This is a genomic window from Lentzea sp. NPDC054927 (assembly GCF_053610285.1).
Map to the genome: position 1 here is coordinate 333,108 of NZ_JBSGXZ010000001.1, position 56,805 is coordinate 389,912.

General features: G+C 69.6%; 51 protein-coding genes and 1 pseudogene (1 of these 52 cut by a window edge). 23 read left to right on the top strand and 29 right to left on the bottom strand.

Annotation, left to right across the window (positions count from 1 at the left end; all coding sequences use genetic code 11):
• Positions 1 to 83 precede the first annotated feature (83 nt).
• Positions 84 to 1,736 carry a choice-of-anchor B family protein gene (locus tag ACWGE0_RS01640; protein WP_452258937.1) on the bottom strand — a complete coding sequence of 551 codons (1,653 nt, stop codon included), beginning with the start codon at positions 1,734 to 1,736 and terminating at the stop codon, positions 84 to 86.
• A gap of 114 nt (positions 1,737 to 1,850) precedes the next feature.
• On the opposite strand from ACWGE0_RS01640, the gene ACWGE0_RS01645 reads away from it, so the two are divergent.
• The 3 genes from ACWGE0_RS01645 (at position 1,851) to ACWGE0_RS01655 (ending at position 4,957) form a co-directional block, all read left to right on the top strand.
• Positions 1,851 to 3,287 (top strand): phenylacetate--CoA ligase family protein, encoded by a 1,437-nt coding sequence (locus ACWGE0_RS01645; protein WP_452258938.1) that lies wholly within the window; start codon positions 1,851 to 1,853, stop codon positions 3,285 to 3,287.
• Positions 3,288 to 3,388: 101 nt separating this feature from the next.
• A complete protein-coding gene (locus ACWGE0_RS01650; protein ID WP_452258939.1) occupies positions 3,389 to 3,847 on the top strand; it encodes a peptidase inhibitor family I36 protein in 459 nt (152 codons plus the stop codon).
• 198 nt (positions 3,848 to 4,045) lie between these two features.
• Positions 4,046 to 4,957 (top strand): ArsR/SmtB family transcription factor, encoded by a 912-nt coding sequence (locus ACWGE0_RS01655; protein WP_452258940.1) that lies wholly within the window; start codon positions 4,046 to 4,048, stop codon positions 4,955 to 4,957.
• Here the strand turns inward: ACWGE0_RS01655 and lnt are convergent.
• The 5 genes from lnt to ACWGE0_RS01680 form a co-directional block, all read right to left on the bottom strand.
• Positions 4,922 to 6,421 (bottom strand): apolipoprotein N-acyltransferase, encoded by a 1,500-nt coding sequence (gene lnt / locus ACWGE0_RS01660; RefSeq protein WP_452258941.1) that lies wholly within the window; start codon positions 6,419 to 6,421, stop codon positions 4,922 to 4,924. The two genes, ACWGE0_RS01655 and lnt, sit on opposite strands and share 36 nt — an antisense overlap.
• Positions 6,405 to 7,853, bottom strand: coding sequence for a polyprenol phosphomannose-dependent alpha 1,6 mannosyltransferase MptB (gene mptB, locus ACWGE0_RS01665; protein ID WP_452258942.1), 1,449 nt, complete (start codon positions 7,851 to 7,853; stop codon positions 6,405 to 6,407). The genes lnt and mptB overlap by 17 nt, the downstream gene beginning before the upstream one ends.
• Before the next feature lie 64 nt (positions 7,854 to 7,917).
• Positions 7,918 to 9,516 carry a sigma-70 family RNA polymerase sigma factor gene (locus ACWGE0_RS01670; RefSeq protein ID WP_452258943.1) on the bottom strand — a complete coding sequence of 533 codons (1,599 nt, stop codon included), beginning with the start codon at positions 9,514 to 9,516 and terminating at the stop codon, positions 7,918 to 7,920.
• 92 nt (positions 9,517 to 9,608) lie between these two features.
• Positions 9,609 to 10,379: an SDR family NAD(P)-dependent oxidoreductase gene (locus ACWGE0_RS01675; RefSeq protein ID WP_452258944.1), complete on the bottom strand. Its 771-nt coding sequence runs from the start codon at positions 10,377 to 10,379 to the stop codon at positions 9,609 to 9,611.
• Between the two features lie 46 nt (positions 10,380 to 10,425).
• On the bottom strand, positions 10,426 to 11,007 hold the full coding sequence (locus ACWGE0_RS01680; RefSeq protein ID WP_452258945.1) for a TetR/AcrR family transcriptional regulator: 582 nt from the start codon (positions 11,005 to 11,007) through the stop codon (positions 10,426 to 10,428).
• 52 nt (positions 11,008 to 11,059) lie between these two features.
• On the opposite strand from ACWGE0_RS01680, the gene ACWGE0_RS01685 reads away from it, so the two are divergent.
• Positions 11,060 to 12,082 carry an alpha/beta hydrolase-fold protein gene (locus tag ACWGE0_RS01685; protein WP_452258946.1) on the top strand — a complete coding sequence of 341 codons (1,023 nt, stop codon included), beginning with the start codon at positions 11,060 to 11,062 and terminating at the stop codon, positions 12,080 to 12,082.
• An 8-nt stretch (positions 12,083 to 12,090) separates the two neighbouring features.
• On the top strand, positions 12,091 to 12,555 hold the full coding sequence (locus tag ACWGE0_RS01690) for a GNAT family N-acetyltransferase (RefSeq protein ID WP_452258947.1): 465 nt from the start codon (positions 12,091 to 12,093) through the stop codon (positions 12,553 to 12,555).
• Positions 12,556 to 12,624: 69 nt separating this feature from the next.
• Here the strand turns inward: ACWGE0_RS01690 and ACWGE0_RS01695 are convergent, their stop codons facing one another.
• A complete protein-coding gene (locus tag ACWGE0_RS01695) occupies positions 12,625 to 13,464 on the bottom strand; it encodes a helix-turn-helix transcriptional regulator (protein WP_452258948.1) in 840 nt (279 codons plus the stop codon).
• Between the two features lie 99 nt (positions 13,465 to 13,563).
• On the opposite strand from ACWGE0_RS01695, the gene ACWGE0_RS01700 reads away from it, so the two are divergent.
• Complete coding sequence (locus tag ACWGE0_RS01700) at positions 13,564 to 14,325, top strand: SDR family oxidoreductase (protein WP_452258949.1); 762 nt, start codon at positions 13,564 to 13,566, stop codon at positions 14,323 to 14,325.
• 37 nt (positions 14,326 to 14,362) lie between these two features.
• Here ACWGE0_RS01700 and ACWGE0_RS01705 read toward each other — a convergent pair whose 3' ends face one another.
• Positions 14,363 to 15,541 (bottom strand): SpoIIE family protein phosphatase, encoded by a 1,179-nt coding sequence (locus tag ACWGE0_RS01705; RefSeq protein WP_452258950.1) that lies wholly within the window; start codon positions 15,539 to 15,541, stop codon positions 14,363 to 14,365.
• The gene (locus tag ACWGE0_RS01710) at positions 15,538 to 16,338 is read right to left on the bottom strand and encodes an alpha/beta fold hydrolase (RefSeq protein ID WP_452258951.1); all 801 of its coding nucleotides are present in this window, start codon (positions 16,336 to 16,338) and stop codon (positions 15,538 to 15,540) included. Before ACWGE0_RS01710 ends, ACWGE0_RS01705 begins: the two co-directional genes overlap by 4 nt.
• Positions 16,339 to 16,417: 79 nt before the next feature.
• On the opposite strand from ACWGE0_RS01710, the gene ACWGE0_RS01715 reads away from it, so the two are divergent.
• Complete coding sequence (locus ACWGE0_RS01715; RefSeq protein ID WP_452258952.1) at positions 16,418 to 16,795, top strand: DUF2231 domain-containing protein; 378 nt, start codon at positions 16,418 to 16,420, stop codon at positions 16,793 to 16,795.
• Here ACWGE0_RS01715 and ACWGE0_RS01720 read toward each other — a convergent pair.
• The 5 genes from ACWGE0_RS01720 to ACWGE0_RS01740 all read right to left on the bottom strand — a co-directional run bounded on the left by ACWGE0_RS01720 (position 16,777) and on the right by ACWGE0_RS01740 (position 19,930).
• Positions 16,777 to 17,400, bottom strand: a complete 624-nt coding sequence (locus ACWGE0_RS01720; RefSeq protein WP_452258953.1) for a hypothetical protein — start codon at positions 17,398 to 17,400, stop codon at positions 16,777 to 16,779. The two genes, ACWGE0_RS01715 and ACWGE0_RS01720, sit on opposite strands and share 19 nt — an antisense overlap.
• 57 nt (positions 17,401 to 17,457) lie before the next feature.
• Positions 17,458 to 17,832, bottom strand: coding sequence for a hypothetical protein (locus tag ACWGE0_RS01725; protein ID WP_452258954.1), 375 nt, complete (start codon positions 17,830 to 17,832; stop codon positions 17,458 to 17,460).
• A 365-nt stretch (positions 17,833 to 18,197) separates the two neighbouring features.
• On the bottom strand, positions 18,198 to 18,701 hold the full coding sequence (locus ACWGE0_RS01730) for a PaaI family thioesterase (RefSeq protein WP_452258955.1): 504 nt from the start codon (positions 18,699 to 18,701) through the stop codon (positions 18,198 to 18,200).
• Positions 18,698 to 19,600, bottom strand: a complete 903-nt coding sequence (locus ACWGE0_RS01735; RefSeq protein WP_452258956.1) for an NmrA family NAD(P)-binding protein — start codon at positions 19,598 to 19,600, stop codon at positions 18,698 to 18,700. Before ACWGE0_RS01735 ends, ACWGE0_RS01730 begins: the two co-directional genes overlap by 4 nt.
• Positions 19,601 to 19,624: 24 nt before the next feature.
• Positions 19,625 to 19,930 (bottom strand): putative quinol monooxygenase, encoded by a 306-nt coding sequence (locus ACWGE0_RS01740; protein WP_452258957.1) that lies wholly within the window; start codon positions 19,928 to 19,930, stop codon positions 19,625 to 19,627.
• A gap of 84 nt (positions 19,931 to 20,014) precedes the next feature.
• Here ACWGE0_RS01740 and ACWGE0_RS01745 point away from each other — a divergent pair, with 84 nt between their 5' ends.
• The 4 genes from ACWGE0_RS01745 to ACWGE0_RS01760 are packed head-to-tail and all read left to right on the top strand — an operon-like array spanning position 20,015 to position 23,563.
• On the top strand, positions 20,015 to 20,521 hold the full coding sequence (locus ACWGE0_RS01745; protein WP_452258958.1) for a winged helix-turn-helix transcriptional regulator: 507 nt from the start codon (positions 20,015 to 20,017) through the stop codon (positions 20,519 to 20,521).
• Positions 20,518 to 21,198, top strand: coding sequence for a GNAT family N-acetyltransferase (locus ACWGE0_RS01750; RefSeq protein ID WP_452258959.1), 681 nt, complete (start codon positions 20,518 to 20,520; stop codon positions 21,196 to 21,198). The genes ACWGE0_RS01745 and ACWGE0_RS01750 overlap by 4 nt, the downstream gene beginning before the upstream one ends.
• Before the next feature lie 54 nt (positions 21,199 to 21,252).
• Complete coding sequence (locus ACWGE0_RS01755; protein ID WP_452258960.1) at positions 21,253 to 23,202, top strand: HEAT repeat domain-containing protein; 1,950 nt, start codon at positions 21,253 to 21,255, stop codon at positions 23,200 to 23,202.
• A 4-nt stretch (positions 23,203 to 23,206) separates the two neighbouring features.
• A complete protein-coding gene (locus tag ACWGE0_RS01760; protein ID WP_452258961.1) occupies positions 23,207 to 23,563 on the top strand; it encodes a 5-carboxymethyl-2-hydroxymuconate Delta-isomerase in 357 nt (118 codons plus the stop codon).
• Here the strand turns inward: ACWGE0_RS01760 and ACWGE0_RS01765 are convergent.
• The 9 genes from ACWGE0_RS01765 to ACWGE0_RS01805 are packed head-to-tail and all read right to left on the bottom strand — an operon-like array spanning position 23,508 to position 36,205.
• Positions 23,508 to 24,422, bottom strand: a complete 915-nt coding sequence (locus tag ACWGE0_RS01765) for an alpha/beta fold hydrolase (protein WP_452258962.1) — start codon at positions 24,420 to 24,422, stop codon at positions 23,508 to 23,510. The genes ACWGE0_RS01760 and ACWGE0_RS01765 overlap by 56 nt on opposite strands.
• The gene (locus ACWGE0_RS01770) at positions 24,419 to 25,468 is read right to left on the bottom strand and encodes a tartrate dehydrogenase (RefSeq protein WP_452258963.1); all 1,050 of its coding nucleotides are present in this window, start codon (positions 25,466 to 25,468) and stop codon (positions 24,419 to 24,421) included. The genes ACWGE0_RS01765 and ACWGE0_RS01770 overlap by 4 nt, the downstream gene beginning before the upstream one ends.
• Positions 25,469 to 25,525: 57 nt before the next feature.
• A complete protein-coding gene (locus ACWGE0_RS01775; protein ID WP_452258964.1) occupies positions 25,526 to 26,407 on the bottom strand; it encodes a LysR family transcriptional regulator in 882 nt (293 codons plus the stop codon).
• A 9-nt stretch (positions 26,408 to 26,416) separates the two neighbouring features.
• Positions 26,417 to 28,150: an ABC transporter ATP-binding protein gene (locus tag ACWGE0_RS01780; RefSeq protein ID WP_452258965.1), complete on the bottom strand. Its 1,734-nt coding sequence runs from the start codon at positions 28,148 to 28,150 to the stop codon at positions 26,417 to 26,419.
• Complete coding sequence (locus tag ACWGE0_RS01785) at positions 28,143 to 29,834, bottom strand: ABC transporter ATP-binding protein (protein ID WP_452258966.1); 1,692 nt, start codon at positions 29,832 to 29,834, stop codon at positions 28,143 to 28,145. Before ACWGE0_RS01785 ends, ACWGE0_RS01780 begins: the two co-directional genes overlap by 8 nt.
• Positions 29,831 to 31,393 (bottom strand): alpha/beta hydrolase family protein, encoded by a 1,563-nt coding sequence (locus ACWGE0_RS01790; RefSeq protein ID WP_452258967.1) that lies wholly within the window; start codon positions 31,391 to 31,393, stop codon positions 29,831 to 29,833. The genes ACWGE0_RS01785 and ACWGE0_RS01790 overlap by 4 nt, the downstream gene beginning before the upstream one ends.
• A complete protein-coding gene (locus tag ACWGE0_RS01795) occupies positions 31,390 to 32,967 on the bottom strand; it encodes a hypothetical protein (protein ID WP_452258968.1) in 1,578 nt (525 codons plus the stop codon). The genes ACWGE0_RS01790 and ACWGE0_RS01795 overlap by 4 nt, the downstream gene beginning before the upstream one ends.
• Entirely contained in the window at positions 32,964 to 33,695 is a 732-nt protein-coding gene (locus ACWGE0_RS01800) for a GNAT family N-acetyltransferase (RefSeq protein ID WP_452258969.1), read from the bottom strand. Before ACWGE0_RS01800 ends, ACWGE0_RS01795 begins: the two co-directional genes overlap by 4 nt.
• The gene (locus ACWGE0_RS01805) at positions 33,692 to 36,205 is read right to left on the bottom strand and encodes a class III lanthionine synthetase LanKC N-terminal domain-containing protein (RefSeq protein ID WP_452258970.1); all 2,514 of its coding nucleotides are present in this window, start codon (positions 36,203 to 36,205) and stop codon (positions 33,692 to 33,694) included. The genes ACWGE0_RS01800 and ACWGE0_RS01805 overlap by 4 nt, the downstream gene beginning before the upstream one ends.
• Before the next feature lie 459 nt (positions 36,206 to 36,664).
• On the opposite strand from ACWGE0_RS01805, the gene ACWGE0_RS01810 reads away from it, so the two are divergent.
• From ACWGE0_RS01810 to ACWGE0_RS01840, 7 genes and pseudogenes are all read left to right on the top strand, one after another.
• Complete coding sequence (locus ACWGE0_RS01810) at positions 36,665 to 39,064, top strand: type 2 lanthipeptide synthetase LanM family protein (protein ID WP_452258971.1); 2,400 nt, start codon at positions 36,665 to 36,667, stop codon at positions 39,062 to 39,064.
• Between the two features lie 57 nt (positions 39,065 to 39,121).
• Positions 39,122 to 39,343 (top strand): hypothetical protein, encoded by a 222-nt coding sequence (locus tag ACWGE0_RS01815; RefSeq protein ID WP_452258972.1) that lies wholly within the window; start codon positions 39,122 to 39,124, stop codon positions 39,341 to 39,343.
• A 58-nt stretch (positions 39,344 to 39,401) separates the two neighbouring features.
• A complete protein-coding gene (locus ACWGE0_RS01820; protein WP_452258973.1) occupies positions 39,402 to 42,269 on the top strand; it encodes a helix-turn-helix transcriptional regulator in 2,868 nt (955 codons plus the stop codon).
• A gap of 35 nt (positions 42,270 to 42,304) precedes the next feature.
• Entirely contained in the window at positions 42,305 to 42,850 is a 546-nt protein-coding gene (locus ACWGE0_RS01825; RefSeq protein WP_452258974.1) for an SMI1/KNR4 family protein, read from the top strand.
• Between the two features lie 132 nt (positions 42,851 to 42,982).
• A pseudogene (locus tag ACWGE0_RS01830) lies at positions 42,983 to 44,791 on the top strand (glycoside hydrolase family 3 protein); the annotation flags it as partial.
• A 27-nt stretch (positions 44,792 to 44,818) separates the two neighbouring features.
• Positions 44,819 to 45,205 carry a carbohydrate-binding protein gene (locus ACWGE0_RS01835; protein WP_452259325.1) on the top strand — a complete coding sequence of 129 codons (387 nt, stop codon included), beginning with the start codon at positions 44,819 to 44,821 and terminating at the stop codon, positions 45,203 to 45,205.
• Between the two features lie 377 nt (positions 45,206 to 45,582).
• Positions 45,583 to 46,371, top strand: coding sequence for an ANTAR domain-containing response regulator (locus ACWGE0_RS01840; RefSeq protein WP_452258975.1), 789 nt, complete (start codon positions 45,583 to 45,585; stop codon positions 46,369 to 46,371).
• An 86-nt stretch (positions 46,372 to 46,457) separates the two neighbouring features.
• Here ACWGE0_RS01840 and ACWGE0_RS01845 read toward each other — a convergent pair whose 3' ends face one another.
• Entirely contained in the window at positions 46,458 to 47,696 is a 1,239-nt protein-coding gene (locus tag ACWGE0_RS01845) for an MFS transporter (RefSeq protein ID WP_452258976.1), read from the bottom strand.
• A 40-nt stretch (positions 47,697 to 47,736) separates the two neighbouring features.
• On the opposite strand from ACWGE0_RS01845, the gene ACWGE0_RS01850 reads away from it, so the two are divergent.
• Positions 47,737 to 47,889 (top strand): hypothetical protein, encoded by a 153-nt coding sequence (locus ACWGE0_RS01850; protein ID WP_452258977.1) that lies wholly within the window; start codon positions 47,737 to 47,739, stop codon positions 47,887 to 47,889.
• Here the strand turns inward: ACWGE0_RS01850 and ACWGE0_RS01855 are convergent.
• The 5 genes from ACWGE0_RS01855 to ACWGE0_RS01875 all read right to left on the bottom strand — a co-directional run bounded on the left by ACWGE0_RS01855 (position 47,820) and on the right by ACWGE0_RS01875 (position 52,618).
• Entirely contained in the window at positions 47,820 to 49,007 is a 1,188-nt protein-coding gene (locus tag ACWGE0_RS01855; RefSeq protein WP_452258978.1) for a glycosyltransferase 87 family protein, read from the bottom strand. The two genes, ACWGE0_RS01850 and ACWGE0_RS01855, sit on opposite strands and share 70 nt — an antisense overlap.
• Entirely contained in the window at positions 49,004 to 49,513 is a 510-nt protein-coding gene (locus ACWGE0_RS01860; protein ID WP_452258979.1) for a VanZ family protein, read from the bottom strand. The genes ACWGE0_RS01855 and ACWGE0_RS01860 overlap by 4 nt, the downstream gene beginning before the upstream one ends.
• A gap of 139 nt (positions 49,514 to 49,652) precedes the next feature.
• Positions 49,653 to 50,279, bottom strand: a complete 627-nt coding sequence (locus ACWGE0_RS01865) for a response regulator (RefSeq protein ID WP_452258980.1) — start codon at positions 50,277 to 50,279, stop codon at positions 49,653 to 49,655.
• Positions 50,276 to 51,304: a sensor histidine kinase gene (locus ACWGE0_RS01870; RefSeq protein WP_452258981.1), complete on the bottom strand. Its 1,029-nt coding sequence runs from the start codon at positions 51,302 to 51,304 to the stop codon at positions 50,276 to 50,278. Before ACWGE0_RS01870 ends, ACWGE0_RS01865 begins: the two co-directional genes overlap by 4 nt.
• 84 nt (positions 51,305 to 51,388) lie before the next feature.
• Positions 51,389 to 52,618: an aspartate aminotransferase family protein gene (locus tag ACWGE0_RS01875; RefSeq protein ID WP_452258982.1), complete on the bottom strand. Its 1,230-nt coding sequence runs from the start codon at positions 52,616 to 52,618 to the stop codon at positions 51,389 to 51,391.
• A gap of 87 nt (positions 52,619 to 52,705) precedes the next feature.
• On the opposite strand from ACWGE0_RS01875, the gene ACWGE0_RS01880 reads away from it, so the two are divergent.
• The 4 genes from ACWGE0_RS01880 to ACWGE0_RS01895 form a co-directional block, all read left to right on the top strand.
• Entirely contained in the window at positions 52,706 to 53,575 is an 870-nt protein-coding gene (locus ACWGE0_RS01880; RefSeq protein ID WP_452258983.1) for a LysR substrate-binding domain-containing protein, read from the top strand.
• A gap of 2 nt (positions 53,576 to 53,577) precedes the next feature.
• Positions 53,578 to 54,561, top strand: coding sequence for a LacI family DNA-binding transcriptional regulator (locus tag ACWGE0_RS01885; RefSeq protein WP_452258984.1), 984 nt, complete (start codon positions 53,578 to 53,580; stop codon positions 54,559 to 54,561).
• An 88-nt stretch (positions 54,562 to 54,649) separates the two neighbouring features.
• Positions 54,650 to 55,933 (top strand): ABC transporter substrate-binding protein, encoded by a 1,284-nt coding sequence (locus tag ACWGE0_RS01890; RefSeq protein WP_452258985.1) that lies wholly within the window; start codon positions 54,650 to 54,652, stop codon positions 55,931 to 55,933.
• Positions 55,930 to 56,805 carry the 5' portion of a carbohydrate ABC transporter permease gene (locus ACWGE0_RS01895; protein WP_452258986.1) on the top strand. It continues 21 nt past the right edge of the window, so only the first 876 of its 897 coding nucleotides appear in the window; it begins with the start codon at positions 55,930 to 55,932; the stop codon falls past the right edge of the window. Before ACWGE0_RS01890 ends, ACWGE0_RS01895 begins: the two co-directional genes overlap by 4 nt.

Here is a 56,805-nt window from a genome sequence, read left to right on the forward strand (position 1 = left end):
AACATCCCCTCCACTAAACGCACCTTGCGCATTACCCCTCCCCGGCGCGGGTGGGCGGACGAGGCCGCCCACCCGCGTCAGGTTCAGAACTGCAGGCTCCACGCGTCGATGTAGCCGGTGTCGGCGCGGGCGGTGTCTTGGACCTTGAGCTGCCAGGTGCCGTCGGCCGCCTCCGCCGAGGCGTTCACCGTGTAGGTGGTGATCACGTTGTCGCCCGAGTCGGAACTGGTGCCCTTCAGGCGGAACGCCGTGCCGTCCGGTGCGACCAGGTCGATCGTCAGGTCACCGCGGTAGGGGTGCTTGATGTCGACGTTCACGCTCAGCGTCGCCGGCGCGTTGCCGGACCGGCCGGTCACGTTCACCGCGGAGGTCACCGCGGCGCCCGCGTCCGGAATGGACACGTCGGTGGTGTTCTCGAACTTGCCACCGGCGGGCGGCGGTTCGACGGCGCCGAGGTTGGGCTTGACCACGACCAGACCCTGTTCGATGCCGTTGACCAGAACGATGCCGCTGGCGAAATACGGGTAGTTGCTCCACGCCCCGTTGAACTTCGCCTCGTTGGCCGCCGGGTAGATGTCGAAGTACCCGGCCTCGGTCAGCTGCGCCGAGGCGATGTCGCTGACGTCGAGGATGCGCAGGCCCGCCTGATAGTTGGCCTGGTAGGAGTACTTGCCCTTGATGTACTGGTTGTGGTCGATCGCCGTGGCGGGCGAGTTGTAGACACCGGTGTGCACGGGGTTCGCCAGCGACGCGAGGTCCCAGATGTAGGTCTTGGTGCGCTTGTCGGTGCCGCGCGACTCGTCCAGTTCGTCGTCGAGCAGGAAGTACCGCTGGTCCTCGGTCAGCCAGCCCTGGTGCGAGTACTGCGCGCCGGAGTAGGCCTTGCGGACGATCTGGACCGGGTTGGCCTTGTCGGTCACGTCGACGATCGTCAGCGTGTCCTCGTTGGAGTTGAAGCAGATCTCCCGGCCGCGGTAGGTGGCGTCCGGGCCGCGGTAGATCACGCACTGGTTGTCGTGCGTGTATCCGTCCTGTGCGACGCAGCCCGCGTTCTTGGGCGACTTCGGCGTGCGGATGTCGACCATGTGCGGGCCGCCGCTGCACGTGTTGGAGCCGATCGCGTAGGCGTACCCGGTCTCCTCGTTGATGGCGATGTTGTGCGCCGGGCCGAACTCCTTGTACAGCGCGTCGGCCGTGAGCGTCTGCGGCGTCGTGATCGTCCGCAGGCGGGTCAGGTCGAACACCTGCATGCCGTGGCCGGTGATGAAGTCGGCGACGATGAACGCGTGGTCCTTGTAGACCTTCATGTCACGCCACGAGCTGCTGCCGCCGTTGGACGGCAGGTTGCCCAGGAACTTCGGTGCCGTCGGCGTGCTGACGTCGACGAACGCGGTGCCGTTGGTGCGGCCGACGATCGCGTACTCCTTGCCGGAGGACGGGTCGGTCCAGCCCCAGATGTCGTTGCCGTTGCCACCGCCCATCGCGGACAGCGGCAGCACGCTGAGCAGGTCGACGTTCTTGCAGGGGTAGATGTCGGCCTTGCCGTTGACGCACGGCACGCCCGCGGCCTGCCCGGTCACGGCGTGCCGGTCGGCGGGAAGGTGGTCGGCCAGGAACGTTCTGGCCGCCGCCTGCCCTTCGGCTGTGGTCGGATCGTGGGCGGAGGCGCCCGTCATCGAGAGGGCGACCGCTGAGACCGTCAAGACGGCCAGCGCGCCCATGCGCAGGGATTTCATGAAGTTGTGCTCCTTCACCGGAAAGCAGGGGGGTTTCCGATCAAGTACTCACGGTAGGAGCTGCGGACACGCTTCGTGAACCTTCGTTCGTCGGGTCCCCGCTAATCTCGGATCATGGACAGCAGTCGGCAGACCCGTGTGCACCAGGCGTTCGACGACTTCTTCGCGGCCTCCGCGCCGCAGTCCGAGAGCTGGGTGCTGGACCTCTTCCTGCACACCGCCGAGACCGTGCCCGCCTACCGGAAGCTGTTGCGGGAGAACGACATCGACCCTGCGACGATCACGACGTTCGACGACTTCCAGCGGCTGCCGTTGCTCGACAAATCCAGCTATCACGAGCGATACCCGCTGCCGGAGCTGTGCCGCGACGGCACGCTCGCGAGCTGCGACATGATCGCCGTCTCGTCCGGGTCGAGCGGACGGCCGACGATCTGGCCGCGAGCCCTCGAGGACGAGCTGCACGTGGCCCGGCGGTTCGAGCAGGTGCTAGTTGACGGGTTCCACGCGGACTCGCGCACGACGCTGGCCGTGGTGTGCTTCCCGCTCGGCACCTGGGTCGGCGGGCTGTTCACGCAGGCGTGCGTGCGGCATCTCGCGGCCAAGGGCTGTCCGATCACCGTGGTGGCGCCGGGCAACAACAAGGCGGAGATCCTGCGGGTGCTGCCCGAACTGGCGCCGCACTTCGAGCAGGTCGTGCTGCTCGGCTATCCGCCGTTCGTCAAGGACGTCATCGACACGCCCGGCGTCGACTGGCCCGCGTACCGGATCAAGCTGGTGCTGGCCGGTGAGGTGTTCAGCGAGCAGTGGCGGGATCTGGTGTCGCAGCGGGCGGGCGTCGCCGATCCCCTCAGCGACGTCGCTTCCCTTTACGGGACAGCGGATTCCGGCGTGCTGGGCAACGAGACCGCGCTGTCGGTGGGCATTCGCCGGTTCTTCGCGCTCCGGCCGGATCTGGCGCGGGAGGTCTTCGGCGACGCGCGGCTGCCGACGCTCGTGCAGTACGACCCGGCCAGCCGGTTCTTCGAGGTGCACGACGGCACGCTGGTGTTCACCGCGGACGGCGGGATTCCGTTGATCCGCTACCGGATCGCGGACGAGGGCGGGATTCTCGGATACGACGAGCTGCTGGAGTTCTGCGCGGGGCACGGCTTCACTCCCCCGCCTGGACCGGAACTGCCGTTCGTCTTTCTGTTCGGACGATCTCTGTTCACGGTGTCGTTCTTCGGCGCGAACGTCTATCCGGAGAACGTGACGGTCGGCCTGGAGCAGCCGGGCATCAGCGACACGGTGACCGGCAAGTTCGTGATCGAGTCGGTCGAGGACGCCGACCGCGACCGGTCGCTGCGGATCACCGTGGAGACCGCGCCCGGCCAGACCGCCGACGCCGCCGTGATCGCGGTGTCGATCAGGGACGAGCTGCTGCGGCTCAACAGCGAGTTCGCGCACTACGTCCCGGCCGAGCGGCAGCTGCCCGAGGTCGTGCTGCGGCCGTCCGGCGATCCGGAGTACTTCCCGGCCGGCGTGAAACACAGGTACACCCGACGGCCGTGAAATGAGCTTTTGCGCCACGGAGCAATAGCTTTTCCAGGATTCCTCTCTCTGCTTAAGGTGACGTCGGCGGAATTCAAGCCATGGGGTGAGGGAGGAAATCCTTGAGGTTCGTTCGGCGTATTTTGCTGGCGTTGATGCCGCTCGCGATGCTCATGGTCGTCGGGCTTGCTGCCCCGAGCGCGCAGGCGGAGGTTCCGGTCGCTCAGGCGGCCGCCGTGGGTGCTGCGTACGACACCGAGACCGGCCAGGCGCTCGCCGCCTGGGACTGCAACACCGGCCACGTCTGCTTCTGGAACGGCTTCGGCGGAACCGGTGGGCGCTGCATGTGGGAGGTGGCCGACCCGGACTGGACGGCCGGCTCCATCAAGTGCTCGTGGGCCACGACCAAGGAGGTCAAGTCCGTCTACAACCGGGGCACGTCCTCGGCGACGGGCGTCGTCTTCTACCGCAACACCGGGTACAACAACCGCATCGGTTGCACCAGGCAGGGGCAGAAGGGCGACCTGGCCGGCACCTACCAGGTGCGTTCGCACCAGTGGACCAGCGGTAGCTGCGGCTGATCCGTCTCAATCACAGAACCGGGCGTGAGGCAATGACCTCTCGCCCGGTTTTCGTTGCGTAATTCGGCGGAGTGACACGCCGGGTAATGTGTTCCACGGTGACCTGGGCCTGGGGAGGTTGCTGTGTTGCGCATCCATTTTTCGCCTGGCGATCTGGAGCGTACGCAGATAGCAGAAAGGGTCGATCCGCTCTGGGAGATGGTGTTCAGCCGGAACAGGCTGACCGAAGGCGACAGCGGCATGCTGTTGCAACCGTGGCTGCGCGACATCCGGCGCAACGGCAACGCGCAGGTGATCCGTTCCGGCGTGCGACTGTTGTCCGTGCTCGCGCCGTTGGGTCCGTACTTCCCGGACTTCCTCACACCACCGGAGGGCGCAAACGGCCTGACATCAGCACTGGACGCGATCCGGTCGACACCACGTGCCCGGTTGCGCGAGGAGTTCAAGCTGCTCGCGGACGTCACCCCGACGCCCACGTGGACACGTCCGCTGGCGGAGGGCTGCGACGGCGCTCTGGCCGAACTCACCGAGGCGCTCGCCCGGTACCACGGTGCGGTGATCGAGCCGTACCGCGACCTGATCGACGAGGCGGTCGAGACGGACCGCCTGCATCGAGCCGCGTCGGGAACCGAGGGGCTGCTGCGGGGCATGTGGCCGTTGATGAACTGGCGATCGCCGATCTTGGAGGTTCAGTACGCGTACGACCGTGATCTGCATCTGAACGGGCGGGGGTTGCGGCTGGTGCCGTCGTACTTCTGCCGGCGAGCACCGGTGGCGCTGGCCGATCCCGGGTTGCCGCCGACCGTTGTCTATCCGGTGCACCACGACTGGACGTGGCAACGGCAGCTCGCGAGTGGACGCCGCCAGGCAGGGGCGTTGGCGGCGTTGCTGGGCAACACCCGGTCCGCGGTGCTCGCCGCGGTCGGGGCCGGGGCCACGACCAACGAGCTGGCTGAACGGCTGGGCGCCTCGGCGTCCGCGGTCAGCCGGCACACCACGGTGCTGCGGGAGGCGGGACTGCTGACCACGGAACGACAGGGGATCTCGGTACTGCACCAGCGAACGCTGCTCGGGTCAGCTCTGCTCGGCAGCGGCTTCGGCGCCAACTGAGGCGCGGCGGCGCATCCACAACCCTGCCACGCACGCGGCGAAAGCCGCGCCCGTGAGCAGCACGTGGATCGCGCCGCCGAACCTCGTCGCGAACGTCAGATCGGTCCGCAGCGGCACGGAGTCCACCATCAGGTCGTCGGTGAACATCCCGGTGGTCCGCACGACGCTCCCGTCTGGACGGACGACCGCGCTCACACCGCTGATCGCCGCCACCACGACCGCACGGCCGTGTTCGATGGCGCGCAGGCGGGCCATTCCGAGCTGCTGGTAGGTCATCTCGCCACGGCCGTACCAGGCGTTGTTCGTCGGAACGACGAGCACTTGTGCGCCCGCCGCCGCGCTTTCGCGCAGGACGTAGTCGTAGGCGACCTCGTAGCAGATGCCGAGGCCCACGCGTGTGCCCGCGATGTCCAGCACTCCGGGTTCAGTGCCCGCTTCGAGGTCGGGTTGATCGGCGAACGGCGTGACGAGCCGGGCCAGCGGGCGCAGCGGGATGTGCTCGGCGAACGGGACGAGTTCCTGCTTCGCGTACGACTCCCCCGCGCCGCGTCCGGGTTCCCAGGCGATGACCGAGTTCTTGCCGTTGCGCAGCGCGCTGACCAGCACGGGCACGCCGAGGTCGTCGACGGCGCGGTCGAGCACCGGGTCGCGGTCGCCGGTCCTGGTCGCGCTCTCCGGCCACACGACGAGGTCCGGTTTGGGGATCGAGCCGCCCTGCACCAACGCGGTCAGCTCGGCGGTCTTGCGCAGGTGGTTGGCGCGCAACGTCTTCTGCTCGGTCAGCAGGCCTAGGCCGATGTCCGGCGCGTTGCCCTGTACGACGGCAACGGTCCGTTGCCCGTTCTGTGCGTCCACGGCGACCAACGGGCCCACGGCGAGTGCCGCCGCGACCGGCAGCAGTGCCCAGGAGACCTTCAGCCGGGGCAGCCAGGCCGCGAGCCCGAACCCGGTCACGACCACCGCGAAGGTCACCAACGGCGCGCCGCCGATCACCGCGAGCTGCGCGAACGGGCCGTCGACCTGGCCGAACGCCACCCGGCCCCACGGGAAGCCGTTGAACGGGATCAGACCGCGCGCGGTCTCCTGCAGCACGAACAGCGAAGCGGCCCACACCGGGGCCGCGGGCAGCCGCGCGACCAACGGGAAGAGCGCGCACACCCCGGAGATGAACAACGCCATCAACGCCGACAGCACGAGCCACGGCGCGGGACCGAACTCGTTGCCGAGGAAGTGCTGGATCCAGCGCAGGTGCGGCAGGAAGAACGCCAGGCCGAACGCGAACCCGAGACCGGCCGCACGACGGGGCCGCGCGCCGTTCAACGTCAGCCACAGCACGACGAACGCCGGTACCGCGAGCCACCAGAACGTGCGGGGCGGGAAGCTCAGGGCAAGCCCGGCACCGGCGAGCGCGGCCGCGCCGTACCGAACGAGGCCGTGGCGGAGGAGATCAGTTCTGGACGGCAACGGGCACCCGGCGCAGGACGAAGTAGGCGCCGCCGACCACGGCGATCCCGAGCACGTAGGCGAGGACCAGCTCGGGCACGCGACCGGCGAAGTTGCCCGCGAGCGGCGGCACGAGCAGCGCGAACACGCCGACGAGAACCGCGACCCTGGTCCGCCACTTCCCCGCCGGCAGGCAGGCGGCCAGCGGCAGCACCGCCCACAGCAGGTACCACGGCTGGATCACCGGCCCCAGCACCACGATCACGCTCATCATCATCCCCAGCGCCGTCACCCGAGAGACCCGTCCGCGCAGCTGGAGGTTCAACACCACCGCGATGCCACAGAGGATCAGCACGAGCCCCGCGATCCGTGCCGAGGAAATCATCGCCTGACCGGTTTCCTGGCCGAACACCGCACCCGCCAGAAAGCCCGGCCAGTTGGTCGGCGCCATCCAGCTGTTGACCTTCGACGGTGTCCCGAGCGCCTGCACCCAGCCGAAACCGGCCCCTCCGGCCAGTGACGTCACGACCGACACCCCGACGGCGGCCGCGACCATCCCCAGGCCCGCTCCCACGAACCGGACCACGCCGCCGCCCAGCCGGCGCGCCAACGCCGTGCCGACCACCGCGAGCGCGACCAGCGCGGGCAGCTTCACCTGCGCACCGAGTCCGATGAGGACCACACCGGCCGTGAACTGCCACCACCTGAGGTCCTCGAGTGCGTGCAACGCGACGACGGTGCCGGACAGCATGAGGCCGAGCATCAACGCGTCGTTGTGCACGCCGCCGATGAGGTGCCACAGGACCAACGGGTTCAGCACGCCCAGCCACAACGCCGTGCGTTCGAAGGTCCCGGCCATCTCCGCCAGCCTCGGCACGGCCCACACAACGAGCAGCAGACCCAGCACCGCGACCAGCCGGTACAGCACGATGCCGAACACCGGATCCCCGCCGGTGACCTGGGCGATCGCCCGTTCGACCGTGCTGAACAACGGCCCGTACGGCGACGGCGTCTCACGCCAGTAGACGCCGACCCGCGCCACCGCCTCGGCGCTCGCTCCGACGGCCGGGCTCACGACGTTCGGATCGAGCCCGCGCGCCGCCACCTCGCCCTGGGCCAGGTAGCTGAACACGTCGGCGCTGAACAGCGGCGGGGCCACCAGCAGCGGCCCGCACCACAACGCCAACGTCCGACGCAACCACGTCGCGTCCGGCCTGGCGCGGCCGAGCAGTGCCCAGGTCAGCACGACGAGCCCGGCACCCGCGATCGCGGCGCCCAGGGCGACCGGTACCGCTCTTGTGGCCCACGCTCCTGCGGTGAGCAGGACCGCACCGCCGAAACCCGTCCATCGCAGGACGTCCGGGGTTTCGGTGGTGACGGTCGCGGGCGTGCGCTGAGCAACGGTCGACGGCATCTGCACGGTGAAGACAGTGCTTTCCGGACAGATCGTCACGCGTCCGACTGCGGTCGCGTTCCCACGTACGACCAGAGGATGATCTTTTCTAGCCCGAAGTCGGTCAACGTCCGGCGAAGTCGTGAGTCATCCACACGGTTCCCTTGGCGTCGCGGATCACCACGATGCCGATGCGGGTGGACGAGTCGCTGAGGATGTTCTTGCGGTGGCCGTCGTTCGGCGGCTTCTCGTCGATCATGCCCTGGGTCAGGCCGAGCGCCATCTTGGAGATCGCCTCGACCGTGTCCTTCACCGGACCGCCCATGCCGACGTTCTCCGCCACCGAGCTCCACTTCACGCCCGCCGCGGTGCTGCGCTCACCCAGGCCGCTCTCGCCGGGGCACTGATGCGACAACCCACAGCCGTTGCTCATCATCGCCTTCGTGTGCCGTTCAGCCGCAACGACCAGCGCCGGGTCCACGGACAACGGCGGCAGGCCCGACTTGGCCCTGGTCTCGTTGATCAACGCGAGGACGCGTTCTTCCGGCGTGGCCGCCCGCACCGGTTCCGGCGTCTGAGTGGTGGTCGTCGTCGTGGTTGTGGTGGTGGTCGTGGACGACGAGGTGCTCGAAGCAGCGGACGAGGTGGTTTCCGCGACGGACGACGAGGTGGTGACGGCCGCCGGCGCCGGAGTGTTCGGGTTCGCCACGGCGGCCGGCGGGTCGGACGGGAACAGCACCATCGTTCCGGCCACGCCGACGAGCGCGCACACCGCGACGGCACCCGCCACCGCGAGAACGGGCTTGCTGGTCAGCCCGGCCACCTTGCCCAGGAAACCCGCGGGTTCGGAGAGATGTGTGGCGTCGCCTTTGGCCGCGGACTCGCCCAGGTGATAGGCGTGCGCGACCTGGTCGAGGGCGGGGCTGGCGAGGTTCTCGAGCAGGTGGGGCAGGTAGCTCGCCGGGACCGTGAGCAGCGTGGCGCCGGTCAGGATCCGTTCGACCGGCATCGCGTCGGCGACCCCGCGCCGGCACCGCCCGCACTCGTCGACGTGCCGCAGGAGCCGCTTGCGCCACAACGGGTTCGGCTCGCCGTTCCAGCCCTGCGCCGCCTGCGCGAGCCCCGCGCAGCGCGGGTCGGCCGACAGGGCGCGGACCAGGTGCCGGATCGTCTCCAGGCGGCCCTTGAGCCGGCTGACCCGCACCGTCACGGCGTGGGCGTTGAGGTCGAGCGCGTCGGCCACCTCCGCGCGGGTCAGCTGCCCGACGCGTTCGAGCGTCCACAACGCGAGCAGCTCGCGGTCGGCCGGGTCCAGCCAGCGGGCGGCCTCGTCGACCTCACGCCGTTGCTGGGCCATGTGCAGTCGCGACAACGCGACCTCGACGAACTCGGCGCTCGGATCGGCCCTGTCGTACTCCTCCAGCGGCGCCGGTGCGGCGTCGCGGCGGCGGTAGTGCTCGCGGACCTGGTTGATCGTGACGGCGACCAGCCACGACCGGAACCGATCGGGTTCCCGCAGCGCGTCGATGCCGCGGATCACGCGGAACATCGTCTCCTGGACCACGTCGTCGACGTCGGCATCGGCGTTCAGCGCCCGACCGGCGACGTTGTAGACCAGTGGCAGGCAGGCCGCGACGACGGTGTCGAGCGCCGCCCGATCACCGGCCCGCGCGGCCTCCACCTGCTCCGCGTCCACCTGCCCCAGCCACTCCCGACCCGTCACTTCCACACCCTTCGCCGACGACTTCCGTACGCCATGGGAGACCGGGCAGTGTCACCTCAGGTCACAGAAACCGGGCGAATTGGTGACCCAGGTCACACGGCGACCACCGCCACACCCGTTCGGCCGCCGTCGACGTCGATCACGGTGCCGTGCACGAAGGCCGATTCGTCCGACGCGAGGTAGACGGCGGCGGAGGCGATCGCGTCGGGATGCCCGGAACGTCCGGCCGGGGTGCCGTGCATCATCACCTCGCCGGGGTGATCGGTCGCGGGGTCCCAGTCCGGCGAGACGACGACGCCGGGTGAGATCGCGTTGACCCGGACGCCCTGCGCGCCGAACTCCGCTGCCCACGCACGGGTCAGCGTCTCCATCGCGCCCTTGGTGGAGCTGTAGAGGGAGCCGACCGGGACGGCGAGCCGGGCGATCCACGAGCCGAGGTTGATGATCACGCCACCGCCGGCGTCGATCATCGCGGGGACGAGGGCCTGCGTGAGGAAGAACGGTGCTTTCACGTTGACGCCGTAGACGCGATCGAACATCTCCTCGTCGGTCGTCGGGGTGGTCGACGCCGGATAGATGCCCGCGTTGTTCACGAGGATGTCGACGCGGCCCTGCAGCACGTCCGTGGCCGCCGAGGCGAGCGCACGGCTGGCGGCGGCGGTGCCGTCGAGGTCGGCGCGGACGAAATCGGCCCGGCCGCCTTCCGCGCGGATCTGGTCGACGACCGCCACTCCCCTGGCGTCGTCCCGGCCGGAGACGACGACGTGCGCGCCCTCCTTGGCGAGGGCGACCGCGATCGAGCGGCCGATGTTGCTGGTGGAACCGGTGATGAGGGCTGTCCTGCCCTGCAGACGTTGTGCCATGCCGTCGAAGTTAGGCACGAAATTTTGGACCAGCAAGTCCAGAATTTCAGGTTTTGAGGTAGTCGACGAGGGTGTCCAGGGCCGCTTCCAGATGTGCGACGCTGCCGGTCGACCTGAGCACCTGGACACCGCCCTGGATGCCCGCGATGAACGCCGCGGCGACCCGGTCGGGGTCGACGCTCGCCCGCACCAGCCCGGCCTCCTGCATCTCGGCGATGCCTTCCTGGACGTGGAACTGCCACCGGTTGAGCAGCGCGCTGACCACCTCGTTGGCGCCCGGTGTGCTGCCGACCTGGCCCATCAACGCTCCGAGCGGGCAGTTCCGCCCCTGCGCGCGGTACCGGGCGACCACCGCGTCCCGCCAGCGGTCCCAGGCCGCCCACGAGGTCAGCGCGCCGAGGTGCGGCTGCTGGTCGTCGAGCACGCGGTCTGCCTCGTAGCGCGCGACGGCGAGGAAGAGCTCCTCCTTGCCGTCCGGGAAGTAGTGGAAGATCTGCCCCTTGCTGGTGCCGGTGATGGCCCGGATGTCGTCCAGCGTCACGCCCGCCGGGTCGTCGCTGCGCAGGTAGGCCGCCGCGCCCTCGATGATGCGCTGCCTGGTCGCGCGCCCCTTGACCGTGAGTGCCATGCCTCGATCCTAGCTTTCTGGACCGCCGGGTCCACCGTGGTTGACTGGTTCCATGCTTCCTTGGGAGGGCTCACTCGCCGGCCGGCTGGACCGGCACACCGTCGTTTCCGACCTGCTGCGCGGCAATCCGCTCGGCGATCCGCACGAGCGTCCGCTGTGGGTGTACGTCCCGCCGGGCTATGACGAGTCGGCCGAGCGCTACCCCGCCGTGTACGTCATCCAGGGCTACACCGGGCACGTGTCCATGTGGGCCAACCGGATGCCGTTCCGCCAGCCGTTCATGGAGACCGCCGACGCCGTGTTCGCCGACGGTGCGCCGGGCTGCGTCGTCGTGTTCGTGGATGCGTGGACCTCCTATGGCGGTTCGCAGTTCGTCGACTCACCTGGCACCGGCCGCTACCACTCGTACTTATGCGATGAGATCGTGCCGTGGGTCGACGCGCACTACCGGACGATCCCGGACCGCGAATCCCGGGCCATCGCAGGGAAGTCGTCGGGCGGGTTCGGGGCGATGATCACGCCGATGCTGCGTCCCGACCTGTTCGGCGCGCTGGCCACGCACGCGGGCGACTCGCTCTACGAACTCTGCTACCTCGCGGACTTCGGCAAGGCGGTGCGCGGCCTGCGCGAGCACGACCACGACATCCGGACGTGGTGGGCGGACTTCTGCTCGCGTCCGTCGTTCACCAAACCCGAGGACATGAAGCTGCTCGGTGTTCTCGGTGTCGCGGCGTGCTTCTCGGCGGCCGAGGACGGTACGCCGCAGCTGCCGTTCGACCCGGTGACCGGTGTGCTGCTTCCCGAGGTGTGGCAGCGCTGGCTCGATTGGGACCCGGTGCGGATGGTGCCCGGTCACGCCGAGGCGATCCGCTCGCTGCGGGCGGTGTGGATCGACGCGGGCCGCAGCGACGAGTACTACCTCGACCTCGGCGCGGAGGCTTTCCGGGCCCAGCTAAGGGAAACCGGGCTACCCGACGACCGAGTCCACTTCGAACTCTTCGACGCGGGGCACGGTGGGATCGACTACCGTTACCCGCTCTCACTCGCCTGGCTTGCGGAGAGGTTGGCACGTTGATAAAGGAAGTGACGTTGAGGGGTCTCGAAGACGCGGACCTCGACACGTTGTTCGAGTTCATGCGCGATCCGGAGTCGGTGCGGATGGCCGCCTTCACCGCGAAGGACCCCGACGACCGCGAGGCGTTCGACGCGCACATGCGCCGCATCCGGGCCAACCCCGAGACCATGAACCACGTCATCCTCGGCGACGGCCGGGTCGTGGGCAGCATCGCGAGCTTCGTGATGGAGGGCGACACCGAGATCACGTACTGGATCGACCGCGCGGTCTGGGGTCAGGGCGTGGCCGGGCGCGCGGTGGCGTTGCTGCTCGAACTCGTGACCACCCGGCCGTTGCACGCCCGCGTGGCGACCGACAACGTGGCCTCGCTGAGGGTGCTGACCAGAGCCGGGTTCGAGATCGTCGGCACCGACGTCGGCTATGCGGAGGCCCGGAAAACCGAGATAGAGGAGACGATCCTGGTCCTCAACTGACGAATCTGCCGGTGGCACGGCGACACACGAACACCAGCAAGCCTGCGATAGCGGAGACGATCCTGGCCCTCAACTGACGAACTTCTCCGTCCCCAGCACGCCGAGCAGCTGGAGCTTGTCGAACGCCTCGGTGCGCGGTGGCGCGGTGAGCACCAGCAACGCCTGCGACTGGTCCTCGGTGAACAACGCCTGGCAGTCCACCTCGATCTCGCCGAGCTGCGGGTGGACGAGCACCTTGTGGTCCTCGAACCGGTTCGAGACCTCGTGGCGTTCCCAGATCTCGGCGAACTCGGCGCTTTCCTTCTGCAGCACGCGAACGAGCTCGCCGGCACGGGACTTCGGGCCCATCGTGGCGTAGGCGGCGCGCAGGTTCGCGACCTGCGCGCGGCTCTGCCGGTCGCGGTCGTGCTCGGGGTAGACCAGGCGTTCGTCCGGGTTGGTGAACCAGCGGTAGATCCCGCTGCGGGCCAGCCCGGTGAAGTGGGAGCTGTCGCCGTACAGGGCCTCGGCGAACCTGTTCTGCATCAGCACCTCGCCGAGGTTGGACAGGATCAGCGCGGGCGTGTCGTTGAGTCGGTCCAGCACCCGTTGCAACGCGGGCGCGACGTGCGTGCCGCCGGCCTGGTGCGACGGGGCGTTGCGACCGGCGACGCGGAAGAGGTAGTCGCGTTCGTCGTCGCTCAGCCGCAGCGCGCGGGCCAGCGAGCCCAGCATCTGCTCGCTGGGCTGCGGACCACGTTGCTGCTCCAGCCGCGTGTAGTAGTCGGTGGACATCGCCGCCAGCGACGCCACCTCCTCACGCCGCAGCCCCGGCGCCCGCCTGCGCGCACCCATCGGCAAGCCGACGTCCTGCGGCCTCAGCTCTTCCCGGCGGCGGCGCAGGAAGGCCGCGAGTTCGACACGATCCACAACCCCAGTATGGAGGCGATGCGAACGACAACCAGGGATCGCCGATCCCCCGATGAGTGGTCTCTGCCGTGATCTTCCTCGGTGCCCGAAGCTCGGTGCATGGACATCACCGGAAACACCGTCTTCATCCCCGGCGCCACCAGCGGCATCGGCCTGGCGCTCGCCCTCGCCCTGCGGGAGCGCGGCAACACCGTGATCGTCGGCGGCCGGCGCACCGAGCTGCTGGAGAAGATCGCCGCCGAGCACCCCGGCGTCGAGACCGTCCGGATCGACACCGCCGACGCCGACAGCGTCCAGACCGCGGCCAAGGACGTCCTGTCCCGTTTCCCGTCGCTGAACGTCCTGGTCACCATGGCAGGCGTCATGCGGGTGGAGGACTGGCACAGCCCGGCGTTCCTCGAGTCCGCCGAGAACATCATCACGACCAACGTCCTGGGCCCGATGCGCCTGATCGCCGCGTTCGTCGAGCACTTCCAGACCCGCCCGGCCGCCACGATCATGACCGTCTCCTCCGGCCTCGCCTTCGCGCCGCTGAAGGTGACGCCGAGCTACAACGCGTCCAAGGCCGCCATCCACATGCTCAGCGAAACCCTGCGCCTGCAACTGGCCGACACGTCCGTGCGCGTCGTCGAACTGGAGCCGCCGTCGGTCCAGACGGACCTGATGCCCGGCCAGGCCGACAACGACCACGCCATGCCGCTCGACGAGTTCATCGCCGAGGTCATGGGCCTCATCGAGACCCAGCCCGATGCCCACGAGATCCAGGTGGAGCGCGTGAAGTTCCTGCGCCACGCCGAGGCTCGCGGCGACTACGACCAGGTCGTGGCCACGCTCAACGGCACCGACCCGCACGGCAAGTGACACCCGGCCCTGGTCAGCAGCCGAGTGGCCACACCCACTACGGCCTGGCCGGGACGCTCAACGCCAACAGAGCGGTGTCGTCCTCCACACCCTCACCGAACTCAGTCAGCAGCCGGGTCGCCGCCGTGATCACCGTCGAGGCGGTCGCCGGGGCCAGCCCGCCCAGGTCGTCGAGCAGCGCTTCCTCGCTGTAGCGGGTGTTGCCCTCGATCCGGGCCTCGGTCAGCCCGTCGGTGTAGAGCAGCAGAACATCGCCCGGCCCGAGGCGCACCTCCGCCGTGGTGAAGCGGGGATTGGGCAGCACGCCGACCAGCTGTCCGCCGGGCATGCGCACCAGTTCCGAGGTGCCGTTGGAGCGGATCAGCAACGGCGGGGTGTGCCCGCCGTTGGCCAGCGTGACCACGGCGCCGTCCTCGGTGGGCTGGATGCGGCCGTAGATGACGGTGCACAGGCGTGGGTTCGTGTAGTTGAGCACGGAGTTGAGGTGCTTCAGCACGCTCACCGGATCCACCTCGTGCACCGCCGCCGCGCGCAGGGTGTAGCGCACCAGGGACGTGACGACTGCCGCGTCCACGCCCTTGCCGGAGACGTCGCCGAGGAAGAAGCCCCAGGTGTCGCCGGTGAGCGGGAACAGGTCGTAGAAGTCGCCGCCGACCTGGTCGAGCGACGCCGGGTAGTAGCCGGCGTCGACCTGCACACCGGTCACCACCGGCAGGGCGGGCGGCAGCAGAGTCTGTTGCAACGTCCTGGCCAGCTGCTGGGCGCGGTCGCGTTCCCGTTCGGCCTGCTGCCGGGCTCGGAGCAGCTCCTCTTCGTAGGCGCGCCGGTCACGGGCGTCGAACACGGTGGTGCGGATCAGCTGCGCCTCGCCGCCGGGGCCGGTCTTGACGGTCGAGGTCAGCAGCACCGGGAGCCGGGTGCCGCCGGCGGTCTTCATCTCCAGCGCGACGCCGCCGAGCTCGCCCTGCATGTGCAGCAACGGCGCGAAGTGGGTCTCGTAGTACATCCGGCCGCCGACCGTGAGCAGGTCGGGGAACCTCCGGCGGCCCACCACGTCGTCGCTGTCGTAGCCGAGCCAGGCGAGCAGCGTCGCGTTGATCTTCGCGATCGTGCCGTCCAGCAAGGTCGAGACGTAGCCGCAGGGGGCGTTGTCGTAGAGGTCCTCGGCGCTGTCTTCGAGCAGTCCGGCGAAAGCCGCGCCATCGGGACATGTCATCGGCTGTCCACGAACTCCAGTATCGCCTCTGCCGTGGCCTCCGGCGCGCTGAGCTGTGGGCAGTGGCCGATCGCGTCCAGCGTCACCAGTCGGCTACCGGGGATCTGCTCGTGGGTGAACCGGCCGACCTCCGGCGGTGCGATGGCGTCCACCGCGCACTGGACGACCAGCGCCGGCACGGTCACCTTCCGCAGGTCCTCGCGGTTGTCGGCCAGGAACGTGGCCCTGGCGAAGACCCGCGCGATGTCCGGATCGGTGCGGCAGAAGCTGTTCTTCAGCTCCTCCCCCAGCTCCGGCCGATCGGGGTTGTCCATGATCACCGGCGCCATCGCCGCGGACCAGCCCAGGTAGTTCGACTCGAGCGCGTCGAGCAGCTCGTCGATGTCCTCCCTGCTGAACCCGCCGCGGTAGTCGCCGTCGTCGACGTAGCGCGGTGACGGCGTGAGCAGCACCAGCTGCGCGAACCGATCGGGCTCGGCGTTGGCGGCCAGGACCGCGATCATGGCGCTGACCGAGTGCCCGACCAGCACCACGTCGTGCAGGTCGAGCGCCCGGCAGATCTCGAGGATGTCGTCGGCGTACCCGTGGAGGTCGCTGTAGCGGCCGGCGGACCAGGCCGACAGGTCCGAGCGCCCGCACCCGGTGTGGTCGAACAGCACGATCCGGCACCGTTCGGCGAGCTGCGGAACGACGCTGCGCCACAGGTTCTGGTCGCAGCCGAAGCCGTGCGCGAGCATCACCGTCGGTCCGGTCTCGTTGCCGGTCACGACGACGTTGTTCCTGCGCAGCACGTCCACGACCAGATCCTAGGTGCAGCCGTGTGATCACCCGCCGAAGCGGGTACCTGAGCCCCAGCTTCTCCGGGGAAGGAACATCATGCCGCGCCGTCTCGTCGTCCTGCCGCTCGCACTTCTCGCCACCGCTGCCGGGCTCGACCTGCTGCACCTGCTCACCGGCAGTGCGACGCTCGCCGCCGCCTCGTGGCACCTGATCGCGGCGGGTCTGCTGCTCGGCGTCGCGGTGGCGGCGACCGAGTGGCTCGACCGGATTTTCGCTGAGCCCTCCGATCGCTCGCCCGGTCGCGATCTCGGCATCGCGCTCGTCCTCTTGTTCTTCGGCGTCAGCTGGGCATTGCGGCTCGGTCAGACGGGATGGGAACCGACGTGGGCCGCAGTGCTCGCCGGGTGGGCCGGCGCGGCAGGCTGGCTCGCGACCTCGATGGCCGGACGCCGCGCTCAGCTCAGTTCGGCCTGACGCCGTTTGAGCTCGTCGATGGTCGCGTCCACCTCGTCGCGGTGCTTTTGGAGCCGTTCCAAGGCCTTTGCCGCCTCGGTGCGGATCTCTTCTGCCTTCTCCCGGTCGACCTCGGCGTAGTCGTCGTGGAGTTTCGTGCGGTCACTCAGAACCAGCCGCACGTCCCGCCGGGGGAAGTGCCCCAGCCGGTTGTTGATGAAGTCGTGCAGCCCGTCCATGCTGTCGTTGAGGCGCTCCACCCAGGACCGGCGCCGCTTCGCCTCTTCCTCCGGATCCTTCTCGTTCCACGACGCGTCACGCATCGTGCGGGTCAGCGCCTCGTCGGTCGCGCGGAAGTTCGACAGCAGCCGGGTGATCGCGTATCGGACCGACTCGACGTCCGCCGGTTCGGCGTCCGTGCGCTTCGACCAGCTCCGTTCGCCGCCGCGGCGCTTGTAGTGCTGTTGCATGGCCTGCTTGGAACGTTCGCCGTATTCCGCGCCCAGCTGTTCCCAGGTCCAGCCACTGTCCATGACGGACTCGATCAGCACCCGTTCGGCCCGGTCCACCGACTCCCTGGCCCACGGCATCATCCGCAACGCGCTCAACGACTCGTTTTCTCGCACCTCGTCAACGTATCGGTTGACGTTCAAGTTCGTCAACCGATACGTTGACGTTGCTCATCAGGATGCCCAGGCGTGGTCGCGGAACGTCAGGGGTGGCAGGCCGATCAGGCGCGCCAGCCCCTCGAGGTCAGCCGCTCGGGTCGGTCCGTTCTCGGCGACCTGCTTCGCCACGGCCGTGATGTGGCCGGCCATGTCCGGGTTGACGACCTGGTCCGTCGCGAACAGCTCGACGAGCTCGCGGCGCCATTCGTGCGCGCTGACCGGCTCGAACCGGACCCGCCCGCCCAACTCCTCGGTGAGGACAGCCGCGATGTCGTGGTGGCTCAACTCCTCCGCGCCGGCCGGGTAGCAGATCGGGCCTTCGAACCGTTCGGGGTGCAGCAATGCCGCGACGGCGAGTTCGGCTGCGTCACCGAAGCAGTTGCGGATCACACCGTCCTCGATGGACCTCCCGTGCAGCGCCTGGAGGTTCTCGTGGAACGCGGCCGTGAGCCACGAGCACGTCCAGGCCCGCCCACTGCAGGATCTCCTCTGCGAGCCACTGGCCCCTGCCGCGGCCGCTCGGATGCCGAGGGTGGGCCAGACCCATTGACATCACGACCGTGCGCGGGTTCGTGCCCGCTTCCCGCACCGCGGCCGCGTAGTTCGCCGCGGCCCGCACGACCCCGGCGTCGATCAGCTAGGTGAAGTAGGCCAGGCGAGCACGGGCACGTTCCCGCCCTCCTCCCGCAGGCGGTTCACCAGGTGGACGCCCGCGCCTCCGTGTCGTCCGCTGGCACCGGTGACGAGAATGGTGCTCAACGCTGTCCTTCCGTGTGGATCAGGCAGGTGCTGGTGGCGGTGGCCAGCAGGCGGCCGGCGCTGTCGTTGAGGCGCGCTTCGGCCAGTGCGGTCCGCTGGCCCTGGTGGGCGACGGTTCCGGTGCAGGTAACCGTGCCGGTGTCGGTCCTGATTGGACGGAGGAACCGCACGGCCAAGTCGAGGCTCACGTAGCCGGTGCCGGCCGGGAGCGTCGAGTGGACCGCGCAGCCCGCCGCCGAATCCAGCAGTGTGGCGTAGACGCCGCCATGCACGGAGCCGATCGGATTGTAGTGGAACTCCGCCGGGTCCAGAGCGAAGACGACCCCGCCTTTGCTGACGGCGATCAGGCGTGCGCCGAGCAGTGTGGCGATCGGCGGCGGCGGGACCTCGCCTGCCGCGATTGCTTGGAGGAAGTCCAAGCCGTCGAGTTCCATCGCGACCGCGGCGATCGACTTCGGGTCGGCCCAGCTGACTGTTCGCGTGCGCTTCGGCTCGTTCATGATCGAGCCTTTGCGACGAAGTTGGGGCCGTTGACGGAGAAGTCGTTGGCCAGGACGAACTCCTCGACGGACATCGGCGCTCGGCCGGTGATCCGTTCGACGTTGTCGTTGGTGCCGGCGAAGATGCCGTTGCGGTAGTCGATGGCCACGTTGCTCATGTGCTGGACGAGGTGTGCGGGGAAGCCGTGCTCCGTCATGGACGCGGCGAACTCCTCGACGCTGATCGGCTCGTAGTGCACCGGGACCTCCAGCGCCGCCGACATCGCACTGGCGATCTCGTGGTGGTTCAGCTCGGCCGGACCGTGCAACGAGTAGACCGCGCCGTCGTGCGGTTCGGGGTCCAGCAGGAGTTCCGCGATCACGCGCGACTGGTCGGCACCGGCGATCGGGGCGTGCCTGCCCTCGCCGAACGGCAACCGCAGGTAGCCCTCGCCGTCGCGCCGCTCCCACCAGTTCGGCAGCCACTCGGCGAAGAACGTCGGCCGGAGATGCGTGGTGAGCAACGGAGTCCGGTCCAGCAGCCGCTCGCACAACCAGTGCTGACGGGCGGCATTGCTCGCCGCGTCCCTGCGGGCCGAGATCTGCGACATGGTCACCACGGACCCGACGCCCGCCTCCGTCGCCGCCTGTGCGAAGTGGACGGTCGCGTCGAGCAGGCCGTCGCGGATCGGGTAGCACAGGTAGGCACCGGACACGTCCTGCACGGCCTTGGTCACGTCGTCGAGATCGAGGATGTCGGCCACGACGATCTCCGCGCCGGCCTCGGCCAGTCTGCGGGAGCGCTCGTCCTCGCGGTGCACCATCGCGCGAACGCGTTGCCCGCGCTCCAACAACAACTCGACGGCACCGGTCCCCGTCTTGCCCGTGGCCCCGGTGACCAGGAACAACCTGTCTGTCATGTCAGCTCCATTAGTACTGGCGGGTCAGACGGTGGCGGGGTCGCCCTGCACAGTGCCCTTCATGAGCCACGTCGGCCCCTCCGCGTAGCCGGTGGCCTCCGCGAAGAACGCGCCGAAGTACGGGCCGGACGCGTGGGTGTTGAACGCGTCCAGGTCCGCGTAGACCTCGTTGAGGTAGAAGAGATCCGGGTTCTCCGCGTCCGCGATGACCTCGAACCGCAGCGAGCCGGGCTCGTTCGCGAGGGAGTCCTGCGCGGTCTTGCGGGCCACACGCACGAAGTCGTCGCGGCGCTCGGGCTGGACGGTGAACGACACGAGGAACTGGAACATGGCGGCAACCTCTCATCGGGAGTTCATTCACTGAACTAGACGAACCGTAGCACGTCAGTTCAGTGAATGAACTACAGTAGGTCCATGGCACTGCCCAGCACCTACGCGGACCGCAACTGCTCGCTGGCACGAGCGCTGGAGATCGTCGGCGAGCGGTGGACGTTGCTGATCGTCCGCGACGCCTTCTTCGGCATCCGCCGGTTCGGCGACTTCGCGACGCAGCTCGGCATCCCGCGCGCCGTCCTGACGAACCGGCTGAAGTTCCTGGTGAGCGAGGGCGTGCTGGAGCACACCGACGCCGGCGACTACCAGCTGTCCGCCAAGGGCCTGCAGCTTTGGCCGATCCTGCGCGCCATGATGGCCTGGGGCGACCAGCACTACTCCCCCAACGGTGCCAAGCGCACGTTCCGCCACGACCTCGACGGCGGCCTGCTCGACACCGACAACCGCTGCCCGACGTGCGGCGGCATCGTCGAGATCCCGGACATCCTCGTCGAACCAGGCCCCGGCTACGAACGAGGCAACGCCAACCCCGACGCGGTCTCCGCGCTGCTCAACACGCCGCGCCGCCTGCTGGAGCCCCTCGCATGACGCACCCGCTGGACAACGCGATCCGCTCGGCGCTGACCGGCCCACACGCCCCCTTCGCCGAGCGCCAGGGCAACGTCCTGCGTTATCCGCCCGACATGTCCCCTTTCACGGCGTTGCCCCCAGATCCGGACTCGCGCGACTGGACGGACCTCGCGACTCTGACTCCTCGGGCCACGGTGAAAGGTGCGGTCGAACCGCCGTCCACCTGGCACGTCGACGTGACCATGGGCTTGCTGCAGTACGTCGACGACGGCATCCCCGCCGCGCCCGACGACGAGACAATCTGTCTTGGCCCGGCGGATGTCCCGGACATGCTGGAGCTGACCGCGCTGACCGAACCGGGACCGTTCCTGCCGCGCACCATCGAAATGGGCACCTACCTGGGCATTCGACGTGCCGGACGGTTGGTCGCGATGGCTGGCGAACGGCTGCGCGTCCCGGGGTGGACCGAGATCAGCGCCGTCTGCACGCACCCGGACGCACGAGGCAACGGGCTGGGAACACGGCTGCTGCTGGCCGTCGCGCACGGCATCCGGGAGCGCGGCGAGGTTCCGTTCCTGCACGTGCTCGCGTCGAACACCGGCGCGGTCCGGCTGTACGAGAAGCTCGGCTTCCGGCTGCGGCTGAGCACCGAGATCCACTTCCTGTCCCACAACGGTTCGGCGGCCTTGTTGTAGCCTGAGGAGGCTCGACCGCCGAGTGGCGGTCCGATTCGAAAAGAAGTCGCCTGGATGTCCCAGGACCTCGCGCCCGCGGTCGACACCGTCCCGTGGGATCAACTGCAGCACCACTACGGCACCGCCGAGGACGTTCCTGAACTGCTTCTCGCCGCTCCCACCGATCTCGACGCCTTCGGGGAGCTGCAGAACAAGATCTACCACCAGGGTGGGACCGTGCTGTCCGCGGCACCACCCGTGCTGCGCTTCCTCGTGCACTGGGCCGAGGATCAGCCGTTCGGGCCGCGGGGGCCGGCGATCGACCTCATCGGCAAACTCGCCAGAACCGCTCGAGAGGCTCAGCCCGAGTTCGTCACGCCGGAGTGGCCCGCCGCGTGGAGCACAGCGCTGCCACGCCTGCTGAGCCTGCTCGCCGACCCGGATCCGTTGGTGCGCAGGCAGATCGCGTTCCCACTGGCGCAGGCTCACGAACACGCCCAGCTCGTGACCGCGGCCCTGCTCGCCAGGTGGCAGGAGGAACCCGACGACGCGACCCGCCTCGGTTTCGTGCTGGCCGTCGCTCAACTGCTGCACGACACGTCCGGCGACTGGCCGCCGCAGGTCGTCGACTGGCTGTCCGCGCTGTCCGGGCATCAAGATCCAGCACACCGGTTCGCCGCGTCCATGGCATCGCGCCTGTCAGGCCTCGGTGGCCGCGATCCGCGGCACGTCGACGAGGTCGCGTCCTACCTCCCCACCGCGGATCTGGCTGTGTGGCAAAACGTCTGGTGCACGCGGCGGACCACAGCGCGGCTGATCTGGTGGACGAACGACGTGCTCGGCGCCGACCGGGACGGCAGGAACCGCACGGCCGCGGCCCTGCTCGGCAGCCGTGATCCCGAACGACGTGCCAGCGCGTTGAGCTCCGCCGCCACCTTGATGAACCGCTGGCGGTCCTCAGTCGGAACGTTGTTGCCGCACGTCGCCGGCCATCTGACCGACCCCGATCCCCAGCAGCGCGAGACGGCGGCCTCGATCCTCGCGGCCACTGGTCGCGCAGCCGAACCGTGGCGCGAAGAACTACTCGCTGCGTGTGAGGACGACTCGCCGACCGTGACGCAAGCCGCCCTGCACGCCTTGGTGAGGGCCGAAGCCCCTGAAGCAGTTCCGCTGGTCGTGGATCTGCTGGACTCGCCCCATCACGGACTCGCGCTCGGCTGTCAGTGCGGAGGTCTGCGGTTCAGGCGGTCGGTCCCCAACATCCTCACCCCCCTGCGCTCATCCGCTGCCGACTTGCTGCCCGGCATCATCCGCAGGCTGCGGTCCGCGACGACAACGGACGAACAGCGCGCGTTCCTCCAAGTCCTGGAGGCGTGGGGTCCTGAGGCCCGCGCAGCTCTCCCGGACATCGCGGCGTTTCTCGGCACCGAATCGGAGGAATGGGCGCTGGACGCCCTCATCGCGTTGGACTCCGCGGAAGCCAGGGCCGTCGCACTTCCCGCGGTCATCTCCGCCAATGAACTCGGCGGCACCAAGGCCGCTCACCGTTGCTGGCGGGTCACCGGCGACGCCGAGGTGCTCCTGCACCACGTCCGAACGAGCGGTTCGGCGTTGTCCCAGAACGTTCTCGTGCTCACCGAGCTCGGCCCAGCGGCGGCGGAGTTTGAAGACGAGTTGCGCGGCCTGACCACTTCCGGGCAGCGCGGGTGGGCGCAGGTCGGTCTCCGGCACGCGCTGTGGCGGATCACCGCTGATCGGGAGGACGGGCTCGCGGTAGCGGACGCCGCGCGGTGGACGATCACCTCGGGCATGGTGTCCGGCTCTCGCGCCATCCGGTACATCGGGACCCTGGCGTCATTGGGCCCGTTGGCCGCGCCGGTCGTCCCGGCTCTGCGGCCGTTGCTGGACACCGATGTTCGTCCTGGCTCGACAGACCAGTGGAGCAGCATCACCAACGACGAGCTGCTCTGTGACGCAGTCCGCGCGATCCTGGCCGCCGCCGGGTCAGCGGCGTCGGTAGCGTGAGCTCATGCCACAGATCACCGTCGAGTACTCCGCCGAAGTGAGCGAGGCGTTCGACCGCCGCGCCTTCGCCCTCGCGTTGCACCAGACCCTGTCGCCGCTGGTCAGCTCGGACGTCGCCGCGTTCAAGACGCGGTTGCGGCAGATCGAGGAGAGCGTGATCGGTGACGGGTCGCCGGCGGCGATGATCCACATCCGGATCGGGCTGCTGGCCGGGCGGTCAGTGGAGCTGAAGCAGGAGGTCGGCAAGGCGGCCATCGGGCTCGCGCGGGAGCACCTCAAGCCGGTCGAGGGGCTGACGGTCCAGGTCACGCTGGAGGTGTACGACCTCGATCGCGAGCAGTACCAGAAGGTCGTGGTCTGAAGAACTCGGCCAGTGCGGCCGCTACCTCGTCGGGGCGTTCTTCCGGCAGGTAGTGGTCGCACGGCAGAGCTTGGCCGCGCACGTCGCTCGCGTACGAGCGCCAGACGTCGAGGACGTCGTAGTGGCGGCCGACGAAGCTGTGTTCTCCCCACAACGCCAGCAGGGGCGCGTCGATCAGGCCGCCCTCGCTGTCGTGCACCAGGTCGATGCCGGCCGCGGCGCGGTAGTCCGAACAGGACGCGGCGATGGACGCCTGGTCGAAGCAGCGCACGTACTCCTCGATCGCGGCCGGGTCGAAGGGCGTGCCGCCGTGGTGGCGGGCGTTCATCCGCGAGGTGATCCAGAACCTCGGGTCGCAGCCGATGAGGTGCTCGGGGATGCCGTTGCCCGTGGCCAGGAAGAACCAGTGGTAGTAGCCGAGGGCGAAGTCCTTGTCCGCGTTCTCGAACGCGTGGCGGGTGGGCACGATGTCCAGCACCGCCAGCGCGGACACGGCTTCCGGGGCGTCCAGGGCGAGGCGATGTCCGACCCGGCCGCCGCGGTCGTGGCCCGCCACCCCGAACCGGTCGAAGCCGAGCGCGTTCATGACCAGCAGCTGGTCGCGGGCCATCGCGCGCTTGGAGTATTCGAGATCGCCCGGGCCGGGCTGGGGCTTGGCGCTGTCGCCATAACCACGCAGGTCCGTGACGACGACGGTGTAGCTCGACGCGAGCTGCGGGGCGACGTGATGCCAGATCAGGTGGGTCTGCGGGTAGCCGTGCAGGAGCAGGATCGGCGGGCCGTCACCGGCTGTGGCACAACCGATGCGCACGCCGTCGGCGTCGATCGTGCGGTAGGTGAAGGGCAGCGGGACGCTCATGACGCCTCCAGCACTGCCCGCGTGAACGCCTCGGTGCCGGCAGTGCCACCGAGGTCAGGTGTGCGGATCGGGGTCTTCGCCAGCACGTCGGCGATCGCGCGCTCGACCTCCGCCGCGGCTTCCGGATGGCCGAGGTGGTCGAGCATCAGCGCGGCGGTCCAGATCGCGCCGAGCGGGTTCGCGATGCCCTGACCGGCGATGTCGGGCGCGGAGCCGTGCACGGGTTCGAACATCGACGGGAAGTCGCGTTCCGGGTTGATGTTCGCGGACGGGGCGATGCCGATGCTGCCCGCGACGGCGGCGGTGAGGTCGCTGAGGATGTCGCCGAAGAGGTTCGAGCCGACGATGACGTCGAAGCGTGCCGGATCGAGAACCACCTTGGCGCACAACGCGTCGATGTGCTCGGCGCGCCACGAGACGTCCGGAAAGGACTGTGCGGTCTCGGCGACGACCTCGTCCCAGAACGGCATGGTGTGCACGATGCCGTTCGACTTGGTCGCCGACGTCACGTGCCCGCGCCGCTCCCCCGCCAGCCGGAACGCGTACTCGGCGATGCGCGACACCCCGGCCCGCGTGAACACCGATTCCTGCACGGCCATCTCTTCCGGGAAACCACGTCCGAACCGGCCGCCGACCTCGCTGTACTCGCCCTCGACGTTCTCCCGCACCACCACCAGGTCCATCTCGCGCGCGCCGCGCACCGGGCTCTCGACGCCCTCGAACACCTTGACCGGCCGCAGGTTCACGTACTGCCGGAAGCCGCGCCGGATCGGGATCAGCAGGCCCCACAACGAGACGTGGTCCGGTACCGAGGGAGCACCGACCGCGCCGAGCAGGATCGCGTCGTGGTGGCGGATCTGGTCGAGCCCGTCGGCAGGCATCATCGCGCCCAGCTCGGCGTAGCGGGCGCACGACCAGTCGAACTCGTCGTAGGTGAACGTGATGCCGTGCCGCTTGCCGGCGGCCTCCAGCACCCGGCAGGCGGCGGGCGTGACCTCCTGGCCGATACCGTCCCCCGGGATGAGCGCGATGCGGTGAGTGACCATGGACCTGATGACACCACCACTTCACGCACGGCGTCCAAGACGTGTGTTCACGCAGGGTTAGAGGCTCAGGCTATTAGCGACGTCCAGGAACGCCGTCGCGGCCGGAGTCAGCTCGCCCAGGCCCGATACCAGCGCCAGGTGCAGGTAGCGGGCGGGTTCGAGGGCCAGCACGAGCGCTCCTGACTGCCGCGCCAGCGGTGCCCACGACTCGGCGAGCACGGCCATTCCGACGTCACCCAGCACGAGCGGCAGGATGGCCTCCCGGTGTTCCGTCTCCACGACCTCGGTCAGGTCGACGCCGCCGGCGCGGATCTCGTCGACCACGCGCCGCATGCCGGTACCGGGCTGGCCGACGATCATCCGTTGCCCGGCGAGGTCCTCGTGGCGCACGACGGTGTCCGGTCCGAACGACCCGTCCGCCGGGCAGACCAGCACGAACCGCTGCCGCCCGATCCGGCTGATGGCCACCCGCGCGTCGGCCAGGGGTTCGCTGGTGCCGAGCAGACCCAGCTCCGTTCGTCCACTTCGGACTTCCTCGATGACCTCCTCGGCGGTGAAGGCGGCCCGCACCGAGATCGACAGGCCAGGGTGTTTCTCGGTGACGGCCTTGATCATGCGGGCGAGCGGCTCGACGGACTGCGACGGCATGGCCGCGATCTCGACTCGGCCGACCTGCAGGCCCGCCACCTCGTTGACGCTCGCCCGTGCGGTGGCGAGCACGCGCACGACCTGCCGCGCCGGGCTGATCAGCGCTTCTCCGGCGTCGGTGAGCACCAGACGACGACCGGCGCGGCGGAACAGGTCGAGCCCGAGGTCACGTTCGAGCGCGCGGATGGACTGGGACAGCGACGGCTGGGCCACGTACAGGGCAGCGGCGGCCTTGTTCACGCTGCCGTGGTCCACGACGGCGAGGAAGTACCGCAGCTGCCGGATGTCCATTCCGGCAAGTTAATCGGCAAACGCGTCCGCCTGCGACCGGTAGAGCCTGGCGTAGCGGCCGTCGCGTTCGAGCAGCTCGCGGTGGGTGCCAAGCTCCGCGACGCCGCCGTCGGCGAGCACCGCGATGCGGTCGGCCGATCTGACGGTGGAGAAGCGGTGCGTGACCAGGATGGTGATCATGCCGTTCGCGCCGTCGGTGGCCCTGGCCATGCTGTCGAACAGGGCGTCCTCGGTGAACGCGTCCAGGCTCGCAGTCGGCTCATCGAAGAACCGCACCAACGGGTTCGTGCGCATGAGTCCACGGGCCAGGGCGAGGCGTTGCCATTGGCCGGTGGAGAGGTCGGTGCCGCCCCACGACGTGCCGAGCTGGGCGTCCTGCTCCAGCACATCGGCGCTGGAACGGGTGATGGCGGTCCGGACGCGACCGGTGTCGTCGAGGTGGGGCAGGTCGCCGACACCCACCGCGCGCTGCAGGGTGAACTCGAAGCGGGCGAAGTCCTGGAACGCCGCCGCGAGCCGCTCGCGCCAGGTTTCGAGGTCGAGGTCGGCGATGTCCACGCCGTCGACCGTGATCCGGCCTTCGGTGGGTTCGTACATCCTGGTCAGGAGCTTGACGAGGGTGGTCTTGCCGGCACCGTTCTCGCCGACCACGGCCAGCGCGCTGCCGGCCGGGATGGTCAGATCGACGTTGCGCAGCACCCACTTCTGCGTGCCGGGGTAGCGGAACGACACGTTCTCCAGCCGGATGCCGTCGACGATCTGCTCGGGCGCGGGCAGGCTGCCGCCGGCCACACGGGCGTTGTCGACGAGCCAGAGGAAACGGCTGACGGTGTGCAGGGTGCGACCGAAACCGGTGACGGCCTGGATCGGCCAGATGACCGCGGTCTGCACCTGCTGGCTGAGGTAGATCGCCAGCACGACGTCGCCGGGGGCCGACTGCCCCTGAATCGCCTGGTACAGCACGAAACCGACGGCGGCGATCACGCCGATCACGTACAGGACCTGCTGGGCGAGCGAGGCCAGCGCGACCTTGCGTTCGGTGTGCTCGACGGGCCGGCGTTGGTCGTTCCACAACGCGTCGATGCGCCGTTCGAGGTTGTCCGCCAGCCCGAACAGGCGGATCTCGACGGCGGCGTCCCGGTCCTGGGCCACCGCGCGCAGGTGGCGGGCGGTGCGACCGGGCAACGCGGAACTGTCTTCCGCCGTTGCGCGCCAACGCTGTTGGGCCTTGGTGATCAGCAGGGCGGGCAACGCTAGCAGCACCAGCGCGAGCATCGCGGGGTGCGCGATCACCAGCAGGATCATGACGGTCAGGCCCGCGCAGATCGCCTTGACCGTCACGGCCAGGGCGCTCATCGAGTTGCCCAGCTGGCCCTGGCGTTGCCTCAACAACTCCAGCTGGTCCTGGTACTCCGCGCGTTCGAAGTGCTCCAGGGTCGGCAGTTCGGCGGACAGGCGGGCGATCTCGGTGTCGAACGCGTGCGCGACCTTCTCGCCCAGCACCATCCGCCACTGGCTGGCGGACAGGTCGAGCTGCCAGCCGAGCCCGGCACCGAGCACGAGCGCCGCGACGCCGACGACCACCTGGCGGGTGTCCTGCCCGATCACGCCGTTGGTGAGCATCGCCAGCCACAGACCGGACATCAGCACGAGGGTGTTGCCGAACGGCTCCGCGATCATGGCCAGCGTCAGTCTGCGGTCGACCCGCCACGCCATCGCGATCAGGACGCGGATCTCACGCATGGCTCCACTCCTTACCTGTGATGTCTTCTGCGAATCGGCCTGCCTGCAACGAGTACATCGCCGCGTATCGACCGCCAACGGCCATCAGTTCGGCATGGGTGCCGTCCTCGGCGATCCGGCCGTCGGCGACGACCACGATCCGGTCGGCGTGCCGGACGGACGCGAGCCGGTGCGAGACCAGGATCGTCGTGATGTCACCGGCCAGTTCGCTGAAGCGGGCGAAGAGTTCTTCCTCGGCCAGCACGTCGAGGTTGGCACTGGGCTCGTCCATGATCAGGATGTCGGCCCCGCTCTCGACCGCCAGCAACGCCCTGGCCAGCGCGACCTTCTGCCACTGGCCGCCGGAGAGGTCGCGGCCGTTCGGATGCGACGACGACAGGACCGTGTCCCAGCCGTGCGGGAGGTCGTCGAGCAGGCCGAGTCCGCCCGCACGTTCCAACGCCCGGTGGACGTCTCCTTCGCCGAACCCGATGTTGTCCTTCAGGGAGAGCTCGAAGCGGGTGAACCGTTGCACGATGGCGCTGACCTTGCCCGGCATCGCGATCTCGCCCTTTTGCGGCTGGTAGATGCCGCACAGCAGGTTGACCAGCGTGCTCTTGCCCGCCCCGTTCTCGCCGACGATCGCCAGCGACTGTCCTTCGGGGACGATCAGGTCGACACCGGCGAGCACCGGCTCGTCGCGTCCGGGGTAGGTGAAGTGGACGTCCTTGAGCTGGATCGTGTTCGCGGCGTGTTCGGGTGTCGAAGCGCTGGTCAGACGGTGTGCGAGGGAGAGCGCGAGGGAGGTGACCTTGCGTGCCCTGGCCAGTGGGATCTCGGCGCCGAACACATAACCGAGAGCGCTCGTCGACAGCACTGCCTGGGCGTACACGACGATTTCCGCCGGCGTGGTGGTGTTTTGGGCGATCGCGGTGAGGACCAGCAGGTGGGCGAGCAGGACTCCGCCGGTCGCGGCGAAGACGGTGCGCATGCCGAGCTTGCGGCCCGCCCACACGACTTCCAGCGCCGCCAGGTAGGAGTCGCGGTACAGCGGGACGAGCCAGCCGGCCAGCCCGAACACCCGGATCTCCTTGGCCGCGGGGCTGTCCACGGCGAGTCCGCGCAGGTAGCGGGCGCGGCGCAGCGCGGTCTCGCCCTGCTGCGCGCCGAGGTTCATGCCGTGGTCGAGCCACTTGCGCACGCCGAAGCTCAGGCCGCGCCAGCCGAGGAACATGACGATCGGCGCCCACCACGCGAACGTCGCCAGCACCACGGCCGCGCCGATGCCGGTTGCCCGTTGGCGCAACAGTTCCCTGAGCGCGGTCACCGTTCCCACGAAGCCGTCGACGCGTTCGAACTCCGCCAGCGCGCCGAGTTCGCCGCTGGTGTCCGGATCCGCGAGGTGGGCGACATCGGTGCGCAGGGTCGCCCTGGCCACCGTTTCGTGGATGGTGCGGGCGAATCGGCCGTCGAGCACGGCTGCTTGGTGGTCGAGGACCGCGGAGAGCACGGTGCCGGTGAGGAGTGAGGCGCCGAACAGGGCGAGTCCGAGTGCGGCTTGCGACGGGTTGTTCGGCACGCCGGACACGAGGACGCCGGATGCGGCGATGGCGACGGCTGGGGCGAGGCCCTGGAGCACGGCCAGCACGCAGAACAGGGCGAACCGCCATCGGCCGGCCTGCCACAGCAACGACGAGAACTTCACGCCAGCACCTCCCCGAAATGCTCCACCACTGCCGTCGTCCAGGAATCGAAGTCGGCTGGTTCGTGGCCGTTGCCTGTCTGTTCCAGGTAGCGGTCGGCTCCCAGCCGTTCGACGAACCGCCGCGACTGCTCGACCGGAACCCTGTCGTCGCCCTTGCTGTGCCCCATCAGCAGGCGTGGCGCGGTGATCGGCCGGTTGATCGGGCTGCGCTCCCGCAACTGGTCCGGATCGTCGGCGAGCGCGCCGAGTTCGGTGCGCAGCCATTGCTCGTGCAGGCCTGTCGCTGACTCCAGCAGCAGCGGCAGATCGGTGACCGGGGCCCACGCCGCCACCGCGTCGACAAGTTCCGCGGCCGCGGCGAGCAACGCCAGGTAGGCGCCGTAGCTCTGGCCGTACAGGCAGATCGGGCGGTCGCGGCGCAGCTCGCGGAGCCTGGCGGTCACCGCGGTCACGTCGGCGCCACCCCAGTCGCCGACCACGACGTCCCGGAACTCGGCGTCGTAGCCCGAGCTGCCGGGGTAGTTCATGCCGATCACGGTCCAGCCCGCGCGGACGAGAGCGGCGATCATCGGTTCGTGGATCTGCCGGAGCTGGCTGCGCGGGCCGCCGTGCAGGTGCAGCACGATGCCTTGGTGGCCGCCGGTTTCCGGTTCGTAGAGCCATTCCGGCGACTGGGCGGAGTTCTGGTGCTGCCAGCGGACGGCGATCTCCTCGCGCTGCTGGCCGGGCAGCGGCGACATCTGTCCACTGTGGATGTCCCAGCGGACGAGCGCGGGTGAGGCCGCCGGTGACTGGTGGCGGCCGAGGAGGTGGCGTTCGTCGGCGGTGAAGGTCAGGTCGGTGGCGATGCCGTGGTCGGGGACCGGCGTGCCGATGACCTCGCCCTCGCGGTCCAGCACCTGGTAGGAGTACTGGTGGTCGGCCCAGGCCGTGGTCAGCAGGAGACCGGACGGGGAGACCGCGATGCCCGCGCTGCCGGGTGCGAACCAGCGCACGTCGAGGCTCTGCAGATCGAGCACGCCCGGCACTTCGTCCGCACCCGTGAGCGCGATCAGCGGCCCCTCGCCCGCGGCCGACACGGCGTCGAACTCGACGATCTGCTCGCTGCCCGTGTCGTTGTAGTGCACCACCACGACCTTGCGGTTCCGCGTGAGCACCAAGGTCTGGCCGTCCCACGCGGCCACGGACGACACGCCTTCGGTGGCGTCGAGGACCTGGTAGGTGCCGGCCGACGGGCGATGCACGCACAGCACCGGGCGGCCGTTGCGCACGACCGCTACCAGGGCTTCGGTGCCGTTGTAGCGCAAGGTGCGTCCGACCACCGGATGCGTCGACGTCAGCATCCGGCGGTCGGTGTCGAGGAGTCCGAGCTCGCCGCGGCGGCGCAACGCGACCAGGTTCGGCGCGGCCCAGCCGACGAGGTGCCAGTCGCCGGCCGGGATCCAGTCGATCTCGGCCAGGTCGGTGTCGCCGTCCGGGCCGACCTGGGCCAGGCCGACTTCGCCGGGTCGCGTGACGACCAGGCGATTGCGGTTCAGGGAGAGCTCGGCGATGGTCATGCCGCGGCCAGCAGTTGGCGCAACACGTGGAGATCACCAGCGACGACGGCGTGCGCGGCGCGTTCCCTGGTCAGTGGTTCGACGAGCGCTGACGGTTGTTCGCCGAGGTTGCTCAGGATGGTGTCGACGACCTCGGGTGCCCCGCGCCGCATCCGGCTGACCGCCGCGAGGTACCAGCGCGCGGCCTCGTCCGTCGCGCCGGCCGCCAGCCGGTTGTCGGCGAGCCGGAAGCACACCGCGGACACGGCCTTCTCGCTCGCCTGGTTCGTGTCGCCCGCCTGGTCGAACAGGTCCAGCAACCGCGCGGCGACGGCCTCGGCCTCCGTCTCCTCCCCTGCTTCCAGCAGCACCCGCACCAGGTCGGAGGCGACGTAGGTGGCGTTCGCGACGTCGTTCGCGGCCGCCCACGCCTGGCGGTACAGGTCGACGGCCTCTGAGGTGCCGCGGCGGAGCTTGGCGAGGTTGGTGAGGAGCTGGACCTGTTGGTCGGCAACGGTGTCGTGGCCCTCCAACAGCGACAGCGCGGTGCGCATGCTCGTGACCGCGCCGTCCAGATCGCGGTCCCGGTAGAGGGCGAGAGCGGCGCCGTTGAACGACGCGGCGACCTGGGTGACGGGTACGTCCAGCTCGCGGGCGTGCTCGAAACACCGTGCGGCCGACGTGCGCACGGCCGGGTCGGGGTCTTTGGCGAGGAGCTGGCCGAGGCTGTAGGCGAGCATCGCCCGTGACGTCGGCTCGACCTCCTGCTTCGCCGCCTGCCTGAGCACCAGGTCGGCGAGCGGGCCGGAAACCCGTTTGCGGTCGGCGACCAGCGCGGCCAGGTAGGCGCTCGCCGTGGTGGAGTTCGGGGCCAGCCGGTAGAGATTGCCCGCGTACCGCGCCAGCACGCGTCCCTGACCTGCGGCCTCGGCGGCGGCACCGGCCGTGAACGCCTTGAGTGCCAACGCCGGATCGGTCAGCATGGCCGCGGCGGACAGTGGTGGCGCTGTGGAACCGGCCACGACCTCAGCTGCCAGTTCGGGAGTGATCCGCAGCTCGCGGTGCACCGGCGTGGTGTAGGTGCGCAGACCGTCCCTTGTGGACGTTACGGCGTGGACGAGCGAGTCGTCCCAGCCGTGCGCGGACTGCCAGCGCTGGAACTCGGCCTCCGGTACCGCGCCGCCGGCCAGGCGGAGCATCGCCAGGATCTCGTCACCCTCTGACGGCACGGCGGCACGGACGTGCCTGAGCACGGTGATCGACTGCGCTTCCCCGCGCACCAGCCGCATCCGGCACTCCTGCAGGAACCGCACATCGTCACGCGTCGGCGCGCCGAACAGTTCCACCACCACAGCCCGTGACCCGCCCTCAGCCAGCCACTTCCGCACGGTGCCGACTTCCGCACGCAGCCTCGCTTCACGTTCGTCGTGGCAGCGGAGCAACGCGGTGGTCATGTCGCCGTGTTCGGCGGGTCCGCGCAACCACAGCGGCCGACCGGCACCCAGGTAGTACCGCACCGCGCCGTGTCGCGCGCGCAAGTCGGCCAGCACACCGGGAATCCTCGCGGACTCCACTGACAGCACCGTCACGCTCATGACGTCACCCGGCTCGCCTTGAGCGTCGCGCGGTCCTGCACGAAGCCGATCGACCGGTACAGCCTGCGCGCGGCGAAGTTGTCCGCCATGACGTTGAGCCGGCAGTCCGCGTACCCCGCTTCCGCCAGCCCGAGCATGCTGCGCACCAGCAACGCCTTGCCCAGCCCCGCGCCTCGTTCGGCACCGTCGACCACGAGGTGCCCAATGAGCGGCACACCGCGGTCCTCCGTCACAGCGATCGCGCCGCGTGTGGTGCCGTCCGCGACGATCCGCAGACTGGCTTCCGGCACCAACGGCCCGTACTGCCCGTCTTGGAGCTCTTCGAACACGCTGAGGTCGTGCGGTTCCCCCGGCAGGTCGTCTCCGAACGGCTCGAACCCGTACCCGATGGGCAGCACGCGTTCGAACGACGCGATCATCTCGCGGTCCAGGCGCAGCCACATCGGCACGATCAGGCCGCAGTCAGTGCCGCCGACGTCCCAGAACTCCGGGTGCACCGCGATGACGTCGTGCATCCCCTGCTCTTTGAGGTACGCGAGCGCCCGCACCAGGTGCTCGACCACGACCGGGTCGTCGCGCTGCGGCAAGCACTCGGTGACGTACCAAAGGCCTTGGGCCGGTCGCACCACGCACGAGAACACGGTCTCGCCCTTGCGGGACGCCACCACCCGGCGGTTCGGGCCCCAGTCCACGACCATCTCGTGGACCAGGAGATCGGTGAGGTTCACGGTCGCTCCTCGAGTCGCAGGGTCAGTGGCGAACGGGCGACGTGGCCCGCGAGCCGAAGCCGGAACGCGTGCACGCCGGTGTAGCCGCGCATGTAGTCGGGCCGTGGCGCGCCGATCCCCTCCGGCGCCCACTTGACGGCGAACCCGTCCCGGAACCGCACCGCGTCGAGCTTGCGTCCGATGTGGACAGCGCCGTCGTGGAACTCCTCGCCGTGCGACGGATCTCCCGCGAGGTCGAGCAGGAAGTCACCGTCGCCGGCCAGCCCGTGACACCGGCACACACTCCCGAACGGCCGCGCGGTCGTGATCGCCCGGCCCGCTTTCCTCGCTGCGTTGCGGAACTCGTCGTCGTTCGTGTGCTGCGCCAGGGCGTGCAGCAGGATGCCGACACCCGCGGCGCCGTTGCACCAGTGCGACCAGACGGTGTCTTGGCCTGGTTTGTGCGGCCACGACAGGCCGTGCGCCGCCGGGACAGCGGCGTTGACGAGCGCGCGGCCGGTGGCGACGGCGAGGTCGATCGCGACCGGGTCGTCGACGGCCAGCCCGGCGTGCAGCAGGAAGTAGGCGACGCCCGCGCTGCCGTGCGCGAAGCCGTGGAAGGAGGAGCCGTTGTTGGGCCAGGCCGGGTAGCCGTCCTGGGTGGACACGCCGCCGAGGATCTTGCCGATGATCGCTTTGACCTCGTCCTCGCCTTCGCCGGTGGCGTTGAGGAGCGCGATCTTGGCCAGCCCGACGCCCGCCCAGCCGTGCGTGATGTCCCAGCCGTGGACGTCGATGGCGGTGAGTGCTTCGCTGAGTTTGAGGGCTTCGCGGCGCCACAGGCCGGGTTCGTGGCCGGCGGCCAGGTCGGTCATCAGCCACGGGAGCGAGCCGAGGCCGAAGTACAGGCCGGGAGGGGTCAGGCCAGGAACGACAGGGTGGTTCTCCAGGGTCCAGGTCAGGAGGGTGTCGGTGTGCTTGAGCCAGGCGCTGTCGCCGGTGGCTTCCGCGAGGTCGAGGTAGTAGCGGGCGATGCCGGCCGTGCCCGCCATGAAGGAGGCGGGGTGCATCGAGCCGGGTGCCCAGCGCTGGGGCCAGGGCCAGGGGTGGCGGTCCCACTCGACGAGCTTGACCAGCTCCTCCCCCGCGGCGACCGCTTCCTCCACGGTGCGATCTGCGGACAGCGACAGTTCACCGCCACCCAGTCGGGTGCGGGTGTCGTCCACCACGGCGGCATCAAGGCCGGCTGGCGCGAAGGCCTCCAGCACCGCGGCCACGTGCTCGGCGTAACGCACGTTCCGGCCCAGGTACGGGTCGATCCCCGTCAGCAGGTAGTGGTCGATCGCCGCGAGCGCGTACTCCGTGTCACCAGCCCAGGGCACAGACTCCGGCACATACCCCGGCGTGTGCGCGACGAACGGCGGCTCCGGCGAGTCCACCAGCCCGGCGTGCTCGAGATCGATCACCGCGAGCCGCGACCCGTCCACCATGATGTTGTTGGGCGTCAGGTCGAGCAGCCGGATCCCGCGCGCTTCGACATCCCGAACCAGCCGGTGCACCCCGTCCCGCAACGCCAGCAGGTCAGGCACCGACACCGTGGCGCGGTAGTTGAGCCGCTCCACCTCGGCACGCAAAGTCCGCCCAGGCAGGAACTCCTGCACGAGGTAGGCGTTGTCCTCCTGGTGGAAGAAGGCGAGCGCCTCCGGAGCGAGCCCGGTCCCGCTCAACGCCCGCAGCATCTGCCACTCGTTGCGCAGCGCTGTACGTGAGTCGCGGCCGAGCCGGTCAGGCGTGGTCCCGATCCGCGCTTCCTTCAGCACGGCCGGTGCACCGCGGTGCAGCACCCGGAACACACCACCCTTCACCGACTGGCGCAACACACCCTGGACGACGATTTCCCGCCAGAACAGCCCGGTCCCCGGCCGCGGCCGAAACGCCCGCGACTGCGACGGCACCGGGTCGTCGACCCAGTCGGGCGCGGCGACGCCGGGAGCGCGCTTGTCCTCGACACGACGGCCGGACGGATCGACCAGCACGTGCCGGAGGCTCTGCTCGACCGGGTCGAACACGCTCTGCGCGGAGAAGGCGCCGTATCGCAGGTAGACGTTGGAGTGCGGGCGGAAGCGGCGGTCGGACGGCACCACGGGCGCGTCGAACTCGCGCGTCACGGCGTCCAGCGAGGCCGCCAGTGACTCGACGTCGCCGTCCGGGTAGATCGTGATGAACTTGCCGGACTGCGTGAGCGGCGACGGCGGTGAGCTGAGGTCCATCAGCTTGTCGATGGACCGCGCGGCCTTCCAGCGCAAGGCGTGAGGGACCACGACGGCTGCGACGCGGCGCAGGACCTCCGCTGCGTGCAGAGGCGAAGCGCTGACGTGGATCTTCCAGCCCTGCCGGCGCAGCGGGCGGTCGGCCACCGGGTCGAAGTGCCACCAGAACGGCTCGCCGCGCACGGTGTAGGTGTCGGCGCACGCGGCGGCGATCTCTCCTGCCCCGCGCCGGATCGGGTCGGTTGCGACGCGTCGTCGCATGGAACTCACCTGCCTAAGAGGGACTGGCGGGGGGCCGCCTGGCGGCGGCCCGCGGCATCACCGGAGATCCGGTCAGTTCTGGCTCGAGGTCCAGGAGCAGAGCGTGCAGAGGGAGTTGTCCTCCATCAGCAGCGCGTCGTCCTCGAAGCCCATGGTCAGCAGGTCGTTCGCGTCCACGATCTTCTCCATGTGAATGCACCTCCGTGTTGTTGGTGTTTCGGACCTCGTTGCGGCCCGAGAGAAATGTCCCGTCCGGGGCCCCGAATCTCATCCGTGGCGGCCACCACCATTCCGTCGTCGCAGGTGCGGGGCGTTGCGGCGGCGGCAGCGGCGGGGTTGCGCTCGAGCGGTTCACGAGCGGGGTGCGGGAGGATGCGTAGTGACGAGTACGTAGGCCAGTCGCAATGGTGGTGTTCTCCACCCATGACCGGCCGGTGTTGCGCTGGCACGCTTCGTCTCATGGAGATCGCCTGCCGCGCCACACCCGCTCCCACGGACGTGTTCGCGCACGTCGTGGCCCCGTGGGTGAACGCGACGAGCGCCCGTCTGCACCACGAGCTCGCCGCGTTGCCCGGCACCGCGGTGGATCCGGAAGCACTGATCGCGTCGTGTGCCGAGCGCCTGACCACCCGCCTCACCCGGCTCGCGGCGCCGGTTCTCGTCCATGAACTGGCGCGGGCCACGCTCACGGGCGACGACGAGCGCGAGCGGTTCGCGGACTTCCTCACCCACGACCACTTCGAGCGCTACCCCGTGCTGGTCCGGGAAATGGACCGGGAACGCGACACCGCGGCGGAGACGATCGCCGAGATCGCCACCCGGTACGCCGCCGACCAGGACCGGTTGACCGGCACGCTGCTCGGCGCCAAGTCGGTGCTCGTCGCCCTCCAGCCAGGCGGTGACCGCCACCGGGGAGGGCGCGCCACCACGATCCTGGAGCTGGCCGACGGGCAGCGCGTGGTCTACAAACCGCGCGGCGTCGACGCCCATCTGGCGCTGGCGCACGTGGTCGAGCTGGTGAACGACCTGGTGGACCTCGGTCTAGCCACGGTCAAGGCGCTGGCGGCCGACGCGTACGGCTGGACCGAGCACGTCGAGCCGGCGCCATTGCCGGGTGACGACGCCGTCGCGTACTTCCACCGGCTCGGCGGGCTGCTCGCGGTGCTCCATCTGCTGCGGGCGACCGACATGCACCACCAGAACGTGATCACGCGTGCCGACCAGCCGTTGCTGATCGATGTGGAAACCCTTTTCCAGGCGCAGCTTCCCGGCGAACGGCCCGATCCCGCCACCGTCGCGCTCGGCCGTTCGGTCGCACGCACCGGCATCCTTCCCGCGGTCGCCGGACGGCACGGGCTCGTCGACATCTCCGCGGTCGGCGGTGACGCGGGCCAGGAAACTTCAGGCGCCACCACGGAATGGCTCGACGCCGGCACCGACCGGATGCGCGCGGTGCTCCGGCCGGAGGTCATGCCCGGCGCCGCGAACCGCCCGACGTGGCAAGGTCAGCCGGTCGAGGCCGCCGACCACGCGGACGCCGTGCTGGCCGGGTTCCGGCTGACCTACGACGCGATCACCTTCCACCGCGCGGAGTTCGCCAGCGTGCTCGCCGCGTGCGCCTCGGTGCCGGTCCGCGTGGTGCCCCGGCCGACGGCCCAGTACGCCGGACTGATCGCCGCGACTCGCGGTCCGGAGTTCATGCGGGACTCCGGCGTTCGGCTCAACGCGCTCGCCGCGGCCTGTGCCACGGACTTCCTGCCCGGCCTGGCCGAACTCGAGGCCGCCGAGCTCGACGCGGGCGACGTTCCGCTGTTCACCACCCGCGCGGACGGCCACGATCTGGAGTCCTCGAAGGGAAAGCTCGGCGGAGTGCTGGCCACGTCCGGCGTGGACGACGCGCTGGCGTGCCTCGCCGCGTTCGACGAGTTCGACCGCGAGGACCAGGAATGGGTGATCGCCGCGGCACTGGCCACCCGCCGGGTCGCGGTGACGGGCGCCGGTCCCGGCCAGGTCGGGCAGCACGCGGTCGGCACGGACGAGGTGCTGTCGGCCGCCTGCGCGATCGCCGACCGGATCGTCACGACCAGCTACGGCTCCGACCGGATGAACTGGATCGGCCTGGAACCGGTCGGCGACACCCGGTGGCTGGTGCTGCCGATGGGCGCCGGGCTCGCACACGGCTACACCGGCGTGGCGCTGTTCCTCGCACAGCTCGGCCGGATCAGCGACGTCTGCCGCTACACCGACGTGGCCCGCCGGGCGCTGGCGGCGGTGCCGGATCTGCTGGGAATGTTGCGCGGCAACGACGACCTGATCGCCGCGGTCGGCTCTGGCGGCCTGACCGGGTTCGCGGGAATCTCCTACGCCCTCGCCAGGATCGCGAAGCTGCTGGACGACGACGAGGTCGCCCGCTGGGCCCGCACGACCGTCAAGCTGGCCGCGACGGCCGCCGAGTTCGAACCCGAACACGGTCTGGCGGCGGCGATGCGCGCGGTGGACGCGGAGATCGGCTGCGCGGACGCACGTGAGCTGGCCGAACGGTATCCGGACGGACCCGCAGGTCCGGCCCGGTGGTGCCAGCACGACGCTTCCGAATGGACGGACGACGACTTGTCCTTGTGCCACGGGGAACTCGGCCATGCGGACGTGTCGATGAGCGGCTGGTCCGCCGCGACCCGGCACCGCCGAACGGGCGATGTGCTGGCCGTGCTGCGCCGAGAGGGTCCTCGCTGCGTCACCCCCGACCGCGTGCCCACACCAGGGCTCCTCACCGGACTCGCCGGGCTCGGGATCGGGTTGCTGCGCCTGGGATTCCCGGAGCAGACGCCGTCGGTCCTGCTTTTCGAAGCCGGCAACTGATCTTCCCGTGATTTGCGGGGAACACGAAGAAACCGTTACTCACCAACAGGAGAACTAATGAGACTCTCGGAGACCAACGACCAGTCCGCCTCGGTCCGCGCCACCACCAGGAAGATCGGCCTGCGGATCGCCGCGCTGACGGGCGTCGTCCTCTCCGCAGGAGCCATCGCCGCAGCTCCGGCCGTCGCCACCGCGCCCAACGCGGACGTCGTGCTCGACTCGGTCGTTTCCGTCAACGGCGGTGGGAACGGTTCCACTTGCTGTCGGCCGGAGAACTGAGCGCCCGTTATCTGATCATGTGTCACGTTCTAGGTGCATTTCGTGATCTCATGTGCGAGTGGCATTACGTGCACCAGTCGTCGTCGGCCGTGACCATGAGCTGGAACTGATCAGGACGACGTTGGCGAAAGTCGCTACGGGGCGGGGTCAGGTGGTGTTCCTGACCGGCGAGGCCGGGATTGGCAAGTCCCGGCTCGCTTCCGTCGCGACAGACCTCGCCTACCAGAGCGGGATGAGCATCATGCGCGGCCGCGGCAGCGCCATGAGCCGCACGATCCCGTTCCGGTGCCTGAGTGAGGCTTTGCTGTCGCTGCAACGCCTGGGCACCACCGTCGACATCGACGAGCTGGGCCCCTACCGGCCGGCACTGGCCCGCCTCAACCCGGACTGGGGATCCCCGGCCGACGACGCGTCGAGCAGTTCGCTCATCGTGCTCGCCGAGGGCGTGCTCCGGTTGATGGAACTCGTTGGCCGCAACGGCGGATGCGCCGTGGTCATCGACGATCTGCAGTACGCCGACCCGGACACGTTGGCAGTGCTCGAATACGTCATCGACAACATCGCGCACCAGCCGACCCTGCTGCTCGCGACCATGCGCGACGAGGACAGCGCGGCGCTGGAGTTCGCCCGCGACACCAGCAAACGCGACTCGGCCGTGTTGATCGAACTTCGCCGGCTGCGGCAGCAACAGGTGTCCGCGCTCGCGGGTGCCTGCCTGGAAGGCTCGTTGCCCACGCCGGCGCTCGACCTGTTGTGGGCGGGCAGCGGCGGACTTCCTTTGTTCGTCGAGGAACTGCTCGACGAGATCGTCTCGGACGGACAGCTCGTGCGCACGGGTGACGTGTGGAGCATGTCCGCCGCGGGCGTTCCCCCGTCCGCGTTGGTGCACAGCGTCGCCGGGCGGTTCGGCAGGCTGAGCGACCAGGCCCGCGAGTTCGTGTCGGTCGCGGCGGTGATCGGCCTTCGGTTCCCGCTGACCGTCGTGCGCGAAGTGACCGGCCTCGACTACCGAACCCTGTTGCGGTACCTGCAAAGCGAGCCGGTCGCGCACCTGATCGGGCCCGATGACCACACGCCCGACTGGTACCTCTTCACGCACGCACTGGTCGCCGACGCCGTGCTCACCCTGATTCCCGAAGACGTTCAGGCCGACCTCGCCCGGCGGGCGGCGGACGCCGTCGAGAAGCGCTACCCCGGCGTGCCCGGCGACTGGTGTCACCTGTGCGCGACCCTGAGGGAAGCGGCCGGGCAGACCTCGGAAGCCGGTTCCCTGTACGCGGAAGCGGGCCGGCGGGCACTGGCCCAGGGCGCGGCGCAGTCGGCGGTGACGCTGCTGGACCGTTCGTTGGAGCTGGTGCACGAGCCCGTGCAGCGGTTCGAGGCGCTGGAAGCCCAGCTGCTGGCGTTGACCGAAGCAGGTCAGGTGGATCGCGCGCTGGCGATGAGCTTCGACAGCTCCGGGCTCGACCGCGCACACCGCGCCCGCCTGCACACGCAGCTGGCGTGGGCGGCGAACCTGGCCGGCCGCACATCGGACGGCCTCGCCCAGGTGGAAGTCGCGCGGGCGTTGCTCGGTTCCGACGCGCCCGCCGAAGTGTCCGCACCGATCGACGTCGTGGCCGCACACCTGGAGCTGGACCGCGCCGAACCGGGCAGCCTCGACCGGGCGGAGTCCGTTGCGCTGCGGGCCGCGACGGTGGCCGAACGGGTGCCGTTGCCCGTTGTCGCGTGCCAGGCGTGGCAACTGCTCGGCGCGTTGACGCGGCGGCGTGATCCAGCGCAGGCGACGGCCTATCTGGAACGCAGCCGGGCCTTCGCCATCGCGCACGACCTGCCGATCTGGGAGATCCACGCGTTGGTGCGCCTGGGTTTGAACGACGCGCTGCGCGACGGTGAGATCGGCCGGCTGGAGCAGGCACGTGATCTGGCGTCCCGGATCGGCGCGGTGATCGCCCGCTACCAGTCGGAGGTCAACATCGGCCTGCAGCTGGTGCTGCGCGCCGACCACGCGGCCGCCTCCCTGTTGATCGACGACGTGTCCTCGGCCGCGAAGCGCCTGGGACTGCAGGAGATCGGCCAGTTCATGGCGGTGCTGCGGGCCGTGCTGGCCGGGCATCGCGGCGACAGGACAACGTTGACGGAAGCCTGGTCGGTGCTCAGCGATCCGGGCGGCGAACAGCACACCGCTCGGCTTTACGGCCTGGCCGCGACGTTCTGCTCCCTGCTGGAGGAGGACAGACCACGGGCGCGGGCGGATCTCGCCCAGGCGTTGGCCGCCGAACGCGCCACCCCGACGACGTATCACCTGACCGGCCGGCTCGGCCTGTCCCTGTTGCTGCGGGCCGTCGACGGCGACCTGTGCCGCGCCGAGTACGAGGAGACCGTCGCGGATCCGGCCGCGGGACTGCGCTGGGACCACCACTTCGCGTTGCTGGCCTCCGCGGTGCTGGCCGGTGCGGCGGGTGATGCGGAGACCGCGCGGACCCGGGTCGTGGAGAGCGCCGACGTGGGCATGCTCTACCCGATGGCCCGGCACCTCGGGCTGCGGCTCGTCGGCGAGGCGGCCGCGCGGGACGGCTGGGGTGACCCGGAAGCGTGGCTGCGGACCGCGGAGCACTACTTCCACGACGCCGGGAACGCCGCGGTGGCCGGGGCTTGCCGCGCTCAGCTGCGGCAGATGGGGGTGCGGGTGACGCAGCGCCGTTCCGGGACCGACGAGGTGCCGGACGAGCTGCGGCTGGCCGGCGTGACCGTGCGCGAGTACGAGGTGATGCGGTTGCTCGGAGCGCGGCTGGCGAACAACGAGATCGCCGCGCAGCTGCACGTTTCCCCGCGCACGGTGGAGAAGCACGTATCGAGCCTGCTGACCAAGACAGGGCTGACCAACAGGCTCGCGCTCGGCAAGCTCGCCACGGGCCAGGACTGAACGTCAGGCCCGATCCGTTGAAGTACCGTGCGCGCGTGGAGATCACTGACGACCGCGCGTTCCCCGCCGCACTGGCCGCGTTGAGCGGCATCGACTTTCCCTGGGACTACGACGAGAAGACCGAGGACCCGGCGCCGGCCAACATCGACTACGAGCCCTACGACGAGTTCGACTCCGCCGAGGAGACGACCGACTGGATCAGGTCGTGGACCGGCAACAAGGAGCTCGACGGCGACGCGTTCCGGGTGTTCGGGCAGGACGGCACCGGCGGGCTCGCGGCCTGCTGGCTGGTGCGACCTGGGCGTCCGCTGACGGAGCAGCCGGTGGCGTTCTTCGGTTCCGAGGGCGAGGTCGGGGTCGTCGCGTCGAGCCTGGGCGAGTTCCTGTGGTTGCTGGCGGGTGGGGTCGGGCCGCAGGAGGCCGTGGAGTTCGGGTCGGACAGCGGGGTGCCGCACGAGGAGCTGCGTGCTGTCGCCGAGAAGTACTCCGGTGTCGAGCCGCGCACGCCCGCCGAGGTGCTGGCCGTCGCGCGCGCCGAGTTCCCGGACTTCGCCGAGACCGTCCAGTCCTGGTGCCGCTGAAACCCCGTTGAGGGAACCGGTCCTCGTTCCGGTTCCCCGATGGTCTATACCACTTTGTTGCCGCAGGTTACGCTCGGCAAACCCTGTTGTGCCACAAGGTAAACAGGACCTCGCCCCCGGAGGTCTGCCCCCGTGAGAAAGCTCCTCGCGGCCGCACTTCTGCTCAGTGCCGCCGTCATCCCCACCGGTACCGCCGCCGCGGCCGATCCGATCTACAAGGATCCGGCGCAGCCGATTCCCGCGCGCGTCGCGGATCTGCTCGGCCGGATGTCGCTCGACGAGAAGGTCGGGCAGATGACGCAGGCCGAGCGGAACGCGGTCAGCAACGCCGATCTGACCAACTTCCGGATCGGTTCGCTGTTGTCCGGCGGTGGTTCCGCGCCCTCGCCGAACAATGCCACGTCGTGGGCGAACATGTACGACAACTTCCAGCGCGCGGCGATCGCCACGCCGCTGGGCATTCCCATGATCTACGGCGTGGACGCCGTGCACGGGCACAACAACGTCGTCGGCGCCACGATGTTCCCGCACAACATCGGCCTCGGCGCGACCCGCGACCCCGGCCTGGTGCAGCGGATCGGCCGGGCGACCGCGGAAGAGGTGTCGGGCACCGGTATCGACTGGGACTTCGCGCCGTGCCTGTGCGTCGCGCGCAACGACCGGTGGGGCCGCACCTACGAGTCGTTCGGTGAGACGCCGGAGAACGCGACGTCGATGACGACGATGATCACCGGTCTGCAGGGCGCCAAGCTCTCCGACTCCGGCTCGGTGCTCGCGACCGCCAAGCACTACATCGGTGACGGCGGCACGATCGACGGCGACGACCAGGGCAACACGCAGGTCAGCGAGGCCGAGCTGCGCGCGACCCACCTGCCGCCGTTCCGCGAGGCGATCGCCCGCGGGGCCGGTTCGGTGATGATCACCTACAGCAGCTGGAACGGCACGAAGCTGCACGGCCACAAGTACCTGATCACCGACGTGCTGAAGAACGAGCTGGGCTTCAGCGGCCTGGTCGTGTCCGACTGGAACGCGATCGACCAGATCGACGGTCAGCCGGGCTTCACCGCCGCCGAGGTACGCGCGTCGATCAACGCCGGCCTCGACATGATCATGGTGCCGACCGAGTGGCGCTCGTTCATCACGCTGCTCAAGGCCGAGGTGCAGGCGGGCCGGGTGCCGATGTCGCGCATCGACGACGCCAACCGCCGCATCCTGACCAAGAAGTTCGAGCTGGGGCTGTTCGAGAAGCCGCTGACCGACCGCTCGTACACGCCGACCGTCGGCAACGCGGCGCACCGGGCGCTGGCGCGTGAGGCCGTGCGCAAGTCGCAGGTGCTGCTGAAGAACCAGAACGGCGTGCTGCCGTTGTCGAAGACTTCTTCGAAGCTGTTCGTGGCGGGCAAGAGCGCGGACAACATCGGCTACCAGAGCGGTGGCTGGACCATCTCCTGGCAGGGCGGCAGCGGTCCGGTCACGCCGGGAACCACTGTGCTGCAAGGCATTCGCTCCGCCGTGTCGACCGGCACGACGGTGACCTACAACCGCAACGGCACCGGTGTCGACGGCACCTACCAGGCCGCGATCGCGGTGATCGGCGAGACCCCGTACACCGAGGGCGCCGGCGACAAGCCCGGCGGCATGGGGCTCGATGCCGAGGACCTCGCGACGTTGAACACCTTGCGCGCCACGGGTGTTCCGGTGGTCGTGGTGCTCGTGTCCGGACGCCCGCTGGACATCGCGGCCCAGCTCTCGGGCTGGCACGCGCTGGTCGCGGCCTGGCTGCCGGGCACCGAGGGCAACGGCGTCGCGGACGTCCTGTTCGGCGACTACAAGCCGACCGGCACGCTGCCGTTCACGTGGATGTCCAGCGCGAGCCAGCAACCGATCAACGTCGGTGATGGCAAAGCACCGCTGTTCGCCTACGGGTTCGGTGCCCAGTACCCCGCCTCGCAGAACGCCTACGCGCTGATCGGTGCGTCGTACTACGACGAGCAGCGCGGCACCCAGGTCGAGCGGTGCACGGACTCGGGTTGTGGCCAGAACGTCGGTTACCTGACGCCGGGCGACTACGTGGCCTACGCGGACGTCGACTTCGGTGCCACGCCGCCGACGTCGGTGACCACGCGTCTCGCGTCCGGGTCGACGGCGGGCGGGACGCTGCAGTACCGGCTGGACAGCCCGACCGGTCCCCTGGTCGCCACGGTGTCCGCGGCGAGCACCGGCGGATGGCAGACGTGGACCAGCCGCACCGCCACGGCGTCCGGCGCGACCGGCGTGCACCGGCTGTACCTGGTGGCGACCGGTGGCACGGGTGGTGACCTGGCGAACGTGAACTGGTTCCAGTTCGCTCGCTAGCCAGTTCTCCGCTCTGGGCACCGCTCCGCGACCTGGTCGATCATGGTCGCGGGCGGTGCCTCCTTCTGTTCGACGTCACCAGGCAACGCCGGGTTCTGGCGTGGAGGGATGAGATGGACGTCCGCCGGGTACTGAGTCAGAACCGTGCACGTGCGCGTGAGCACGGTAGGCCCACCTTCGGATGGACCGGCCGGTTCGGCTCGGGGGGTTGAACACTCCAGCTACCCGATGCCGTACCGGTTGGGCCGAGATCCCGCTCACGATTGAACCCCTGCGGATGAAGCCCTGAGCGATCAACAGTCGTACCATGCGCTGAACGACGTCAAGCAGCAGGCGCCGTCGACTCTGCTCTCATCGCGTGAATGAGGTGTCGCGGCATGGCCGACGAGACGCGCACGTCCCCTTCAGCAGGCGCCAGATCGCTCAACGGTGATCGCCCTGACCCGGTGATCCGCCTGGACGAGACCGCCGAAGCGCTCGAGTCCCTGCGCGACGCCTTCACCGGCGAGGAGTCGCTCGACAACGCCTTGCAGCGACTCGCGGAAACGGCGGCCAAGGCGATTCCCGACGCCGACGCCGTAACGGTCTCCGTCGTGACCCTGGAGCAGCCGCGCACCGCGGCCGCCACGAACGACCAGCTCATCGAGGTCGACGAGAAGCAGTACAGCGCCAGCCGCGGGCCGTGCTTCGAGTCCGCGCGCACCTTGCGCCCGGTGCGCGCCGTCGTCGGCGAACACCTCGACACGTGGCCGGAGTTCGAAACCGCGGCCGCCGAGCACGGCATCCGGGCCTACCTGTCGGTGCCGGTCGTGCTGCCCTCCACGGACGTCGTGCAGGAGGAGCACGTCGGCACGCTGAACATCTACAGCTACACGGCGGCGGCCTTCGACCCGTTCGACGAAGGGCTCATGCGGCTGTTCACCACCGCGGCGTCCGCCACGATCACCAGTGCTACCCGGTGGCAGTGCTCTCGCGAACGAATCAACCACCTGGAACACGCCCTGGCGTCGCGTGCCACCATCGAACAGGCGAAGGGTGTGTTGATGGCCGTGCACTCCTGCACCGCCGACGAGGCCTTCCAGATGCTCGTGGAACGGTCGCAGCACGAGAACGTCAAGCTGCGCGACGTCGCCAAGAACCTGCTCGACTCCGTCGCCAGGTCCTGAGATCTGCTGCACGTTCTGACCCCGGCGCCACCTGCCTCGATCTCGGACAGGATCGTGGCCACGCCCGCGCAGAAGCAGTGAGCCGATCAGGCAGGTTCACGGCGGGACGCGTGCCGCAGCACCGGTGTCACCCACGCCATCACCACGCCCACCAGCAGCCCTGCCACCCCGGCGGCGAGCCCGGCGCGCGGATCGCCGGCCGCGACCGACAGCACCCCCGAGAGCACCGCGCCAAGGGGCTGGCCGAGGCCCCAGGCGATCATCCGGCCGGTCGTGTTCACCCGCGACTGGAGTTCCGGCGGGCACACCTGCTGGCGGTAGGTGATGCCGTTGATGACCACGGTGGCACTGGTGGCGCCCCAGTACGCCACTGCCGCGCACGCCACCAGCCAATGGCCGCTGATCAGCACGAACAGGCCACCGAGCAGCGATAGCGGCAACGCCGTCAGCGCCAGCCGTGCCCCGCCCCAGCGCGCGGTCAGCCTCGGCAGCAGCCGGGACGCGATGATCGCGCCCACGCCCCAGGAGCTGAACAGGGCCGCCAGCCGCACGTCACCGCTCGGCGCGACACCCAGCACGCGGTCGGCGAACGGCACGAGCACGGCCATCCAGGCGCCGATCGCGACCGAGTGCGTGGCGCCGACGAGCGTGAGGGTGCGGATGATCGGTTCGTGCCACAGAAAACGGAGGCCCTCCCGCACGTCCGCGACGATCTCGCCGGCGCCGCGCACGGGCCGTGGGTTCGCCATGCTGCTTGCGATACCGCGCAACAACAACGCCGAGCCCACGGCCGTCAGCGCGTTCACCGCCAGCAACGCCGCTGGAGCAATGGCCACCACCAGCAGACCTGTCAGACCCGGCACCACGAGCTCCACCACGGTCGTGCGCCCGTAGAGCGTCGAGTAGGCGTTGGTAAGCCGTTCCTTGCCGACCAGCGCGGGCAGAGCGCCGAAGTTGGCGGCGTCGAAGAACACGAACGCCGTCTGGGTCGCGAACGCCACCACCACGACGTGCGGTGCGGTCAGCCCTCCCGCCAGCCACGCCAGCGGAACGCTCAACAGCACCGCGGCGACGGTGAAGTCCAGCGCCACCATCATCTTCCGGCGGTCCAGCCGATCCGCGAGCGCGCCCGCCAGCAGGCCGAACACCAGATACGGCAACGCTTCCGCGGCCGTGACAGCCGACGTCCACCCCGCCGAACCGGTGAGCCGGTAGACGAGGACCGGCAGCGCCACCGCGGACACGACGGCACCCGTCACCGACAGCACCCGTGCGGAGAGATAGCGGCGGAAATCGCGGTCGGCCGCGTTCAGATCACCCACCACTCCGGGAGCATATTCGCGTGATCAGGCCTAACATGGAGGCATGGGTACCATCGCCCTCGAACTGAGCGCCGAGGAGCTCGTGCTCCTCCGCCATGCACTGCGCCACTACCTCTCGGAGTTCGGTCACGACGAGGCCGACATCCTGCGGAAGGCCCGCGCGCTGCTCGGCAAGCTGCCCGTGCCGGTCAAGTAACCGGCGGGGTCACCGGCATCGCCGCGGGCCGGCGAGCGATCCCGGCTGGCCTGGACCGCACACCAGACGAGGAACGCCAACGCCAGCCACACGTAGGCGTTGCCGATCAGGTGCTGCCACCAGGTCCACGCGAGTTCCTTGTCGCCCGCGGTGGGCAGCAGCCAGTGCGGGCCGATCGCGAACACCGCCGCGACCGCGATCCTCACCCAGCCGTGCAGCAGCAACAGGGCCGGCGCGATCCACACCCAGTGGTGCGACCAGGACACCGGCGAGATCAGCAGTCCCGCGGCGGCGACGGCGAGGAGTGCGGTCAGGTCGTCACGCAGCCGTGGCAGCAGGAAAACGGTCCCCGCCAGCACGATCAGGCAGAGCAGCAGCCACACGAACTCGGGCGCGCCGAGCCGGAACAGCAAGCCGCGCAACGACTGGTTGGCGGAGTAGGCGAGGCCGCCGACGCGTTGCGGGTCGAGCATCGCGTCGAACCAGAACTGCCGGGACTGGCCGGGCGCGAGCACCCAGCCGATCAGACCGGCACCGGCGAACGTGCCGACGGCGGTCAGCGCGGGCCTCCACCGCTTGCGGGACAGGACGAACAGCACGAAGATCGCCGGGGTCAGCTTGATCGCGGCGGCGAGCCCGACGAGCATTCCCCGCGGCCACGGGGTGCGCGGGAGCAGGCAGTCGGCGGCGACGAGGCCGATCAGGATCATGTTGACCTGGCCGAGGTCGAGGCCACCGCGGAGGGGTTCGAGCAGCAGGCACAGTGCGGCCAGACCGAAACCCACCTGGAGGTGTTGGGCGGCCGCGTGGCAGACCGCCGTGAACAGCGCGATGCCGGCCGCGGTGAAGAGGACGGCGATGATCGGCAACGGCAACGGGGTGAGGCCGCTGAACAGCATCGCCGCCAGCGGCGGGTAGGTGAACGGCAATCCGTTGGGGCCCTGGAAGTCCGCGGTGTAGAGGTCGGTGCCGGCGCGCCACGCGTCGCCGCCCGCGAGGTAGACGCGCAGGTCGAGGACGCCGGAACCGAAGCTCCGCGCGAAAACCCAGACGAGCAGTCCGGCCGCGACGACTGCCCAGATCTTGCGGAGGTCGACGCGGGTCAGGACGGCGTTCATCGGGCCGCCGCCGAACGTTGGAGCGCCAGCACGCCCGCCGCGGCGAGAGCGGCCGCCACGGCTCCCGCGCTGTTGTTGAAGAAGTCCTGGGTCTCGCACAGCCCACGGCGGGTGAGCGGCTGCACGATCTCGATCACCGCGCTCAACGCGACCGCCGAACCCAGCACCGCGAGCGGCCTGCGCGTGGCCAGCACCGCGAAGAACACCAGCGGCACGAACAGCAAGGCGTTCAACAGTTCCGCCGAGCCGTGCAACGAGAAACCGTTGAGGTGGCAGAACTCCTGGCCCGCCCAGTCCGGCAGCGTGCGGGAGAACGTCACGCCCAGCACGATCCCCAGCGAGATGCCCGCCAGCACTGACGGAACAGGCCGCCACCAGAACCTCCGTGCGGCGAACCACCCGCCCAGCCCGAGCGCGCCTCCTCCGACCACCACACCGCCCGCGATGAGCGGGTTCGTCAGCGCGTTCAGGATCGCGCCGAACGCCCACCCCACCTGTTCCAGCACAGGTCATCCCCTCGTCCACCCGGAAATCCGATGTGGACGAGCCTGCTGTTCTGAGGGGTGCGGCCGGATCGGCTCACGAGCCGGAGAATTCTGGCCGTCCGGCCGCCAACCTCGGCCCGGGTCGGTCGTTCGGCCGAGGTCAGCCGGCCACCACGTGCGAGCGGAACGCCCACGCCACGATCTCGACGCGGTTGCGCGCACCCACCTTGGCCTGCACCGACGCCAGGTAGGCCTTCACCGACGACACCGAGACCTGCAGCGCGGCGGCGATCTCGTTGTTGCTCAGGCCTTGTGCGACGTGCCGCACGACGTCGAGTTCGCGCGGGCTCAGCACGTCGGCGTCGGCGTTCGCGACCGGCGGGACCGAACGCCGCAGCACCCGCAGCACGACCTGCGGTGACACCAGCACGTCACCGCGAGCGGCCGACCTGACTGCCTCGACCAGCAGGCCGGGGCTGGCGTCCTTGGTGAGGAACCCGCACGCGCCGAGATCCAGCGCCTTGTTCAGCACCTCGTCGGTGTCGAACGTCGTGACGACCACGACACGGGTGTGCGGGGCGAGCTGCCGGGTGACCTCCAGGCCGTCCAGGCCCGGCATCCGCACGTCGACTAGACACACCTGCGGCATCAGCTCTTTCGCGCGCTGCACGGCGGTGAGCCCGTCCGCCACGTCCGCGACCACGCTGACGTCCGGTTGCGCTTCCAGGATCAGCCGGAACCCGGCCCGCACCATGTCCTGGTCCTCGGCGATCAGCACGGAGATCACGTGCGCACCTCCAGCGGCAACTCGGCGGTGACCAGCCAGCCCTCACCGGTGGCGCCCGCGAAGAACCGCCCGCCCAGCTCGTGCACCCGCTCCCGCATGCCGATCAGCCCGAACCCGCCGGAGTGCGCGGGCCTCGTGGTTCCGTTGTCCACAACGGACAGCAGGACCGCGGCCGACGTGAGGCGCACGTCCACTTCGACGTTCGTCGCGTCGTGAGCGTGCTTGCGGGTGTTCGTCAACGCTTCCTGCACCAGCCGGAGCACCGACCGTCCCAGCTCCGGCCGCACGTCCTCGGTCAGCTCGATGCTCGTGCGCACCGGCAGACCGGACTTCTCCGCGAGCTGCTGCAGATCAGCCGTGAGATCCCCGGTCGCGGCCGCGGCACCGTTGTCCCGCAACGTCCTGACCATCGCGCGCATGGCCCCCAACGCGTCCGTGCCACCGTCCACGATGCCCGGCAACAGCTCGCACGCCCTGTCCTTGTCCTGCTCGGCCACCACGAGCGCGGCCTGCGCCTGCACCAGCATGCCCGTGACGTGGTGCGCCACCACGTCGTGCAGTTCCCGCGCCATGTCGAGCCGCTCGTCGCGCCGCGCCCGGTCCTCCGCCGCGGCCGCCAGTGCCGCCCGCGACCGTTCCCGCATCCGCAGCAGCACCCCACCGCCGACCGCGATGAAGCCGAGCATCAGGACGAGCTGCGCGGTCTCGGTCCGGGTGAGGTCGAAGTGGTCGTCCCTGAAGGCCACGGCGTGCAGGCTGACCAGCGTCAACGCCCCCACAGCCGCGGTGGCCGGCAGCGGTGGCGCTTTCCGGGCGAGCAGGAAGGCCAGCGACAGCACCGCCAGGGCCTCGGCGATCCGCACCGGTGGCGAGAGGAGTATGTCCGGAGTGTCGACGCCGGGGCCGTCCAGCCGCAGGGCGCGGCTGAACCCGCTGATCAGGCCGGTGATCGTGAAGACGGTCGCGCACACCGCCACCGTGACGAGCATCAGTCCTGCCTGCGACCTACCGCGAAGATCCCCCACGGCGGCGATCGTACGAGGTGGGCTGACCACGCGGCCTCGACCTTCCGACCGAGCCGGATGGCCATCTGGCCACGACCGACACCCTCAGCCCGCGGCGCCGATCGCCTCGTCGAGGATGCTCAGCCCCAACTCCAGCTCCTCCTCCGACGCGGTCAACGGCGGCGCGATCCGGAACACCCCACCCATCCCGGGGATCTGCACGATGTTCATGTGCAGCCCCAGGTCCAGGCACTTCTGCGTGATCGGCGCACTCAGCGATTCATCCGCGATCTCCAGCCCGACCAGCAACCCGCGCCCTCGCACGTCCGACACGAGATCATGGCGGGCGGCGATGTCGTCGAGCCCGTTGCGCAGGAACGCACCCAGCTTGGCCGCGCGCTCGTCCAGCCGTTCCTCGACCAGCACGTCCAGCACCGTGTTGCCCACCGCGGCGACCAGCGGATCGGACACGTGCGTGGTGAAGAACAGGTAGTTGCGGGCGTGCGCCTCCTCCTCGATCTCCGCCGACGTGATCACGGCGGCCAGCGGCAGACCGGCGCCCAGCGTCTTCGACAGCGTCAGGATGTCCGGCACCACGCCGTCGCGTTCGAACGCGTACCAGGTTCCGGTGCGGCACAGGCCGGTCTGGGCCTCGTCCAGGATCAGCAACATCCCGCGCTCACGACACTTCTGGTGCAACGCGGCGAAGTAGCCCAGCGGCGGTTCCAGGACCCCGCCGGAGCTCAGGATCGGCTCGACGATGCACGCGGCCAGCGAACCGACGGACTGCGCGTCGATCAGGTCGAACGCCAGGTCCAGCTGCGCCTGCCAGTCACCGGTCGGCGCGGGGATCGCGAAGTTGCCGGGCGTGGCGGGGCCGTATCCCTTGCGGCCGGCGCTGTAGGTCGCGGCCGCGGCGGCCGCGGTCATTCCGTGCCACGAGCGGGCGAACGCGACGACCTCGTGCTTGCCGGTGACGAGCTTCGCCATGCGCAGCGCGGCCTCGTTCGACTCGGCGCCGGTCGTCAGCAGCTGCACCTTCGACAGCGACGGGGGCAGCGTCCCGGCGAGGCGGCGGGCGAGGTCCACGACCGGGCGGCTGAGCATGCCGCTGAACAGGTGGTCGAGGTTCGCGATCTGGCGCTGGACGGTCTCGACGATCCGCGGGTGCGAGTGGCCGAGGATCGCGCTCATCTGCCCGGACGTGAAGTCCAGGACGCGGCGGCCGTCCTCGGTGAACAGGAAACTCCCCGACGCGCTGTCGATGATCTCGCGCGTGAACGTTCCGCCGTAGCGGACGAGGTGGCGATCAACGTCGTCCCAGAAGGTGTCCATGCAATCGACGCTAGGACCCGCCGAGCATCAGGTCCATCTCACAATTCCACGTTCGCTGTTCGGTAATCCTGTACAAGACTGCACAGCATGACGCTGAACCCGTGGCGGCTGCGGCTGCTCAGCCAGCTCGACGCGCTGGGCACCGTGCGGGCCGTGGCGCAGGCCGCGAACCTGAGTGCTTCGAGCGTGTCGCAGCAGCTCGCGGTGCTTGAGAACGAGACGCGCACCCAGCTCCTCGAACGGACCGGGCGGCGGGTGCGGCTCACGTCGGCCGGGCTGATCCTGGCGCGGCGGGCCCGGTCCATCCTCGATCAGATGGACGCCGTCGAGGCCGAGTTGCGCGAGCTCAGCCAGGAACCGTCCGGGCGCGTGCGGCTGGGCGCGTTCCAGAGCTCGATCCACACCCTGGCCGTGCCCGCGATCGGACATCTCGACCACCCCCACCTGGAGGTCGAGCTGGTCGAGCTCGAACCGCACGCGAGCATGCCCGCGCTGCTCGCCGGAGAGGTCGACGTGATCATCACGACCACCGACTTCGTCGAGCTGCCGGTACCGCGGGACATCGACGTCGTGCCGCTGGGCGCGGACCCGATCGTGCTGGTCACGCCACCAGGCCAGCCGAAGAACGACATCGCGGCGTGCAAGGACGAGCCGTGGGCGTTCGACATCCCCGGCTCGTACATGGCGAACCTGGCCACGCGCCTGTGCCGGCAGGCGGGGTTCGAACCGCGGGTGGTCGGCCGGTTCAGCAACTACATGCTGACGCTCAAGCACGTCGAGGCCGGGCTGGGGGTCGCGGTGCTGCCCGCGCTGGCCGTCGACCGGCGGTTCGACGTCGCCACCAAAGAGCTGCCGGTGACGCGCAGGATCATCGCGGCGGTGCGGCGGGATTCGCGCGCCGCGATCACAGTGGTGCTCGACGCCCTGCATACTCGGTCACTGCCGGAGGGGAGGTGATCATGGGCCAACGGGTCACGATCAACGACGTCGCGCGCGTCGCGGGGGTGTCGCGGCAGACGGTGTCGCGTGCTCTCAACGACAAGGGCGAGATCGACGGCAGCACCAAGCAACGCGTCCTGGACGCCGCGCGCGAGCTGGGTTACCGGCCGAGCCGGTTCGCGAGAGGGCTGGTGCGGCAGGACAGCACGACCATCGGGCTCGTCATCCCCGACCTGCTCAACCCGTTCTTCACCGAGGTCGCGCACGGTGCGTTGGAGGCTGCGCGCGCACGCGGCTGGCACGTGATCGTCTACGACACCGCCGACAGCATCGACCAGGAACGCGGCACGCTCGAGGTCGTCGTGTCCCAAGTGGACGCCGTGGTCGGCTACTTCAGCCTGGAAGAGGCCGAGCTCGACGCGCACCTGAGCGGCATCCCCGCCGTGCTGATCGGGCGCGAGCACCACACGGAGAGGTTCAGCTCGATCCGGATCGAGGGCGCGGCGGGCGTGCGGGAGGCCGTCGACCACCTCGTCGCCCGCGGTCATCGGCGCATCGGCATGCTCGACCACGCGGGCCGCTCCGAACCGAGCATCCGGCGTCAGTGGTTCGCCGACGCGATGAACGCGCACGAGCTCGCCGCCGGCGCGGTCGGCAACGCGGTGCAGTCGGTCGAGGGCGGGGCCGAGGCGCTGAAGAAGCTGCTCGACGCGCACCCCGACCTGACGGCCGTGTTCACGTTCAACGACATCATCGCCATCGGCGCACTGCGGACCGCCCGGCAGCTCGGCCGGGCCGTGCCCGCCGATCTCGCCGTGATCGGGTTCGACGGGCTTCAGCTCGGCACCGTCGTCGACCCGGCGCTCACCAGCGTCGCGCTGGACACCGCGCGAGTGGGCGCTCTCGCGATCGAGCAGGCGGGCAGACTGCTGGCGGGCGAACCGCACCTGCCCTCAGAAGAACTGCTGGTCAACGCCGTTCTGTTAGTCCGCGAATCTGCCTGACCCTTGACAGCGTCACCCGTTCGGCTCATGCTTCGCGCACGCCGTGAACGTTCACGGGAGCGTTCACGGGCTCCTCGGAGGGTCCCCGATGACGTTGACTCGACGCAGGTTCCTCGCCGGAACCGCGGCCGTGGCCGCGACCGCGTTCGGCGCAGGAGCATGTTCCAGCCCGACCACTGCCAACCCCGGCCGCCTCACGCTCTGGTACTCCACCAACGGCGTGTCGGAGAAGGTGCTCGGCGAGGCCGTGCAGCGCTTCCCCGCCCAGAAGCTGACGCCGTCCAAGATCAGCGGCGAGCTGAACCAGCGGTTGCTCGCCGCGTTGTCCGGCGAGGCCTACCTGCCGGACATCACGATGCTCGGCGACGGCATCTCCACGTACTTCTCCGCCACCGACCGGTTCGCCGACCTCAACGCGCTCGGCGCCGCCCAGGACGAGAAGAACTACCTGCCGTGGAAGTGGCAGGCAGGGCGCAGTCCCGACGGCTTCCAGCTCGGTTTCCCCATCGACATCGGGCCGGCCGCGCTCTACTACCGGCACGACCTGTTCGCCGAGGCCGGGCTGCCCAGCGAACCCGAGGCGGTCGCCGCTGCACTGTCCACCTGGGACGACTACTTCGAGTTCGGCATGCGGGTCAAGGAGAAGCTGCCCGGCCGGTACCTGATCACCGACACGAAGATGGTCTTCACGTACTCGCTGGCGCAGGAGAGGCAGAAGTACCTCGACCGGCAGAACCGGTATCTCGCGGACCAGTCGCAGGTGCGGCGGGCGTGGGATCGCGCGGTCAAGGCGTTCCAGATGGGGCTCACGGCGGGCTACGCGGGTTCGGCGAGCGGTGAGGGCGTGGACCGGCTCGCGGCCTGGAACAACGGCAAGGAGGTCGCGTTCGTCAACGCCTCCTGGATCACTGGCAACCTCAAGCAGTCCGCGCCGGGCACGTCCGGCAAGTGGCACGTGTGCCGGGCACCCGGCGGTCCCGGCAACCAGGGCGGGTCGTTCCTCGCCATCACGAAGTACTGCCCGGATCCGCAGGGTGCGTACGAGATCGTGAAGTGGTTGCTGTCGCCGGAGAACCTCGCGGCGGCCTACCTGGAGCTCGGGCTGTTCCCGTCGAGCTCCGCCGCGTTCGACGACCCGCGGGTGCAGGCGCCCGAGGAGTTCTTCGGGGGCCAGACGACCATCGAGGTGTTCGGCAAGATCGCCGAAGAGGTCCAGCCCGTCTACTTCTCGCCGTACGACATCTCGATCAGCGACACCTACACCGACGAGCTCACGAACGTCGAGAGCGCGGGCAAGGACCCGGAACGTGCCTGGAATGACGCGAACACGGCCGTAGAACGGCTGCTGCGCCGTCAGGGGGTGCTCGCGTGACCGTCAACAAGAAATGGCGATACGCGCCGCAGTACCTCGCGATCGCGCCGTTCTTCGTGCTGTTCGCCGTGTTCGGGGTCTACCCGATCCTGTACTCGCTGTGGCTGTCGCTCCAGCGGTGGAACGGTGTCAGCCCGATGAAGTTCGTGGGACTGGAGAACTTCCGGTTCCTGCTCACCGACACCGCGTTCTGGGAGTCGATCGGCAACACCCTGATCATCTGGGTGATGTCGACGATCCCGATGCTGGTCCTGTCGATGCTCGTCGCACTCGGCCTGAACTCGTCGGTGCGCCACAAGGGCTTCCTGCGGGTGGCTTACTTCCTGCCGAACGTCACGTCGATCGTCGCTATGTCGCTGGTGTTCGGGTCGTTCTTCTCCAACGAGTTCGGTGTCCTCAACTGGTTCCTCGGCCTCATCGGCGTCGATCCGGTGCAGTGGCTGAACGATCCGTGGGCGATCAGGGTCGCGATCTCGTTGATGATCATCTGGCGCTGGACCGGGTACAACGCGATCATCCTCCTGGCCGGTCTGCAGGCACTCCCCCAGGACGTCTTCGAGGCCGCGAAGCTCGACGGCGCCGGCCCGGTGCAGACGTTCTTCCGGGTCACGCTTCCGTTGCTGCGCCCGGTGTTGCTGTTCTCGGTCGTGATGTCGGCGATCGGCGGCCTGCAGATCTTCACCGAGTCGCAGATCCTGCTCGGCAACCGCGGCGGCCCCGAGGGCGCCGGGATGACGATGGTCCTCTACTTCTACAACACCGCCTTCGCGGACAACGACTTCGGCTACGGCGCCGCCATCGCGTGGGGCATCTTCGTGGTCGTCGTCCTCTTCTCGATCCTCAACTGGCGGCTCGTGCAGCGCCCGCCGCGC

What these genes read in the sequence shown, in the direction of transcription:
- ACWGE0_RS01885 (WP_452258984.1), top strand. Translation starts at nt 53,578, where the DNA reads ATGGGCCAACGGGTCACGATCAACGACGTCGCGCGCGTCGCGGGGGTG.
- ACWGE0_RS01840 (WP_452258975.1), top strand. Translation starts at nt 45,583, where the DNA reads ATGGCCGACGAGACGCGCACGTCCCCTTCAGCAGGCGCCAGATCGCTC.
- ACWGE0_RS01745 (WP_452258958.1), top strand. Translation starts at nt 20,015, where the DNA reads ATGGCACTGCCCAGCACCTACGCGGACCGCAACTGCTCGCTGGCACGA.
- ACWGE0_RS01740 (WP_452258957.1), bottom strand. Translation starts at nt 19,930, where the DNA reads ATGTTCCAGTTCCTCGTGTCGTTCACCGTCCAGCCCGAGCGCCGCGAC.
- ACWGE0_RS01890 (WP_452258985.1), top strand. Translation starts at nt 54,650, where the DNA reads ATGACGTTGACTCGACGCAGGTTCCTCGCCGGAACCGCGGCCGTGGCC.
- ACWGE0_RS01765 (WP_452258962.1), bottom strand. Translation starts at nt 24,422, where the DNA reads ATGAGCGTCCCGCTGCCCTTCACCTACCGCACGATCGACGCCGACGGC.
- ACWGE0_RS01875 (WP_452258982.1), bottom strand. Translation starts at nt 52,618, where the DNA reads ATGGACACCTTCTGGGACGACGTTGATCGCCACCTCGTCCGCTACGGC.
- ACWGE0_RS01855 (WP_452258978.1), bottom strand. Translation starts at nt 49,007, where the DNA reads ATGAACGCCGTCCTGACCCGCGTCGACCTCCGCAAGATCTGGGCAGTC.
- ACWGE0_RS01850 (WP_452258977.1), top strand. Translation starts at nt 47,737, where the DNA reads ATGGGTACCATCGCCCTCGAACTGAGCGCCGAGGAGCTCGTGCTCCTC.
- ACWGE0_RS01755 (WP_452258960.1), top strand. Translation starts at nt 21,253, where the DNA reads ATGTCCCAGGACCTCGCGCCCGCGGTCGACACCGTCCCGTGGGATCAA.
- ACWGE0_RS01760 (WP_452258961.1), top strand. Translation starts at nt 23,207, where the DNA reads ATGCCACAGATCACCGTCGAGTACTCCGCCGAAGTGAGCGAGGCGTTC.
- ACWGE0_RS01815 (WP_452258972.1), top strand. Translation starts at nt 39,122, where the DNA reads ATGAGACTCTCGGAGACCAACGACCAGTCCGCCTCGGTCCGCGCCACC.
- ACWGE0_RS01675 (WP_452258944.1), bottom strand. Translation starts at nt 10,379, where the DNA reads ATGGCACAACGTCTGCAGGGCAGGACAGCCCTCATCACCGGTTCCACC.
- ACWGE0_RS01680 (WP_452258945.1), bottom strand. Translation starts at nt 11,007, where the DNA reads ATGGCACTCACGGTCAAGGGGCGCGCGACCAGGCAGCGCATCATCGAG.
- ACWGE0_RS01770 (WP_452258963.1), bottom strand. Translation starts at nt 25,468, where the DNA reads ATGGTCACTCACCGCATCGCGCTCATCCCGGGGGACGGTATCGGCCAG.
- ACWGE0_RS01730 (WP_452258955.1), bottom strand. Translation starts at nt 18,701, where the DNA reads ATGAACGAGCCGAAGCGCACGCGAACAGTCAGCTGGGCCGACCCGAAG.
- ACWGE0_RS01715 (WP_452258952.1), top strand. Translation starts at nt 16,418, where the DNA reads ATGCCGCGCCGTCTCGTCGTCCTGCCGCTCGCACTTCTCGCCACCGCT.
- ACWGE0_RS01685 (WP_452258946.1), top strand. Translation starts at nt 11,060, where the DNA reads ATGCTTCCTTGGGAGGGCTCACTCGCCGGCCGGCTGGACCGGCACACC.
- ACWGE0_RS01775 (WP_452258964.1), bottom strand. Translation starts at nt 26,407, where the DNA reads ATGGACATCCGGCAGCTGCGGTACTTCCTCGCCGTCGTGGACCACGGC.
- ACWGE0_RS01645 (WP_452258938.1), top strand. Translation starts at nt 1,851, where the DNA reads ATGGACAGCAGTCGGCAGACCCGTGTGCACCAGGCGTTCGACGACTTC.
- ACWGE0_RS01705 (WP_452258950.1), bottom strand. Translation starts at nt 15,541, where the DNA reads ATGACATGTCCCGATGGCGCGGCTTTCGCCGGACTGCTCGAAGACAGC.
- ACWGE0_RS01880 (WP_452258983.1), top strand. Translation starts at nt 52,706, where the DNA reads ATGACGCTGAACCCGTGGCGGCTGCGGCTGCTCAGCCAGCTCGACGCG.
- ACWGE0_RS01655 (WP_452258940.1), top strand. Translation starts at nt 4,046, where the DNA reads ATGGTGTTCAGCCGGAACAGGCTGACCGAAGGCGACAGCGGCATGCTG.
- ACWGE0_RS01700 (WP_452258949.1), top strand. Translation starts at nt 13,564, where the DNA reads ATGGACATCACCGGAAACACCGTCTTCATCCCCGGCGCCACCAGCGGC.
- ACWGE0_RS01735 (WP_452258956.1), bottom strand. Translation starts at nt 19,600, where the DNA reads ATGACAGACAGGTTGTTCCTGGTCACCGGGGCCACGGGCAAGACGGGG.
- ACWGE0_RS01810 (WP_452258971.1), top strand. Translation starts at nt 36,665, where the DNA reads ATGGAGATCGCCTGCCGCGCCACACCCGCTCCCACGGACGTGTTCGCG.
- ACWGE0_RS01640 (WP_452258937.1), bottom strand. Translation starts at nt 1,736, where the DNA reads ATGAAATCCCTGCGCATGGGCGCGCTGGCCGTCTTGACGGTCTCAGCG.
- ACWGE0_RS01790 (WP_452258967.1), bottom strand. Translation starts at nt 31,393, where the DNA reads ATGACCATCGCCGAGCTCTCCCTGAACCGCAATCGCCTGGTCGTCACG.
- ACWGE0_RS01750 (WP_452258959.1), top strand. Translation starts at nt 20,518, where the DNA reads ATGACGCACCCGCTGGACAACGCGATCCGCTCGGCGCTGACCGGCCCA.
- ACWGE0_RS01795 (WP_452258968.1), bottom strand. Translation starts at nt 32,967, where the DNA reads ATGAGCGTGACGGTGCTGTCAGTGGAGTCCGCGAGGATTCCCGGTGTG.
- ACWGE0_RS01805 (WP_452258970.1), bottom strand. Translation starts at nt 36,205, where the DNA reads ATGCGACGACGCGTCGCAACCGACCCGATCCGGCGCGGGGCAGGAGAG.
- ACWGE0_RS01780 (WP_452258965.1), bottom strand. Translation starts at nt 28,150, where the DNA reads ATGCGTGAGATCCGCGTCCTGATCGCGATGGCGTGGCGGGTCGACCGC.